General features: G+C 73.2%; 48 protein-coding genes and 1 tRNA gene (1 of these 49 running past the window's edge). 33 read left to right on the top strand and 16 right to left on the bottom strand.

All coding sequences use genetic code 11. The annotated features are described in order from the left end of the window. On the bottom strand, window positions 1–36 hold the 5' portion of the coding sequence (gene pgm / locus MXD62_RS38040; RefSeq protein WP_248834151.1) for a phosphoglucomutase (alpha-D-glucose-1,6-bisphosphate-dependent). 1617 nt of this gene lie to the left of the window's left edge; the window shows 36 of its 1653 coding nt (coding positions 1–36); the start codon lies at window positions 34–36; the stop codon falls past the left edge of the window. 220 nt (window positions 37–256) lie between these two features. Between pgm and MXD62_RS38035 the strand changes: the two genes are divergently transcribed. Continuing rightward, window positions 257–877 (top strand): helix-turn-helix domain-containing protein, encoded by a 621-nt coding sequence (locus tag MXD62_RS38035; RefSeq protein ID WP_248834150.1) that lies wholly within the window; start codon window positions 257–259, stop codon window positions 875–877. On the opposite strand, the gene MXD62_RS38030 is transcribed toward MXD62_RS38035, so the two are convergent. Next, a complete protein-coding gene (locus MXD62_RS38030; protein WP_248834149.1) occupies window positions 838–1680 on the bottom strand; it encodes an SDR family oxidoreductase in 843 nt (280 codons plus the stop codon). The two genes, MXD62_RS38035 and MXD62_RS38030, sit on opposite strands and share 40 nt — an antisense overlap. Window positions 1681–1889: 209 nt before the next feature. Here MXD62_RS38030 and nadD point away from each other — a divergent pair, with 209 nt between their 5' ends. From nadD to MXD62_RS38010, 4 genes are all read left to right on the top strand, one after another. Continuing rightward, the gene (nadD, locus tag MXD62_RS38025) at window positions 1890–2507 is read left to right on the top strand and encodes a nicotinate-nucleotide adenylyltransferase (protein WP_020462717.1); all 618 of its coding nucleotides are present in this window, start codon (window positions 1890–1892) and stop codon (window positions 2505–2507) included. A 209-nt stretch (window positions 2508–2716) separates the two neighbouring features. Further along, window positions 2717–3151: a ribosome silencing factor gene (gene rsfS / locus MXD62_RS38020; protein ID WP_248834148.1), complete on the top strand. Its 435-nt coding sequence runs from the start codon at window positions 2717–2719 to the stop codon at window positions 3149–3151. Next, window positions 3148–3897, top strand: a complete 750-nt coding sequence (locus tag MXD62_RS38015) for a histidine phosphatase family protein (RefSeq protein WP_248834147.1) — start codon at window positions 3148–3150, stop codon at window positions 3895–3897. Before rsfS ends, MXD62_RS38015 begins: the two co-directional genes overlap by 4 nt. A gap of 53 nt (window positions 3898–3950) precedes the next feature. Further along, a tRNA-Ala gene (locus MXD62_RS38010) sits at window positions 3951–4024 on the top strand. 21 nt (window positions 4025–4045) lie between these two features. On the opposite strand, the gene MXD62_RS38005 is transcribed toward MXD62_RS38010, so the two are convergent. The 4 genes from MXD62_RS38005 to MXD62_RS39995 all read right to left on the bottom strand — a co-directional run bounded on the left by MXD62_RS38005 (window position 4046) and on the right by MXD62_RS39995 (window position 6297). Next, window positions 4046–4435 (bottom strand): hypothetical protein, encoded by a 390-nt coding sequence (locus tag MXD62_RS38005; RefSeq protein ID WP_248834146.1) that lies wholly within the window; start codon window positions 4433–4435, stop codon window positions 4046–4048. After that, complete coding sequence (locus tag MXD62_RS41185) at window positions 4369–5007, bottom strand: GNAT family N-acetyltransferase (RefSeq protein ID WP_368862513.1); 639 nt, start codon at window positions 5005–5007, stop codon at window positions 4369–4371. Before MXD62_RS41185 ends, MXD62_RS38005 begins: the two co-directional genes overlap by 67 nt. Window positions 5008–5195: 188 nt before the next feature. Next, window positions 5196–5948 (bottom strand): AraC family transcriptional regulator, encoded by a 753-nt coding sequence (locus tag MXD62_RS38000; protein WP_248834145.1) that lies wholly within the window; start codon window positions 5946–5948, stop codon window positions 5196–5198. A 46-nt stretch (window positions 5949–5994) separates the two neighbouring features. Next, a complete protein-coding gene (locus tag MXD62_RS39995) occupies window positions 5995–6297 on the bottom strand; it encodes an antibiotic biosynthesis monooxygenase family protein (RefSeq protein ID WP_248834144.1) in 303 nt (100 codons plus the stop codon). A gap of 638 nt (window positions 6298–6935) precedes the next feature. On the opposite strand from MXD62_RS39995, the gene MXD62_RS37990 reads away from it, so the two are divergent. The 12 genes from MXD62_RS37990 to MXD62_RS37935 all read left to right on the top strand — a co-directional run bounded on the left by MXD62_RS37990 (window position 6936) and on the right by MXD62_RS37935 (window position 26640). After that, window positions 6936–7211, top strand: a complete 276-nt coding sequence (locus MXD62_RS37990; RefSeq protein WP_248834143.1) for a hypothetical protein — start codon at window positions 6936–6938, stop codon at window positions 7209–7211. Between the two features lie 87 nt (window positions 7212–7298). Further along, a complete protein-coding gene (locus MXD62_RS37985) occupies window positions 7299–7562 on the top strand; it encodes a hypothetical protein (protein WP_018500197.1) in 264 nt (87 codons plus the stop codon). 254 nt (window positions 7563–7816) lie between these two features. After that, window positions 7817–9103, top strand: a complete 1287-nt coding sequence (locus MXD62_RS37980; protein ID WP_248834142.1) for a vanadium-dependent haloperoxidase — start codon at window positions 7817–7819, stop codon at window positions 9101–9103. Window positions 9104–10026: 923 nt separating this feature from the next. Beyond that, window positions 10027–12462 (top strand): vWA domain-containing protein, encoded by a 2436-nt coding sequence (locus tag MXD62_RS37975; RefSeq protein WP_248834141.1) that lies wholly within the window; start codon window positions 10027–10029, stop codon window positions 12460–12462. A gap of 15 nt (window positions 12463–12477) precedes the next feature. Then, window positions 12478–15639, top strand: coding sequence for a tubulin-like doman-containing protein (locus MXD62_RS37970; protein WP_248834140.1), 3162 nt, complete (start codon window positions 12478–12480; stop codon window positions 15637–15639). Continuing rightward, window positions 15636–18305: a hypothetical protein gene (locus tag MXD62_RS37965; protein ID WP_248834139.1), complete on the top strand. Its 2670-nt coding sequence runs from the start codon at window positions 15636–15638 to the stop codon at window positions 18303–18305. The genes MXD62_RS37970 and MXD62_RS37965 overlap by 4 nt, the downstream gene beginning before the upstream one ends. Then, window positions 18302–19396 (top strand): protein kinase, encoded by a 1095-nt coding sequence (locus tag MXD62_RS37960; RefSeq protein ID WP_248834138.1) that lies wholly within the window; start codon window positions 18302–18304, stop codon window positions 19394–19396. Before MXD62_RS37965 ends, MXD62_RS37960 begins: the two co-directional genes overlap by 4 nt. Before the next feature lie 5 nt (window positions 19397–19401). Further along, window positions 19402–20499: a hypothetical protein gene (locus tag MXD62_RS37955; RefSeq protein WP_131802228.1), complete on the top strand. Its 1098-nt coding sequence runs from the start codon at window positions 19402–19404 to the stop codon at window positions 20497–20499. Next, window positions 20499–23243 (top strand): hypothetical protein, encoded by a 2745-nt coding sequence (locus MXD62_RS37950; RefSeq protein WP_248834137.1) that lies wholly within the window; start codon window positions 20499–20501, stop codon window positions 23241–23243. Before MXD62_RS37955 ends, MXD62_RS37950 begins: the two co-directional genes overlap by 1 nt. Then, entirely contained in the window at window positions 23240–24517 is a 1278-nt protein-coding gene (locus MXD62_RS37945) for a hypothetical protein (RefSeq protein ID WP_248834136.1), read from the top strand. The genes MXD62_RS37950 and MXD62_RS37945 overlap by 4 nt, the downstream gene beginning before the upstream one ends. Before the next feature lie 280 nt (window positions 24518–24797). After that, window positions 24798–25934: a hypothetical protein gene (locus MXD62_RS37940; RefSeq protein ID WP_248834135.1), complete on the top strand. Its 1137-nt coding sequence runs from the start codon at window positions 24798–24800 to the stop codon at window positions 25932–25934. 31 nt (window positions 25935–25965) lie between these two features. Next, window positions 25966–26640, top strand: a complete 675-nt coding sequence (locus MXD62_RS37935; RefSeq protein ID WP_248834134.1) for a LytR C-terminal domain-containing protein — start codon at window positions 25966–25968, stop codon at window positions 26638–26640. Window positions 26641–26742: 102 nt separating this feature from the next. Here the strand turns inward: MXD62_RS37935 and MXD62_RS37930 are convergent, their stop codons facing one another. Then, on the bottom strand, window positions 26743–29007 hold the full coding sequence (locus MXD62_RS37930; RefSeq protein ID WP_248834133.1) for an MMPL family transporter: 2265 nt from the start codon (window positions 29005–29007) through the stop codon (window positions 26743–26745). Window positions 29008–29231: 224 nt separating this feature from the next. Beyond that, window positions 29232–30314, bottom strand: a complete 1083-nt coding sequence (locus MXD62_RS37925) for a class I SAM-dependent methyltransferase (RefSeq protein WP_248834132.1) — start codon at window positions 30312–30314, stop codon at window positions 29232–29234. 221 nt (window positions 30315–30535) lie between these two features. Between MXD62_RS37925 and MXD62_RS37920 the strand changes: the two genes are divergently transcribed. The 4 genes from MXD62_RS37920 (at window position 30536) to MXD62_RS37905 (ending at window position 33939) form a co-directional block, all read left to right on the top strand. Next, a complete protein-coding gene (locus tag MXD62_RS37920; RefSeq protein WP_020462702.1) occupies window positions 30536–30937 on the top strand; it encodes a hypothetical protein in 402 nt (133 codons plus the stop codon). 230 nt (window positions 30938–31167) lie between these two features. Then, window positions 31168–31854 carry a TetR/AcrR family transcriptional regulator gene (locus MXD62_RS37915; RefSeq protein ID WP_248834177.1) on the top strand — a complete coding sequence of 229 codons (687 nt, stop codon included), beginning with the start codon at window positions 31168–31170 and terminating at the stop codon, window positions 31852–31854. Between the two features lie 45 nt (window positions 31855–31899). Then, the gene (locus tag MXD62_RS37910; protein ID WP_248834131.1) at window positions 31900–33006 is read left to right on the top strand and encodes an NAD-dependent epimerase/dehydratase family protein; all 1107 of its coding nucleotides are present in this window, start codon (window positions 31900–31902) and stop codon (window positions 33004–33006) included. Window positions 33007–33066: 60 nt separating this feature from the next. After that, window positions 33067–33939 (top strand): SDR family oxidoreductase, encoded by an 873-nt coding sequence (locus MXD62_RS37905; RefSeq protein ID WP_248834130.1) that lies wholly within the window; start codon window positions 33067–33069, stop codon window positions 33937–33939. A gap of 92 nt (window positions 33940–34031) precedes the next feature. On the opposite strand, the gene MXD62_RS37900 is transcribed toward MXD62_RS37905, so the two are convergent. Continuing rightward, window positions 34032–34688 carry a cadmium resistance transporter gene (locus MXD62_RS37900; RefSeq protein WP_248834129.1) on the bottom strand — a complete coding sequence of 219 codons (657 nt, stop codon included), beginning with the start codon at window positions 34686–34688 and terminating at the stop codon, window positions 34032–34034. 396 nt (window positions 34689–35084) lie between these two features. Between MXD62_RS37900 and MXD62_RS37895 the strand changes: the two genes are divergently transcribed. Together MXD62_RS37895 and MXD62_RS37890 are read left to right on the top strand one after the other, a co-directional pair. Further along, window positions 35085–37718 carry a bifunctional SulP family inorganic anion transporter/carbonic anhydrase gene (locus tag MXD62_RS37895; RefSeq protein ID WP_308301392.1) on the top strand — a complete coding sequence of 878 codons (2634 nt, stop codon included), beginning with the start codon at window positions 35085–35087 and terminating at the stop codon, window positions 37716–37718. A gap of 206 nt (window positions 37719–37924) precedes the next feature. Further along, window positions 37925–38521, top strand: a complete 597-nt coding sequence (locus MXD62_RS37890) for a DinB family protein (protein WP_248834127.1) — start codon at window positions 37925–37927, stop codon at window positions 38519–38521. 39 nt (window positions 38522–38560) lie between these two features. On the opposite strand, the gene MXD62_RS37885 is transcribed toward MXD62_RS37890, so the two are convergent. Further along, on the bottom strand, window positions 38561–38743 hold the full coding sequence (locus tag MXD62_RS37885) for a hypothetical protein (RefSeq protein ID WP_248834126.1): 183 nt from the start codon (window positions 38741–38743) through the stop codon (window positions 38561–38563). Window positions 38744–38862: 119 nt separating this feature from the next. Between MXD62_RS37885 and MXD62_RS37880 the strand changes: the two genes are divergently transcribed. From MXD62_RS37880 to tyrS, 3 genes are all read left to right on the top strand, one after another. Beyond that, window positions 38863–39501 (top strand): TetR/AcrR family transcriptional regulator, encoded by a 639-nt coding sequence (locus MXD62_RS37880; RefSeq protein ID WP_248834125.1) that lies wholly within the window; start codon window positions 38863–38865, stop codon window positions 39499–39501. A 181-nt stretch (window positions 39502–39682) separates the two neighbouring features. Next, a complete protein-coding gene (locus MXD62_RS37875; protein WP_248834124.1) occupies window positions 39683–40939 on the top strand; it encodes a nucleotide disphospho-sugar-binding domain-containing protein in 1257 nt (418 codons plus the stop codon). A gap of 114 nt (window positions 40940–41053) precedes the next feature. Beyond that, window positions 41054–42451 carry a tyrosine--tRNA ligase gene (gene tyrS / locus MXD62_RS37870; protein WP_248834123.1) on the top strand — a complete coding sequence of 466 codons (1398 nt, stop codon included), beginning with the start codon at window positions 41054–41056 and terminating at the stop codon, window positions 42449–42451. A gap of 40 nt (window positions 42452–42491) precedes the next feature. On the opposite strand, the gene MXD62_RS37865 is transcribed toward tyrS, so the two are convergent. Then, complete coding sequence (locus MXD62_RS37865; protein WP_248834122.1) at window positions 42492–44636, bottom strand: serine/threonine-protein kinase; 2145 nt, start codon at window positions 44634–44636, stop codon at window positions 42492–42494. A gap of 265 nt (window positions 44637–44901) precedes the next feature. Between MXD62_RS37865 and MXD62_RS37860 the strand changes: the two genes are divergently transcribed. Continuing rightward, on the top strand, window positions 44902–46488 hold the full coding sequence (locus MXD62_RS37860) for an MFS transporter (protein ID WP_248834121.1): 1587 nt from the start codon (window positions 44902–44904) through the stop codon (window positions 46486–46488). Window positions 46489–46548: 60 nt separating this feature from the next. Here the strand turns inward: MXD62_RS37860 and MXD62_RS37855 are convergent, their stop codons facing one another. Next, window positions 46549–47220, bottom strand: a complete 672-nt coding sequence (locus MXD62_RS37855; RefSeq protein WP_248834120.1) for a hypothetical protein — start codon at window positions 47218–47220, stop codon at window positions 46549–46551. Between the two features lie 853 nt (window positions 47221–48073). Here MXD62_RS37855 and mbhE point away from each other — a divergent pair. The 6 genes from mbhE to mnhG are packed head-to-tail and all read left to right on the top strand — an operon-like array spanning window position 48074 to window position 54254. Then, window positions 48074–50968, top strand: a complete 2895-nt coding sequence (gene mbhE / locus MXD62_RS37850; RefSeq protein WP_248834119.1) for a hydrogen gas-evolving membrane-bound hydrogenase subunit E — start codon at window positions 48074–48076, stop codon at window positions 50966–50968. Further along, window positions 50965–51450 carry a Na(+)/H(+) antiporter subunit C gene (locus MXD62_RS37845; RefSeq protein ID WP_248834118.1) on the top strand — a complete coding sequence of 162 codons (486 nt, stop codon included), beginning with the start codon at window positions 50965–50967 and terminating at the stop codon, window positions 51448–51450. The genes mbhE and MXD62_RS37845 overlap by 4 nt, the downstream gene beginning before the upstream one ends. Next, window positions 51447–53018: a Na+/H+ antiporter subunit D gene (locus MXD62_RS37840; protein WP_248834117.1), complete on the top strand. Its 1572-nt coding sequence runs from the start codon at window positions 51447–51449 to the stop codon at window positions 53016–53018. Before MXD62_RS37845 ends, MXD62_RS37840 begins: the two co-directional genes overlap by 4 nt. Beyond that, entirely contained in the window at window positions 53015–53626 is a 612-nt protein-coding gene (locus MXD62_RS37835; protein ID WP_248834116.1) for a Na+/H+ antiporter subunit E, read from the top strand. Before MXD62_RS37840 ends, MXD62_RS37835 begins: the two co-directional genes overlap by 4 nt. Further along, window positions 53626–53892 (top strand): monovalent cation/H+ antiporter complex subunit F, encoded by a 267-nt coding sequence (locus MXD62_RS37830; protein ID WP_248834115.1) that lies wholly within the window; start codon window positions 53626–53628, stop codon window positions 53890–53892. The genes MXD62_RS37835 and MXD62_RS37830 overlap by 1 nt, the downstream gene beginning before the upstream one ends. Continuing rightward, window positions 53892–54254 (top strand): monovalent cation/H(+) antiporter subunit G, encoded by a 363-nt coding sequence (gene mnhG, locus MXD62_RS37825; RefSeq protein WP_248834114.1) that lies wholly within the window; start codon window positions 53892–53894, stop codon window positions 54252–54254. Before MXD62_RS37830 ends, mnhG begins: the two co-directional genes overlap by 1 nt. Before the next feature lie 88 nt (window positions 54255–54342). On the opposite strand, the gene MXD62_RS37820 is transcribed toward mnhG, so the two are convergent. From MXD62_RS37820 to MXD62_RS37805, 4 genes are all read right to left on the bottom strand, one after another. Beyond that, a complete protein-coding gene (locus MXD62_RS37820) occupies window positions 54343–55266 on the bottom strand; it encodes a proteasome assembly chaperone family protein (protein WP_020462680.1) in 924 nt (307 codons plus the stop codon). 240 nt (window positions 55267–55506) lie between these two features. After that, window positions 55507–56259, bottom strand: a complete 753-nt coding sequence (locus MXD62_RS37815; protein ID WP_248834113.1) for a DUF1707 domain-containing protein — start codon at window positions 56257–56259, stop codon at window positions 55507–55509. A 76-nt stretch (window positions 56260–56335) separates the two neighbouring features. Beyond that, window positions 56336–57130: a polysaccharide deacetylase family protein gene (locus MXD62_RS37810; protein WP_248834112.1), complete on the bottom strand. Its 795-nt coding sequence runs from the start codon at window positions 57128–57130 to the stop codon at window positions 56336–56338. A gap of 342 nt (window positions 57131–57472) precedes the next feature. Then, the coding region (locus MXD62_RS37805; protein WP_248834111.1) for a CoA transferase at window positions 57473–57671 on the bottom strand (199 nt) is incomplete at its 5' end.

The following is a 57671-nucleotide window of genomic DNA, read 5'->3' as shown; positions in this document are numbered from 1 at the left end:
AGCGGCGGGCTGACCCGCGCGCGGGCTGTTCGGCATGGGCGGGCTCCAACTGGGCGGGCTCCATATGGGCGGGCTCCATATGGACGGGCTCGATCGGATCGTTCGGCTCCCCGGCCAGCCTAGTGCCGCGTGCCGCGACGCTCGCCCCGTCGCCCTGTCACTCGTTGTGGCTCTGGCCGTCGGCCCCGGGCGGGGAGGGGGAGGGGAAGGGCCGTGGCCTGGCCAGCGGGCGGGATGGCGACGTATCGTGATCGGCGTGCCAAGGTCGGCGGCCCCGCCGGACGGGGCGAGATGCTCCATCGCCCGCAGCCTCGAGGTGCTGGGTGAGCGGTGGACGCTGCTGGTCGTCCGCGAGGCGTTCCGCGGGCGCACCCGCTTCGCCGAGTTCCGCGACGCCCTGGGCATCGCGACGGACGTCCTGACCGTCCGCCTGCGCACGCTGGTCGAGGCCGGGGTGCTCGAACGCCAGGCCTACCGCGAGCCCGGGTCACGCGAGCGGTACAGCTACCACCTCACCCCGGCCGGCCACGACCTGCGCCTCGTGCTCGGGTCGCTGCAGCAGTGGGGCGACACGCACCGGCCCTCCGGCCACGGTCCGGCCACGGTGTACCGCTCCGCGGTGGGCGGCGAGCCGGTGCGGGTGGCCTTCGTCGACGGCGCCGGGGCGGAGATCGACGTCCGCGACGTCGTCTCCACCCCCGGGCCGGGCTGGCCCCGCATCGAGGCCGGCCCGGATATCGACGCCGGCCCTGACGCCGATGCCGGCCCGGAGGCGGCCCAGCCGGCCGTGAGCGTGCCGGAGGGCCGTCCGCCGGTGGACGCGGTGGACGGGACTGGTCAGCCCGTCAGCGTGGCCACGGGCTCGCGCGAGGGATAGAACTCGGCGAGCGCCGGATAGAGCTCGGTGAGCCCACCCGACAGCGCCGCCCGGATGTGAATGCTCGTGTCGTCCGCGAGGACCTCGGCGGCTCCGGCCTCGACGCCGTCCAGCGCGAGCGTCGCGATGGTGGCCGGGTCCGACTTCGGCGCCTGGATGGTGCGGGTCATGTCGGTGTCCATGTAGCCGACGTGCAGCGCCGTGACGGCGACGCCCTGGTCGGCCAGCTCCAGCCGCTGGGAGTTCGTCAGCGACCAGGCGGCGCTCTTCGCCGCGCAGTAGCCCCCGCTCGTCGGCGCCGCCAACCACGACAGGGCAGACAGGACGTTGAGCACCGCCCCACCGGACGCGCCCGCGCGCCCCGTGGCTCCCGCACCGCCGGCGCCGGCCCCGTGCCCGTTCGCGTTCGCGTTGCCGTCACCCGCCGCACCGGCGCCGGTGCGGTGCCGCGCGAGCTGCGGGGCGAAGGCGCGGACCGTGCGCAGCGGCCCGAAGAAGTGGGTCTCCAGCTCCAGGCGGATGTCGTCGACGTCCCCGGTGAGCACCGACGCGCCGGTCGAGCTGCCGGCGTTGTTGATCAGGATGTCGACGTCGCCGGTCGCCTCGGCCGCCGCGGCCACCTGGGCCGGGTCGTTGACATCCAGCCGGATCGGTACGGCGCCCGGGGTCTGGACCGACTGCGGGTCGCGCGCGGCCGCGTAGACCTTCGCGGCACCCCGGGCCAGCAGCTCCTCGACAAACGCCCGCCCCAGCCCCCGGTTCGCCCCGGTCACCAGGACGACTGATCCCCTGATCCTCGCCATCGCCCGCGCTCCGTCCCTCGTCGCCCGCCATGCCCCGGCCGGGCCATGCCCCGCCTGGGCCGGGACGTCGCCGATGTCCGGCCGTCCCCGCGGATCACCGTAGGGTTCTGAGTTGGAAACTGCAACTCAGCTGGGGAGTGACGCAGGACATCCCGCCGTGAGCGCTCTGGACGAGGCGCCACGACTTTGCGCGGAGTTAGTGTCCCCACGTGCGACTGGGCGTGATGGGCGGGACGTTCGATCCCGTCCACAACGGGCACCTGGTCGCGGCCAGCGAGGTCGCGGCGCTCTTCGACCTGGACGAGGTCGTCTTCGTGCCGAGCGGGCGGCCATGGCAGAAGGTCGACCGCGAGGTCTCCGCCGCCGAGGACCGCTACCTGATGACCTTCCTGGCGACGGCCGAGAACCCGCGGTTCACCGTCAGCCGCATCGACATCGAGCGCAGCGGCCCGACGTACACCATCGACACGCTGCGGCACCTGCGCGGGCAGCGGCCGGGTGACGAGCTGTTCTTCATCACCGGCGCCGACGCCCTCGCCCAGATCTTCACCTGGCGGGACCACACCGAGCTCTTCGGGCTGGCGCACTTCATCGGAGTGACCCGGCCGGGCTACCACCTCCGTCGCCACGCCAGCCTGCCCGACGAGTCGGTCAGCCTCCTCGAGGTGCCGGCGCTCGCGATCTCCTCCTCGGACATCCGTCAGCGGGTCGCCCGGGCCGCCCCCATCTGGTACCTGACCCCGGACGGCGTCGTCCGCTACATCGCCAAACGCGGGCTGTACGACCCGCGGTCGGCCGTCGGCCCGCCCCCCGTCGACCCCGGGTGACCCGAGCCCGGGGACTCGGCGCAGGGGAACATTCGACCCGATCGCGGGACGGATGTTCGCCGGCACTCCCGTGGGTGTGTCACGCTTGATACGGCCGTCCGACAGCGGGCGGCCGGCGCTCCCGCCGGGGTGCTCCGATCGGGCGGTGTCAACGCCTGCTCGGGCGTCCCGCCGGAACGCGCACCTACCTGCTTTGGAGACCGACCAGCGTGACCGCTTCACCGCGAGCCACCGAGCTCGCCCTCGCCGCCGCCCAGGCCGCCGCCGACAAGATCGCCCAGGACATTCTGATCCTCGACGTGAGTGAGCGGCTGACGATCACCGACTGCTTCGTCATCGCGTCGGCCGAGAACGAGCGGCAGGTCAAGGCCGCCGTCGACGAGATCGAGGAGAAGCTGCGGGCGCTGGGGGCGAAGCCGTTGCGCCGCGAGGGCGAGCGCGAGGGCCGGTGGGTCCTGCTCGACTTCGCCGACATCGTCGTGCACGTGCTGCGCGCCGAGGAACGGGTCTACTACAGCCTCGAACGGCTGTGGAAGGACTGCCCGGTCATCCCGTTCGTGGACGCCACCGTCGGCGCCGGGGTGGCCGCCGCGGCCACGGGTGGCGTGGCGGGCGCGGGAGCCGGTACGGCAGAGCCGCGGTGAGGCTGCTGCTCTGGCGGCACGGGCGGACGTCCTGGAACGACGCGGGGCGGTTCCAGGGCCACGCCGATCCTTCCCTGGACTCGACCGGTCAGCGGCAGGCCGAGCTGGTGGGCCCGTTCATCAGGGCTCTCAACCCTGAGCTCGTGGTCTCCTCGGACCTGCGCCGCTGCCGGGAGACCGCGGCGCGGATCGGCCTGCCCGTCCGCGCCGACGCGCGGCTGCGCGAGATCGACCTGGGGGCGTGGTCCGGGCTCACCGGCGCCGAGGCCGCCGCCCGCTTCCCCGCGGAGGACGCCGCCTGGCGCCGCGGCGAGGACGTCCGCCGCGGCGGCGGCGAGACGTACGAGGAGGTCGGCGCACGGGCCGGCGCCGTCTTCGACGACATCGTCGCCGAGGGTCTGCCGGTCACCGCCGGCGGCCTCGTCGTCTTCGTGTTGCACGGGGGGACGGCCCGGTCGCTCCTCGGGCGTGTCCTCGGCGTGCCCGTCCAGAACTGGTGGGTGTTCGGCCCGCTGGGCAACTGCCGCTGGTCGATGCTGCGGCGCGAGCCGGGCGGGTTTCGGCTGGTGGAGCACAACACCGGACCCCTCGCCACAGTCGCCGCGGCGCCTGGTAAGGTCGTCAGTGTCGGACCGGGGAGCGCAGCTTCCCAGCCGCCGGCCGAGGCGATTCTGCCGACGCAGGAGGCCCCGACAGCAAGCGACACGGAACCTGTACACTCGCAGACGCAGCCGGCAAACGGTTGAGACAGCAAGTACCGGTTGCAGTCGAGTAAGGTATAACTAGTACGTAGCAATATGGGGCTGTGGCGCAGTCTGGTAGCGCATCACACTGGCAGTGTGAGGGTCAGGGGTTCGAATCCCCTCAGCTCCACAAAAATAGGTTCACAAAAAATTAAATTAAAATATTTAGCGCTGCTCGAGTAAATCTCGGGCGGCGTTTTTGTTGCAAGGCATAATTAGCACTGTATGCGAGCGTGAGCGCCAATCCGGTAGAGGATCCTGGGGTGGCCGTCCCGATGGACTCGGAGGCGGAGCGCGGGTCGGCCTTGGTTGCTTGGTACATGTATTCGATCCGAACTGGGTCTGTAGCCATGGGCGATTGCGATCTCGAGGCCCTGTTGGCGGCCTTCGACGATTGTCCACCACAGAACGCCGATGATAATCGCTCCGCAAACAAGAAGACGCAGACGAAGGCCAAGTCGTTGATCACGGCGGTCAGGTCGTCGAAGATCTCGATGCCCGGCAGCGGGTCGGAGCGGTAGTCGAGCGCCGGAACCGGCATCCAATGACGACCCGTCCGTTGGGGAGTTCGCGGGGCTCTGGATCTCGAGAGGGAACGAAACCGATCGAGCACAGCGAACGCGTCGCGGCCACATTGTCGATCTCGCATTCGGCTGTCACGGTCGCTGTCCCCAGATGTTCGTGGGCGAGCCTGAGACCTGCGCCGAACAGCTCCCGGCCGAGGCCCTGCCCGCGGAAGGCAGGAGCCAGGTATCCCCCCACCTCGCAGGTGCCCGGATCATGTTTCAGTGCGACCAGGCCGACATAGCGGTCGCGTCTGCTGGTGAGCGCGACAAGGCCGTACGGCAGCGTCGGGTGTGCGCGTCGATGCCCGGTCGCAACGGCGGGCGCGGTGTTCAGTGCGCGGGTCCGGGCCGGCCCTGAAGGGGTGGCTTCGCCTGGCGTCGTCCAGCCGAGCCGGTACTGGGCGTCATCATCCAGCGCAGCGGCCTGAGCGGCTGGCAGGTCCCAAGCTATAGGGGTTCGGAAGTAGAGATTCTCGGTTCGGAGAACATGGCTTCTCCCTCCGCATCCCGGATCGGTCAGCTCTCGCCACAGCGCACGCAGGACCATGGTCCGGAGGATCTCAGGGCCGCCACGGAGCCCGAGGGACGAGCTGCGGGACGCGGAGGGCCCGCCGGGGAGGTTCCCCAGTGGGCCCTGCGCCTTCCGAATTTTTGCGTCACTCTCTGGCGCCAGGTCGGCTGGCCTCTCCGTGGTTCCGCAGGTAGCGAGCGAGATCGGGGGTCAAGGTTGTCGGGTCAGGGCCGGAAGCTGGCCCTGTATTGCGTCGGCGTGCGGCCGGTCAGGTCCCGGAACGCGGCGTTGAACGCGGACAGGGAGGTGTAGCCCGTGGTGAACGCGATGGTGGTTACCGGGGCGTCGCCGGCGGCGAGTTCCTCGATCGCGCGCAACACCCGCATGCGGCGTAGGACGGTCCGCCAGGTCATGCCGGTCTCTGCCTCGAAGCGCCGTGCCAGCGATCGCGGGGCGAGGCCCACCTGGTGTGCGATGTCCTCGAAGCGGACCTCCTCGCCGAGCCGCTCCCTGGTCAGACGCAGGGCGTGCCGCAGTTCCGGCGATCGTCCTGCCGGCACGACGACCGGACCCGGCTGCTCGGCGAGCCGCCAGGCAACCGCGGCGAGCGCGCTGAACAGGGTCTCGGCGTACACGGTGAGGGGTTCGACGCTCTCGTTCCACCCGCCGCACTCGGTCACCAGTGCGCGGGCCAGGGGGGTGAGGTCGAATACCGCCAACGGTGCTGGAGGCGCCGGGACGAACGCGGTGTCGAACAGGACCGACGCGGTCGTGACCGGCTGCGGGATGCTCACCCTTATCGGCCGCCCTGCCTCGATCAGCGCGGCGCGGGCCGGCGGCAACAACCACGCCTGCCCCTGCGCCTCCAGCCGGAGAGCCCCGGCGGAGGCACAGAGCAGGTAGTGGCGGTCCACACAAAGATCGCTGTCGGGCTCCGGCGCGAACGTCCGCACGAAGCTGTACGCCTTGCGGGTCATCGACGGCCTCGCACGGGCCGATCATAAGAGCCGGCCGCGACGCCGCTCAGACGACCGCCTCCAACAACTCGGCGTGGAAGCGTCGGCTCACCGGCGCGCCGGTCATGATCGGTCGAAGGACCGTACCGGAGCGGGCGAAGGAGCCTGACCCGAGATATCCAACGAACGACGCCTGGTCTTCCCACTCGTGGACCACGGTGATCCGAGTGTCGTCCTCGCGTGAAGCGTAGACCCTGAACGCGACGTTGCCCGGCATGGAACGGACCTGGTCACGCTCGTTGTCGAGGTGGGCGAGGGCAGCCGGCCGGTCGATGGCAGCTGTACTGAAATCGAGGATGGCGATGAGCACGAGACCTCCTGGAGCGGTCGGTGACCGCAGTGGACGGGATAACCCGATCCTCGAGCGACGCCCGCGCCTCGGCCTCCGCCAGCCGGACGCGTTCACGCTCCCATCGGACAGGACCACTCCGCGCCGCAGGCCCGCCCAACCCGCGTTGGCGTGGCGCTGAGGCAGGCACATCCAGCCAGGGCCCGCAGGAATTTGTCACCCGCGGGACGGCCAGGTCGGTGAAGATCTGAATCGCACGTTCGCCAGAAGCAGGGCCAGACCGGCGCCGGTGACCGCGCTGGCTGCGTACCTCCGCGTCGAAGGCGAGGCATACATGTGCTCTCCTTCGGAGTTCGAAAAAGGAGGTTCCGCCGGGCGATCGCCGACATCGCCGACCAGGCCGGCGTCCATGCGTCACTGATGTTCACCGTGACGCGAGCCCTCTCCGCCGGCCGACCCCGACCCCGACCACGCCGCCACGCCGCCACGCCGCCCGTGGTCTCGTCGCAGCCGAGGGTCAGGTCCTCCCTGGCACGGGCTCCCGGTCCGGTGATGAGACCGCCCTCCCGGAAGAATGCAACCCGCGAATGGTGGACACGTTACGGACACCTGCTCAATGGTGGGGCAGGAAGAGGACGGTGCCATATAGTGACGACAGGATGAACAGCTATTCCGTCAACACCAGCTCGGCCAACATCGCTTCGGCCGACACCGTTTCGGCCCGCGGCAGCAGGAGTTCTGGTTGCCGGGCAGCCCTGGACGAGGCACACGGTGTTCTCGGCTTCGACTCGCCGAAATGCGCCTGTGTCGACGAGTCGGAGCATTCGGCGCGCGTGGCGCTTGCCATACGCGACCTCGATGGCCAGGGCGTCCTGCGGCTCGCGCTGCGTGCCATTGCCGATCGGGTACACCCCAGAAGGGCAACCCGTGCCTGAGACGCCGTCCATTACCGCCCTTTCCGGTGCCGTGGGTGCCGGTATCGGCGGCATTACCCCCGGAATCCCCGGAACGGGGCCGGCCTGATGCCCGAGCACACCCTTTCGGTCACCCTCACCGCCCCCACGAGCGACAGTCTCGACGCGCTTGTCACCGCGGCCGACGTCGCGCTGATCGCCGCGGGCTGGGCCGTCGGGGGGAGCGCGGTGAAGGTCGCGTGCGAGTGCACCTGGCCCCGTGACACCAATCTGGCCGAGCCCGGCCGCCTGGGCCTGTTCGGCACCGTGGTCTACGTCGTCGCGGCCCTCATCGTGGCCCTGGGCATCCTGCGCGGGTCCGGGGTTCTGTGAGGGCCGGCCGTGCCCGCCCGCCGGCCACCGGGCGGGCACGGCCGGCGACCAGGCAGAACATCGTTTTGTGCGGCAATTCGGTACGCACCTGACGGTGCGGTGCCATGATGACCCGAATAACTGCCGGACCACCGTCGACTTCCTCGTCGTTCGGTCGGCGCGGGGTACGCGCGCGCGACGAGGCGTGCCTCATCACGGCGGACTCGTGCCAATGCGGCAGTCGGTTTGGTTGACTGCCAGCAAGGGGGTCAGTCATGGCACGTTGGGTGCGCGCCCGCCGTGGAGTCGTGTGCACGGCCGTCGTCGGTGTCCTCGCCGCGGCGTTACCGGTCGCGGCCGGGCTCCCGGCCGCGCGGGCGGCCGGTGAGAACACATCCACCAATGCCGTCATCATCTGGGACCGTAATGCGCAGACCGCGATCTGGGACGTCGCCGGCCAGCAGCCGCAGGTCCAGGCACGCAGCTTCGCGATGGTGCACGGAGCCGTTTACGACGCGGTGAACGCCATCGCCGGGCGGCCTTACCAGCCCTATCTCCTCGCCCCGCGGGCCAGCGGGCGCGAGTCGACGGACGCCGCCGTCGCGACCGCCGCCTTCCAGGTACTCAGCTCCCTGTTCCCGGCCCAGCAGCCGCGGCTGCAGACGCAGTACGACGAGTGGATGGCGAACCTTCCCGATGACGCGGCGAAGCAGAGCGGGACCGCCGTGGGTGGCCAGACCGCCGCAGCGATGATCAGTGCTCGGCAGAACGACGGGGCCTTCGGTGATCCGACCTGGCCGGTGGGCACCCAGCCCGGCCAGTGGCGGCCGACCCCGCCGACCTTCGCCTCCGACACGGCCTGGGTGGCGAACCTCAAGCCGTTCCTGATCCCGAGCGCGTCGATGTTCCGCTCGGCCGGGCCGCCGGCGCTGACCTCCGAGCGCTACGCCCGGGACCTCAACGAGGTCAAAACGATCGGCGCCGTCAACAGCACGACCAGGACGCTCGACCAGACCCAGGCGGCGATCTGGTGGCACGACCGACACCTGGGTGAGTGGGAGATCAAGCGCCAGCTCGCCACGGGCCGCCGTCTGAGCACCCTGCAGACGGCCCGCATGTTCGCGATGGTCGACCTCACCGAGGCCGACGCGACGATCGCCTGCTTCAACGAGAAGGCGGCCTGGACGTCCTGGCGGCCGGTCACCGCGATCCAGCTGGCCGACACCGACGGCAACCCGGCAACCACCGCAGACCCGACCTGGGTACCGCTGCTCGTCACCCCGCCGCACCCCGACTTCACGTCCGGGCACACCTGCTTCACGACGGCGAGCATGTCGACGCTGGCGTTCTTCTTCGGCCGGGACGACATCCCGTTCAGTGCGTACAGTGCCGATTCGGGTACCACACGCTACTTCCGTGGTTTCTCCCATGCCATCGCCGAGGTGATCGAGGCTCGCGTCTGGGGTGGCATCCACACTCGGTCGGCCGACACCGAGGGCGCGAAGATCGGCGCCAAGGTGACCGCCTACACGACCAGGAACCATTTCCGCCCGCGGCGTTGACCGGCCCGCACGGCGCGGCAAGCGGTACCCGGCGCCGGGTACCCGGTGGTTGCGACGGTGCCCTTTGTAGTCCCTGAGCAGGCAACATGTGGTCGCGGCCGCAACCTGAACCCGATCGGCCGGACCGCTCTACCACTGCATGCTGATCCGGAAATCCGCGGGGGGTGTCATGGTGCCCCCTGCTCCTGAACACCGCCATTTCTCGGTATTCCTCAACGCGGCCACATTGGTGGCCGCGTGGTGGCGGCACAGGGCGGAGGAGTCGCGCGGGCCGGCCCCCTGGTGACGCTCCGGTCACATTGTGGTGGCCGCGACAAGAGTGGGCGCCGCCCGGCGTACCGTCGATGCTCCGTGGAGTTTCTTGTTCCTGCGGAGTCGGCGGTGTTGGATGGCGAGGTATTGACTGGTGATAACTTCGCGGTCCGGTTCCATAGACATGTTCCGCTCAACTGGAGACCTGCTCGTGTGGTGGCCCGTTACGCTGCTCCGCGACAGCTTCGGCCTACTCCATCGGCAGGTGGGGTGTGGTTGGGTGGCGGTGTCGGTCGGGGGCTCCGCGGCGGCCCGTCCTGCTGGCAGCAAGCGGACATCGTGACGGCGGGCGGCCATCGGCCGCGGCCGTGGCTGCCGTGCGCGGCGGGCGCGGCCGTCGTGACGGATGGCGCCGGGTGGCGTTTCACGCCGCACGCACCAGCGGCTTCCCGCGCCTCGAAAACAACGATCAGCATGGGTATTGTGCCGCGAAAGGCGTGCGGTCCGCGGTGGCCTGAGGTGTTGCTGCCGTCGCCGGCCGGATGTCAGCCTGAACGTGGCTTGGGGGGAGTCGTGTCAGCATGGGTTCGGGATCGTTCGGGGGCCGTCCACGGCCACGTTCTGCCTTGTCCCGCCGGTCGCGCGTAGCGTCGGTATTCGCCGGTCTCCTGGTGGTGGCCGGCTTACTGGCGACCGGTATCGCAGGTCCCGCGGCCGCCGCGGCGGGGCAGCCGCCGGCCGGCGCCGGTTCGGCCGCGTCCGTCGGTCCGGCCGCCATGCGTGCCGTGATCCTCGTAGACGAGTCCGGCAGCCTGGACGACGACGCGGTGCGGCGTGAGAAAGAAGCCGCCCAGCTGCTCGCGTTCAGTTCGCTGACCCCCGATTCGGAAATTGCGGTGGTGGGTTTCGGCAGCTCGAACGGCGAAGCCGGGCAGCATGCGGTCGAGGTTTACTGCCCGCTGACGAAGGCGGAGCCTGCGAAACAGCAGTTCTTCGTCGACTGCATCGACCGCCTGCACCGCCGTGAGCCGTCCGAGGGCGCCGACACCGACCACGCCGCGGCCATGACCCAGGCGCTGAGCATCCTCGGGCGGGCGCAGGAAGGCCGGCCCTCCTTCATCTTCCTGCTCACCGACGGCCGGCTCGACGTGGCGAACAGCCCGCAGTACGGCCAGCCGGGGGCACGCAACACCGAGGCGCAGCGCCGGGTCGACAGTCAGGTCGCGGCCGCTCGGAGCAACGGCGTCCAGATCTGGCCGCTCGGCTTCGGTGACGCCGACCAGGCCGCGCTTGACCGGTTCGCCGCCGGCGGCGCCCAGCAGACCTGCAACAACCTGCCAGACAACCAGCCGAAGGCGCGGGTGGTGACCTCGCCGGACGTCGTGGCGCGCTCGCTGTTCGAGGCGATCGGCAGCGCCAGCTGCGCCCAGACCACCGAGTTCGACACAGGCAAGCTCTCGCCCGGGTCGCCGGTCGAGCTGACCGTCTCCATCCCGGAGATCAGCACCGACGGGGTCATCGCCGTCATCAAGGGCGACCCGCGGGTGGAGGTCAACTACGTCGACCCCAACGGGAAGGAGGTCGGCGACACCAGGGAGTTCGACGGCTCGATCTTCACCCGGAGCACCGCCAACGGCACGGTCGAGTCGCTGCGGGTGCAGAACCCCAGGCCGGGCACCTGGAAGATCCGGCTCACGGCCCCGGCCGACGTGCCGCCCGGCCAGATCGTCGGCGCCGCCGCGATGTGGCAGGGCGTGCTCCAGGCGGTGGTCGGTCTCAACCCGCCCGTGCCGCAGCCCGGGCAGCAGGCCGTCGTCAGCGTCCAGTTGCAGACCCGCGACGGCGCGATCGACGACCCCGGCACCCTGGACGGCATCCAGTTCGGCGTGCGGATGTCCGGCGACAGCATCGAACAGCAGACCGTGCGGCTGACCAACGACGGCCGCGAGGGGGACGCCGTGGCCGGCGACGCCGAGTACAGCGGGCACATCACCGTCCCGCCGGACGCCAAGGGCGCGCTGACCTTCGTCGGCACGATCGACGGGCCGGGTGTCGTCGGCGCGTCCACCGTCTACACGACGGTGGTGGCGGCCCAGGCCAGCCCGATCACCGCGTCGCTGCAGCTCGGCCGCGGCCACGTGGCGCCCGGCGGCAGCCTGACCGGCTCGGTCGTGGTGGACAACACCGACGGGCAGGCCCGCACCTTCTCGCTCCAGCTGCGCAATCTCAGCAACGGGGCGCGCGCGACGATCGACCCGGCGACGATCACCAGCCAGCAGCGCGGCCGCGGCGAGCACCGGCTCACCGTCACCTTCGGCGAGGACACCGCGCTGGGCGCCACCAGCGGGACGGTGATCCTGGTCGACGCCGCCAACCCGTCCACCGTGCTCGCGTGGTCCCGCCTCAACGCGGACGTCGGCCGTCCCGCGTCGTTGCTGGAGCGGTTCTGGTGGCTGTGGGTGCTGGCCCTGGCGGTGGTGCTCGCGCTGCTGCTGCTCGCCGCCTGGCTGCGCCAGACCGACCGCAGGGTCCGCGACGTCAGTGACGTCACCGTGTACCTGAGCCGCGGCGGTCAGCCGATGGGGCACCTGCAGGCCCGGTCGGACACCGGTAGCCGATTCCCGTTCGTGGTGCTCGACGCGACCGGCGTCGCCCCGCATCTCGACCATTCGTACGGAGGCGGCGGTGGGTACGCCGTGACCCGCAACCGGCACCGGGTCCTGCAGCTGAGGACCCCGGACGGGACGACGCGCGACATCTCGGCGGGGATGCCGGTGGAGATCGAGGCCGGCCTCGCGCTGACCATGACCGCCGCCGTGCGGGACGACCAGCCCTTCTCGACCGTCCCGGGCAGCGACGACCTGTACGAGCGGGCCGGTGATCACCGCGGGAGCGCTGACTCGTGGGCCGGCCACGGCGCGGGCCGCGCCTCCGCGCCCGCCGGCTCGTATGACCCGGTGTCGGGGGCCGACCAGTCCGAGGTGACGACCTGGATCCCCGGTGGCCCGTCGCAGCGCCCCGCACCGGGCGGCTTCAACCCGCCCGCGAGCCCGGAGCCGCCGCCCGGCGGCGGCCGCTCGCCCCGTAACGACGACCTGTTCGACTGATCCGGATAGCGAGCCATGAACATTTACCAGCCCATGCTGTTCGTCGGACTGGGCGGAACAGGCTGCCTGGTCGGCGCCGAGCTCGAGCGCCGGCTGCGGCACGAGCTGTGCGGCCCGGACGGCCGGGCGCTGAACCTGCGGGTGCCCGGCAAGAACTACCTGCCCTACCAGCTGCCGTCCTGCGTGCAGTTCGTCTACGCCGACCTCAACGAGTCCGAGCTCACCAGGCTGCGCACCCGGGTCGTCCCCTCGGAGGAGCACGCGAACGCGGCGGCGCCCACCCAGCACGTCACGCACGGCCTCATCCCGACCGTCGACACCTACCCGGACGTCGCCCGCAGCCTGCGGGTGAACGCGCGGGAGCTGGTCCGGGGCTGGCTGCCGCCGGCCGAGGGCGAGCCCCGGGTGGCGCCGCTGATGCGAGGGGCGGGCCAGCTGCCCACCGTCGGGCGGGCGGCGCTGTTCGAGACGTTCCGGTCCGGGGTGGCGCCGGCCCGCCGGCCGCTGTCCGACGCCGTCGGCAAGATCGCCACCTCCGGCCAGGAGCTGGCGGCGCTCGGCGGCCGGCTCGGGCAGACCTGTGACGTCTTCGTCGCCTTCTCCGTCGCCGGCGGCACCGGCGCCGGCATCTTCTACGACTACCTGCACCTGATCGGCGACGCGTTGCAGCGCTCGAAGGTCCGGGCGCAGATCTATCCGCTGGTGCTGATGCCCTCGGCGTTCGACGAGGGGGTCGGCGGCGGCCGGCGGGCCCGGCTGAACGCCGGCCGGGCGCTGCTCGACCTGTTCCGCCTCATCGACGACCAGAACGGCCACGACGCCGGGACGGAGCTGACCGCGCGCGGCACCTCCGGCACGCTCGGCGTCCAGTACCCGGACGGCGAGGGCCAGATCAACCTGCTGCCCTCGACCATCCAGACCGGATTCCTGTTCAACCGGGCCGACGGCGTGGAACGCGACGACCTGCACCGCTCGGTCGTGTCACTGATCCTCTCCCTGGTCGGCACCGGGCAGGAACACGACGACGGCGACGCCATCGCCGACCGGATCTACCAGTCGTTCGCCGACGACTTCATCAACCGCGGCGTCGAGCGGGAGGTGCCGGCGTCCTCCGGCATCGGTCGGCGGGGCGTGTCGACGAGCCTGGTCGCGTCCATGACGATCCCGGTCGAGGAGCTGGCCGACCTGGTCGCCTCCCGGCTGCTGGCCCGCGGGGCGTACGACCTCGCCGCGCCCGCCCCGGGCACGGCCGCCGACGACGCCGGCATGATCAGGCGGTTCGCCTCCGCCGCGAACATCGGCCCGATGGTCACCCGGCAGCCCTTCCAGTTCACCGAGCCGGCACCGGCCCGCGGCGCGGCGGAGATCCTCTCCGCGCTGCGGGCCCGGCTGCAGGCCATGGAGGGCAACCTGGCGGGCCTGGGCACGATGGTCCGCCAGCAGGTGCCGGCGATCGCCGGCGCCTTCGACCCGGCGGCCGGCCTCGACGACCTGCTCGGCGAGGTCGACCTGCTGCACGCCCGCCGGATCGTCGAGGGCCGCGCGGGGGAGAGCGACCCGGTGAGCCGGGGCGGGGTGGTCGGCTTCCTGGCCAACCGCCGCACCGAGCCGCCCGCGCCCGCCGGGATCTCGGTGAACCCGCCGGCGCCGCTGGCGATCCGCGACCGGCGCCTCGGCGCCAAGGTGCGCTGGGGCGACCGGGAGGTGGTGGAGACCATCCACCGCCAGGACACCTGGTACAGCTGGCGTACCCGGTGCGTCTGGAACGCCGCCTGGGACGAGCAGCAGGTGCGCTGGGAGAAGGCCCTGCGGCGGTTCCGCGCGCAGCTGAGGCTCGCCGCCGAGGCCTTCGACGAACACAGCCGCTCCGAGCCCGGCGAGTTCGCCCGGCGCACGGCGGACCTGTTCCGGCCGCGGGTCGGGGTGACCTACCTGCTGCCCCCGCACGGCGACATGGACGACTTCTACCAGAGGGCCCTGCAACGACTCACGTCCGCGCTGGGCCTGCGGGGAGCCGCCTCCGAGGGCGACGTGATGCACCGCCTGCTCGGCCCGGACGGCTGGCGCCGGGTGTGGGAGGCGACCGTCACCAGGGGCGGGGAGGCCGCCGTCGCCGTCGCCCGGGAGCGGCTGCAGGAGGCGGTGAAGCGGCTGTTCCAGGAGTCCGACGGGCTCGACGGCGAGCCGCTGCTGCCGACGATGGCGAGCCTGCTCGCCGCGACGGTGCGCCGGGACGGCCCCGCCGCGGTCGGGGAGGACGACATCCGCCAGTTCCAGACGAAGATCCACGGTCTGGTGCCGGCCAGTTTCTCGCCCCAGGGCTCCGGCAATCTGAAGATCCTCGTCTCCTACCCGGCCGGGGCCCGGGACACCCAGATCGAGGGTTACCTCGCCCGCGCGATCCGGCTGCCGAACGAGAGCGGCATCTCGATGGAGTTCCGCCCGATCAACGCGGACTCGGTCGCGGTCGTCCTGCTGCGCACCTCGATGAGCATCACCGAGGTGCCCGAGCTGCGGGAGATCCTGCACCACTGGGCCGACGCGCTGCGCAACGAGCAGTCGCAGGACTTCCTCAGGTGGCGCCAGCGGCTCGGCTTCGACTACGGCTGGCTGGCCACCACCGAGGAGGACCGGGTCCGCATCCTGCACCGGCTGCTCTGCGCGATGTGGAACGGGCAGGTCCAGGCGCTGGCCGGCGGGACGGAGTCCCCGTACTCGATCCGGGTCTCGCTCGGTGACCCCAACACCGACACCGACAGCGACGGCGTGAGCATGACCCTGGCGCTCTCCCCGTTCGAGCCGGCCTCGTCGTGGGGCAGCATGCTCCGCGCCTACGAGGACTGGTCGCTCGCGGACGACGAGCGGGTGCGCCGGGACTTCTCCGAACAGCTGATGCGGGTGGTGCCGATCGGGGTGACCGGCCGGGCCGCCAACCCGCACCCGGTGTTCCGGGCGTTCGTCGACAACGCGGACAAGCAGGCCGACCTGCTCGCCGAGATGCTCATGAAGCTGCCGCCGGGCAGCCGGGGCTGGGCCGAGCAGCAACACGCCTTCTGGGCGTACACCGTGCCGGCCGCGCTGGACATGGGGTTCTCCAACGTCTCCACCCCGGTGCGGGCGAACCTGCGCCAGCTCTACGAGATGGTCGGCACCCGCGGGAAGGACCTCGGCAGGTGAGCACGGACACCACCGGCCGGACCTCCGCCACCGCCACCGCCGAGGCGAAGGTCATCGACATCGACCTCCGGGAGCGGTACGAGGACCTGCTCTCCTTCGGGTCCTTCACCGAGGTGCAGCGGGCGTTCGCCACCTCGCTCGGCTTCATGGAGAGCGACCTGACCCGGGTCCTGGTCATCGACGACACCCGCGACCTGGAGGCGCACGCGGACGCGCTCAGCCTGATCGTCAAGGCGCCCGGGGTGCAGCAGGTGATCTGCCTCGCCGTCGGGCCGCCGCTGGACGACGTGGGCCGCGGGCTGGGCCGCCTGGTGGCCGACAGCGCCGTCGACCCGAACCGGGTCGCCCTGCACAAGCCGTTCGAGCTGGCGTCGCACGTGATGCTCTGGGTCGGCGACGCGCGCGGCATCGGTTGGGGTATGGGCCAGCACCGGGCCCAGGCGATCGCCACGGGTAGCTCCCCGGCCCAGGGGCCGGTGCTGGACGCGCTGTTCGACGCGCTGCTCACGCCGAAGGTCTTCGACCGGGTCTACGAGGTCGTCCGGTCGATGCCGGAGGGGGTGGCCTCGCCGGGCCTGCGGGCGATGATCGGGCAGGTCGACGACGACGTGCTCGCCGACGCCCGGGTCCGCGCGATCGACCGGATCCTCGCCCCGCGCCGGCACGGCGACGAGGAGCAGCCCGACGGCGGCCTGGTCACCGACCCGTTCCGGCTGCTGCTGCGCTACCCGCGGGCCAGGGAGGCGGGCAACCCGATCCTGGCCCGCGACGGCGGGATGGACCACGTCGCGCGGGGCTTCCGGGGCCAGCTCAAGGAGGCCGTGAACGCGCATGCCGTCATCACCGGCCCCGGGCCGGTGCTGCAGAACCTGCGGGCGGGCGGCAAGGCCGCCCTCAGTCCCGCAGGGCTGCTGACGGCCCGTGTCATGCAGGTGGGCCATGACCTCGGCAGGCTGCGCGACGAGCTGTCGCGGATGTTCACCGAGTACGACAGTGTTCATCCGCTGGGCACGACCGACCTGCTCGAGCTGGGCCGGCGGGGCTTCGCCCTCGCCCCGCCCGAGGGCACCCAGCGGGTGGACCTGCTCGCCTCGCTGCGCCACCTCGTCACGGGTGCGCTCGACAGCCGCCGTCCGGTCACCGAGATCACCGGCTGGCTGAGCTGGATGCACGGGATGCTCGTCCCGGTCGGCAGCGCCGCCCGCCTGGACGACCTGGGCCGGGCGTGCGACACCGACCGGCTCCAGTACCTGCGGGACATGCCGCGCCGGCTGGACGTCAACCTGCTGTCGGTACTGGCCATCCTGCCGGTGCTGGTCTGCGGGCTGCTCGCCGCCGCCGCGCCCGACTCGGCCCGCTCCAGTGCCCTCGCCGGGGCCGGCGCGGCCCTGTTCGTCGCCGTGCGCGGCTGGCCGCTCGTGGTGGCCCGCCGGATGACACCGCTGGCCAACCACAGGATGTCCGACTGGATCTTCCTGGCGGTGCTCGCGCTGTTCATCGGATCCGGGGCGACCGCCCTGCTGGCCGTGGGCGCGCAGGAGCCGGCCACCCTGGCGCAGGCCGCCGCCGCCCTGGGCCTGCTGGCCGTCGCCGGCCTGGTGGGCTGGTGGTTCCTGCTCGGTAAGGAGGCCACCCAGGTCGACCGGAGCCCGGTCGACCTGGCCGCTCTGGTCATCATCGCCCTCGGCGCCGGCTGTGTCGGGCAGGTGCTGGGCACCGCCGACAGCCTCGACCCGGTACTGAGCCTGCCGGTGCGGATCGTGGCCGGCGCGCTGGCGTTTGTGGGCCTGATGTGGTGGCCGTACCTGGTGTGGTCCCGGGCCGTGCGCCGGTGGCATCCCGGCGAGTACATCACCCTCGCGCGGGCGATGTCCGAGGGGACCATCGCGCTCATGGAGGACGTCGCCCGGTACGACTGGTCGTTGACCGGCCCCCGGCGGGCCGGCGCCGACCTGGTCCGGGCGATGTCGCTGGCCTTCGAGGACGTCACCTCGGCGCTGACCGGTTACTCGGACCGGTTGCGCGGCTTCCCGGCGCGCCCGCCCCGCAGCCGCGAGGCCGGGGTCGACACCGACGTCTCGCTGCGCCTGCGTTCCATGGGCGCCGCGATCAGCGACGTGGTCGAGGCGGACGTCGTCGACCTGATCGCGAGCGTGATCGACCGGTGCTGGCCCGACATCGAGCGGGAGGCGCTCGACGCGCTGGGCGAGCGGGTCGTCTCCGAGACCCGGTACGGCCTCGACCGCTACAACCGGCACCTCGAACGGATGGGCGTCCACGCGACCCCGCCGTTCCGCGCGGACGACACGGACCGGCGCGAGCTCGTCGACGCCGCCTGGCAGCAGTCGGACCGGCTCGGCGTGCTGCTGCGCGCCGACGTCGCCGACAGCGGGCTGATGCAGCTGTGCGCGCCCGAGCACCTGCAGCTGCTCGACGTCGACGCCCGCTCGGCGGCCGTCGTGCGGTTCGCGCCGCGGGCCGCGCAGCCCTCGCTGGTGGCGCGCGGGCCCGGTACCGGCGCCGGCGGCGGGTGGGGGTTCGACCCGTTGCCCTCAGCGGTGCTCGGCGAGCTGGAATGGCCGGAGTGGGGCCAGGTCGCCGGAGTGCTGCGGCTGGTGCGGATGCGCCCCGGCACGGTGGAGACCGTGCTCAAGGGGGGGCGATGAGACCGCCGGGCGGATCAGGACTCGGCGGCGACTGGTGGGATGCCAGCCCCCGCCCCGGCCGCGGCGACACCGACCTGCACCGGACCAGCCGCGGCGAGCCGATCGACACCTTGCGCGAGGAGACCATCGCGTATCGTGACGTCTATGGACGCCGCCGGACGATGCGGGCCCGGGTCACCGAGGACGACCCGGCGGCCGACCCGTTCTACCGGACCAGGCTGGTCGTCGATGCCGACCGGCTGGTCGAGTACGTCCAGAAGCGGGTGCACGCCGCCGGGCGGCGCCAGCCCGCCAACTCCGCCGCGACCTCGCGGGCGCCGGACGGGATCGACGCCGTCGACAACGAGATCCAGATGGGCCTGCACCTCGTCGACGCGTTCGGCGAGGAGAACTACCCGCGGGAGCTGTCCCACCTGGTCGGCTACTACCCCGACGACGCCGACCGCGAGCCGTTCGTGCTGCTGGCCGAGCGCGGCCGGCCGGTCGAGCGGTTCGCCGGCCGGCTGCTGCTCGACCAGGTCGAGCAGTTCCCGACCAGCCTGCTGCGCGCGCTGGACCTGCTGGAGTCCGCCGGCGTCGTGCACCGCTGGCTGACCACCCGGACGGTCCAGTTCGACGACCGGCACGTCCAGATCACCGACTTCCGGCACGCGGTGCTCGTCGGTGAGCGCTGCGGCCCGGCGCCCGACCCGCGGTGGGCGGCACCCGAGGCGGTGTACGGCGACGGGCCGGCCACGACGAAGGAGGACGTCTACAGCGTCGGCCGCGTCCTCAACGAGGTGATCTCCGACCGGTCCGGCCGGGCCTCGACGCGCCGCGGTGGGGCCGAGCGGCTGCTGGGATCGGACGGCCCGCTCGGCCGGATGGTCGACCACGATCCGGACCTGCGCCCACCGGCCGCCGAGGTGCTGGCCGCCCTCGGCCGGGACGTCGACCGGGCGGCCGGCACCCGGCGCGCCAGGTCGGGCGGCGACGCCCGGTTCGTCGAGGGACTGCGCAGCTTCGACGCGATCGTGCGGCGGCGGGGGACCGGCGACGACGAGCCGACGCCGCGTCCTACGAACGGCGGCGCGGACCGCGGAAGGCGATGAGCACGGTGACCATCCCACTGGGACCGACCGAGGTGCGCTGCCCGATCTGCCTGGACGTCTTCGACTGGGACGAGACGGACCTGTTCACCTTCCGGGACGGCGCCTACGTCCCGCTGGACCTCTCCGGCGTGGGCGACCCGGTCAAGCGGAACGACGAGATGATCGGCGCCTACCGGCGCTGCCCGAACCCGTCCGCGGACATGGCCGAGCGGCACTACCTGCCGATCTCCTACGCCAGCTACGGGCCGCCGCTGGTGATCGGTTTCATCGGGCGCACGGAGTCGGGCAAGTCGCACCTGCTGGCCGCGATCGTCAGCGAGATCGAGCGGGGCGGCCTCGGTCCCCTGGGCTTCACCGCGGTGCCCGTCGACGAGGAGGCGCACCGGGCGTACTGGCGGCAGTACGTCGCGTCCCTGGTCGACGAGGGGCGGGCGATCGAGCACACCGCCAGGGTGCAGTCGGACGCCATGGTCACCTTCACCGACGCGCTCGTGGTGAGCGACGGCCGCCGGCAGCGCGCGGTGGCGTTCTTCGACGTCGCCGGCGACGACCTGGTGGCGCGGACCCGGTCGATGCGGTTCGTCCTCGCGCTCGACGCTCTGATCTTCGTGGTCGACCCGGAGTACGCGCTGCGCCAGAACGCCCCGTCCGACGGTGACGCCACGTTCGAGACGGTGATGGCCCGGCTGCGGGCCCAGCCCGGCCTGACCGACCGGCTGCCGGTGGCGCTGGCCGTCAGCAAGTCCGACCTCTACCGCTTCGAGCAGCCGGCGGCCCGCTGGTACCGCCGGCCCAGTCTGTCGGCCTACCTCGACGGCCGGGCCGAACCCACCGAGATCCGGGACGAAAGCCGCGACGCGTACGCGTTCCTGTACGCCCGGGGAGCCCGAGCCTGGCTGCGCCCGTTCGAGACGTTCCGCCGGGCCACGCTGCACTTCGTGTCCGCGACCGGCTCGAAGGCGGTCACGGACGACCGCGGCGACACGTTCGACAAGGTCTTCCCGCGCGGTGTCCGGCCCAGGCGGGTACTCGACCCGCTCGCGGCCATCTTCGCGATGTCCGGCCTGCTCGGGGAGGACGCCGCCAAGGAGGTCGGGACCTGATGGGCCGCATCGACCAGAACGAGTACGCGTTCGCGAACGAGCGCGACGGTTTCGTCCTCGTCGCCAGCTCGATCGAGAACCCGCCGGATCGCGGCTGGTGGTCGCAGTGGCTGGGCGGCTGGCAGAACATCAACCGCGCCAACCACGTCCGGCAGCCGTCCACCTCACGGGTCTACCTGCGCGACGACCAGCAGGGCGCCGTGGTCCTGCGCCAGCAGACCGGCTCGGACTCCCGGCGTGACATGCGGGTGAGCGTTCTGGTCGGCTCCGCCGAGGACCTCACCGGATGGGGGGCGGCGCGGCTGGCGCACTGGCCCGTCGGCCGGCAGCTGACCGACCCTGACCAGAGCGGGGTGGCGTTGATCGCGCGGCCGGACCTCACGGCCTACACCGGTGCGAACGTCGTCCGGCTGCAGGAGGCGGTCCTGGCGGACGCCCTGGAGCTGACCTCACCGGTGTCCGGGCGCGGGAACATCGTCCTGGTGAACCCGCTGGCGGCCCTGCTCGCGGCGGTACTGAAGCTGCGAGCCGAGTTCGTGGGCGGCGCACCCGTCTTCGGCGGGCGACGGCAGCTCGTGCCGGTCGGCGCGGACGAGCCCGCGGCGGCGGCGCTCGTCCTGGTCCTCACGGAGCTGCTGCGGCACATCGGCGACGGCCGCGACCGGCTGACGTACTCGACGTTCGAGGCCACCTACCCGCGCGTCGGTGCCCATCAGCGCGATCCGCAGGTTCTGTTCATGCCGGACTTCGTGCAGCCGGAGCGTGGCCTCACCAGGCCGGTCGCGTATGTCTTCCTTGCTCCCGGACTGCGTGAGGACCATCAGCCGTACGTGCGCGACGGTGCCGCCGGGGACGGTCCGTTCGAGTACATCGCCAGAACTGTGGTCTGGGCATACCTGCAGCGCGAGCTGGCGCATTTTCCTCGGCTGAACGACAGCCTGCTGCGGCAGCCGGAGAACTGGGCCGGGGCGGTGGAGGACTGGGCGATCCGGAAGGGCGGCCCGCCGCGGAGCCAGCCGGTCATCCTGCCGACCGAGCCGACGATCCCGGCTGGTTCCCATCAGGTCGCGCCCCTCGGAGAGCCACCCGAGCAGCGATGGAGGCACGCGGAGGCCCAGGCTGGCGACGGGCGTCCGGAGGACGCCTGGGGCCAGCCCCGACCGGGCGACGGGCCGCGGGTACCTGAGGCCTTCTCCGCGTCGGCGGCCGCGCCGACAGCCGTGCCGGTGGCCGGGCCCACCGCCGCCGAGCAGACGCGGCACGCCGAGGACACGCTGCGCCGGGCGATCGCCAACCTGCACAACGGCCTGGTCGGGGAGACGACGCACACGGTCGACGCGTTCGTCCGGGCGTTGCGCAGCCGCCAGTGGCTGACGCCGGTGGAGCGCAACCATGTTCGGAAGTTCCTGATGTGGGTGATGCCCGGGCTGGCTCCACGTGCCGCCAGGGAACCCTACGAGGAGATGACGGACCCCGGCCTGCGACGCGTTCGACCGTCGGCCGTCGACGCGCTGGCCCGCCTGGCCAGCCCGGACGCCACCACGATCCCCGACTCCGTGGACGTCGTCGACTGCCTGGCCGGGGTGCTGGAACTCGAATCGGGAAACGCCCTGCTGCTCGCGGAGACGCGCGACGCGCTTCTTCTGCTGGTACATGTCCCGACGGCGCCCGAGCATGCCGGCGAGGACAGGCGGCCGAAAGAGCCGTCGTCCGAGCTGGCACCCCGCCACGCCGACCGCGTGCGTCCGTGGCGGCCGGACCTGGCGGTTGCCCGAGCGCTGACAGAGCAGGCTGAGGACACCCCCATCAGCCACGCCGACCCCGGCCCGCCTGCCGTCAGCGAACAGGAGCGCGTTCACCAGGCATTTGTCGACCATCTCCTCGGACTTGTGCGGTGGGCCACCGCGGTCGTCCCCGGGCTTTCCATACGTGACGGCCTGCTGACGACCGCGAGCCTGCCGGCGACCGCGGCCTGGCTGCCCGCGGAGAACGCTCTCCCGCTTCGGCGGGTTGTCCGGCGGTTGGCCGGCTCCGAGAACGACGGGTTGCCCCTGGAGAGTCCCCGGGTCGACGCGCTCGTGCAGGCGCCGGACCAGACGGCGGCAGTGCGCCGGCTGCAGGACAGGATCGGGACGGATCTCGTCAGCCGCACGGACCACCTTTTCGACCGGGAATCGCGGCTGCCGGCAGACCAGCTCGTGTATGATCTGACGGCCGCGCTGACCGAGGCGCCGGGTGCCCAGAACATGCTGAGCGACGAGTTCGTCGGGGCCGTTGAGACGCTCCGGGCCCAGCTGCTTCACGTGGTGGAGCGGGCCGCTCAGACCGAGCCGCGTGAGCCGGCCGTCCAGCCGGACCCACGGGGCGCGGACGAACCGGCCGCAGCCAGCGTGTCGGCGCCCGAGGCTTCGGTCGGCTCGCCGCACGAGGTCTTCGCGGGTCTCATAAACGAGCTGGCGAACGCGAAGATCGGAGACGAGCTGTCGCCGGTGTCCGCCTGGTTCGCCGAGACGCTGCCGAAGGCCTGGCCCGACTCCGCCGGGCACTCCCTGAAGGTCGCGGGCCTGCTGGACCAGCGGATCGAGCTCACCTCCGGCGACGAAGCCGAATCCACCGGCTCCGACGAGGCTGACTCCTCCATCGGCGGTGGGTACGGCCTGCTCGGTGGCTGGCGCGAATACAGGTACGCCCTCGCCCTTCTGGCGGCCTGCCTGATCACCGGCCTGGCGGCGCTGTGGCGGTGACTGCGACCAAGCCCGCCCTCGACACCCGGTCCCGGGACGCCGGGAAACCGGCCCCCGACACGGAGCCCGAATCCGCCCGGTTCCCGCTGCCGTGGGTCGTGGCCGGCGCGGCCGTGCCGATGCTGCTCACCCTGTGGGACGTCCAGGCGCAGCACCACGACTTCGACGCCGGCTTCGGGCGCGGGCTCGCGGCGGTCGCCTTCGCCGGGCTGCTCGGCGCGCTGCTGGTGCTGACCGTGCACGAACTCAACCCCGACGAGCGGGCACTGGCCACCGGGGTGGCACTGGCCGCCGTCCTGACCGTGAGCTTCCTGAACCAGTCCCGGTTCCTGCGGGAGTCCCCGTCCCTGCTGTTCGGCGGGCTCGCCGTGGCGGCGATGGCGGTGGCCGGCCGCTGGGCCCGGCTGCACGGTGACGACCCCCGTGCGCTGGTCCCGCCGCCGAGGACGGCGCCTGTCCTGGCTACCGCGATCGCCCTGCTGGCAGGTCTCATCGCCGGGTTCGGGCCCGTCGACGAGACGCTCGGTGCCCAACTGGCCGAGCTCCTGCGCTACCTCCTGCTCGGGCTGGGAGCCGTGGTGCTGCTGGCCGGTGATCCGGCCGAGAACGACGGCGAGATCACGTTGGACGAGCAGTTCCGGCGGTCGGTCCTGGCCGCGACCACCCCGATCGGCCTGCTGTTCGTGACCTGGGAGCCGGGCTCGGCCGCGGTCCTGGCCGCCGGCGTCGTGGCGATGCTGGCGGCCCGGCGCTTCTGGTTCTCGGCGGGGCTCACCGCGGTGGTGGCCGTGGCCGTGGGAACGGTGTGGTGCTGGCTTGCCGCCGGGAAGGCGGACAAGGCGTGGCGCGACAGCCACCTGGAGAAGCGGGCGGAACCCGTCTGGGATAGCAGGATCTGGGACAGCGCGTCACTCGGCAAGCACCGGAGCTGGGTCGACCAGGAGCTCCCGGTCGCGACGCTCGTTGGCCAGTACGGGCACTTCTTCGCCGTCCTGGGCTGCCTCCTCGTCGCCGCCTTCGGCTGGCTGCTGGCGCGGCTGGTGCTGGCGGCCCGTCCCTCCTCGGTCCAGGTGCTGGCGGCCGGACTGGTGGCCATGCTCGTCGCCGGGCTGGCCCTGCCCCTCGTGGCGCTGCTGACCAACCATCGGTTCGGCCTCACCGTGCCGTTGCTGTCGAGCGGCGTGATCTCGTTGATCCTCGCCCTCGCCTCGGTCGGCGTCGCGCTCGGCGCGGCAGCGGGCCCGCGGGTGAGCGGCGTCGGCGGGCGGAGGTAGTCCGCTGTCCAGCTCACCTGTCGATTCCGCGGGCTCCGCCGGCTTCGGTGCCGAAAGAGCGTTCGCCGGCGCCGCTTTCGAGGCCACCGGCTCCGACGACCCCGGCCAGCCCGACGATCTCAACGCGCCCGACGATCTCGGTCAGCCCGACGATCTCGGTCAGCCCGACGATCTCGGCCGGGACGACGATCTGGGTGGGGACGACACCAGAGGCGCCCCGGGCCCCGGCCCACGCGGGCCCGGTCCGGCCGGTGCGGACCCGTGGTCGGCGGCCGAGGCGGTGTTCCGGCTCGCGGTCTGCGCCTTCGACGACCGGCCCGACCTGCCGGCCGAGACCCACACGCTGGACGCGCTGGTCTCGGCGATGAAGCGCCGCCAGTGGCTGTCCGCCGAGGAGAGCCTCGCGCTGCACGCCGTCCTGGTCGCGATCTTCCCGAACCTGGCCGGCCGGGCGGTCTTCCAGCGCGGCGTCGCCGCGACGGTGGACCGGCCGGTGCGCAAGCGGCCGCTGTGCGTGCCCGCGCTGCTCGAATGCCTGCCCACCGCCCGGACCAGGCCCGACCCGATCCTGGACGAGCTGACCGAGGCGCTCACCACCCCGGCCGGGGTGGCCACCGACCGGGCCGAGCTCCGCCGCGCGCTCGACAGCCTGGTCAGCCGAGCCTCCCGGCCGACGATGGACCTCCCGGCAAGCCTCCAGCAGTACGAGATCCATCTGATCAACTCGGTCTACGCCGCCCAGGGCCGGATCGCGGAGCTGGCCGAGACGGCGGCCGACCCGCCCGCCGGGGTGCTGTGGGCGCTGCTGGACGCCGTCCGCGACGGAGCCTGGCGCGACGAATCCAGCCTGGCGAGCCTGCGCGGTTCGCTGTTCTCCCAGCTGAGGATGCCGATCCCGGGGTTCGCCGTCGGCCCGCCGATCGTCGCCCCGGATGTCGACCCGACAGTCCTGGAACGGATCGCCGTGGCGGCCGGCGAGGTTCTGGCGCGGCTGCGCGCGGAGCTCGCGGACGTCTGGGACGGCGACCGGGCGCGGGCGGCCGATCTCGTCGTCGACGCACTGTCCGCGCTGTCGACGAGTGTGCTCGGCGGCGGGCCGGGCGACATACGGGTGCAGCCCGCGGTCACCAGGCTGCGCACGCTGGTCACCCGCGCGATGGCGGCCGCCGGCCCGGTCGGCGGCGGGGCCTCGGCTGGCGGGGAAATGGACGGCGGGGGAGCGGAATCCCGGGCGGACCGGTCGGCCGCCGCCCAGGAGACCATTGACGGGCTGGCCTGGCGAGTTCGGACCCAGGTGGGCACGGCCGGGCTCACCGACCTGGTGGCGGAGGCCTTCGCCGAAATCCTCGAACGGCTCGACACCTCGGTCGACATCGACAATCTCAGCGCCGCGCTGCAGCTGCGCTGGGCCCAGTAGCCGGCACCGCCACCTGCAAAGGCAGGCAACCATGCGGAAATTCTCCTTCGGACGGCGCAACGGCCGTGGATTCGGCCTCGACAGCCACGACGTCGCGGTGTCGTCGGCGATCGTCGCCGTCACCCTGATCGCCGCGATTCTCATCGTCGCACTGGTGGACGATCAGGACCCCGGCGGCGGACCAGCCGGCGGCGGCCCGGTCGCCGTTCCCAGCGCGTCGGACATCCCGACACCCCCCCGAACCTCCGCACCTTCCACTCGGACGGCGACCGCCACGCCCTCCGCCTCGGCGAGCCCCACCTCGACCGATCCCGCCTCGCAGCCCCCCACCGAGCCCGCGCGGACGGAGTCCGCTTCGCCGACCTCGTCGCCAACGTCGTCGCCCAGCACTGCTCCGAACCTACCGCTCCGCCCCGAGGTGACTATTCTCAACAATTCCCCGACGGACGATTTGGCGGCAAAATCAGCCCCTCTGGTTCAGGCTGCGAATTTCGTTGTGCGCAGGACGGGGAACTACAGGGCAGCGGTGGCATTCGGTCATACGGTTATTCTTTACGAGGAAGGTGGTGAAGGTTTTGCGCGGGAGCTGGAGGCGGCGTTGCGGAGTCATGATGAAAAGAATATCGAGGTCAGGTTCAACAGGGGTGACAATATTCCGCCGGACGGTACCTTGATTCTCGTTCTGACGAGGTATTTCAAGGCTTGACCGAGAACGCCGCGCAGGGCTGATCTGCCGCCCGGCGCCGCACGCGGACCTGAGCACCACTGATCGGGCCCGGCGGTGCTCAGGTTCTGTGCCGGCTTCGGATCAGCTCACGGGCGCGGGCTTGTCGGAACCGCTTGTCTGGTCCGCCACGTCAGGCAGCACGTCGCCTGGCAGTCCCGCGTCGGCGGTCGGAACGGCCGATGGTTCGGCGGTCGGGGCGGTCGGGGCGGTGGGGATGGTGGCCGGTTCGGTGCCGTGGACGTCCACGTGGGGCAGGATGCGGTCGAGCCAGCCGGGGAGCCACCAGTTCGCGCGGCCGAGCAGGGCCATGGTGGCGGGCACCAGGATCATACGGATGATGGTCGCGTCGACCAGCACCGCGACGGCCATCCCGACGCCGACCATCTTCACCGTGACGTCCGGGTCGAGGGCGAAGCCGGCGAAGACCGCGATCATGATCAGGGCGGCGGAGCTGATGACCCGGCCGGTGGCGGCGAGGCCGCGCACGACGCTGCCGTGCGGGTCACCGGTGGTCAGGTAGTCCTCCCGGATGCGGGAGAGCAGGAAGACCTCGTAGTCCATGCTCAGACCGAACAGCACGGTGAACATGAGCACGGGCAGCCAGCTCGACATCGGCACGCTGTGCGGCAGGCCGAGCAGCTCGGCGCCCCAGCCCCACTGGAACACGGCGGTCACCACGCCGTAGGCGGCGGCGATCGAGAGCATGTTCATGACCGCGGCCTTCAACGCGACCACCGGTGAGCGGAACACGACCGTCAGCAGCAGCAGGGACACGCCGACGACGAAGCCGACCACCCACCACAGCCGGTCGGACAGCAGGCCGGACAGGTCGGTGAAGACCGCGGTCATACCGGTGATCTCGATGCCCGGTGGCAGGACGTCGGCGCGCAGGTGGCGGACCAGGTCGGCGGCACGCTTGTCGCTCGGTGCGACGGCGGGCGTCACGAAGACCACCGCGGCGTTCCCGCTCGGCGAGGTCACCGGCGGGGCGACGGCCGCGACGTCGGGCGTCGCCCTGATGCGGGTCACGAGCGCGGGGAGGTCGGCGGCGGGGACTCTGCGCAGGTCCACCGCGAGCATCAGCGGGCCGTTCGCGCCGGGGCCGTATTCGGCGGCGACCAGGTCGTAGGCGCGCCGCTGGTAGGTGGACTCCGGCTGACTGCCGGCGTCCTGCGGCCAGGTGCGCATCCCGAGGACGGGTGCCGCGAGCAGCAGCAGGAGCAGGAGAGCACCCAGCGCCCACGGGAGAGGCCGGCGTCCGATCCGGCCGGCCCAGGCGGCGGTGAGCGTCTGCCGGGCCGGGGAGCCGGCCGCCGCGACGCTGGCCTTCCCAACGTCGGCCGTGAGCGCGGCGCGGCCCCGGCGGCCCAGCAGTCGCGTCCCGGCCAGCCCGCACAGAGCGGGGACGAGGGTGAGCGCGGTGACGACCACGGTGACGACCACGGCCGCGGTGGTGAAGCCGGTGGTCACATAGGTGTTCAGCCCGACCAGCCGCAGCCCCATCAGGGAGAGCACGACGGTCACCCCGGCGAACAGCACCGACACCCCGGCGGTGCCGTTGGCGCGGGCGGCGGCCTCCCGGACGGTCAGGCCGGCCCGCAGGCCCTCGACGTGCCGGGTGATCAGCAGGAGGGCGTAGTCGATGCCGACCCCGATGCCGATCATCGAGGCGAGCGTCGGCGCGATGGTGCTGACGTCGGTGCCGGCCGCGATGAGGGTGATGCCGGCGCTGCCGATGCCCAGGCCGATGAGCGCCACCGCCAGCGGCACCCCGGCCGCGACGATCGAACCGAAGGCGACCAGCAGGATGACCAGGGCGAAGCCGACGCCGACCGCCTCGGCCCGGCCGTTGACCTCCTGGATGTTCTCGGCGACCTGACCGCCGAACTCGGCGGTGACGCCCGCGTCCGCGGCCGGCCTGGTCGCCTCGATGAGGTCGTCGACCGCGTCGGTGCCGCCCAGGTCGGTGACCGGCCGGTCGTACTGCACGTTGATGAGCGCCGTGTCGCCGTCCGCGGAGGGCCGCGGCGGGCTGACGAGGATGACGTCCGGCACCTCTGCGAGCCGGGCGGAGACGGCCGTGATGACCTCCGGGGCGAGCCGGCTGCCGTCGGCGGTGTGCAGCACGACCCGTGCCTGGGCCTCGGCGAGCACCGGGAACTCGGCGCGGAGCAGGTCGGTGCCCCGCTGCGACGCGGTGCCCGGGGCGTCGTAGTCGTCGTGGGGCTCGCCGCCCCAGGCCATGGCGAGCGCGGTCGCCACCACGAGCGCGGCGACCCACGCGCCGATCACCCGCCAGGGCCGGCCGGCGGCCAGCCATCCCACCCGGTACAGGAACCCGGACATCTTTCCTCCTTGGTGCGTGGCCGGTGCGGCCGGCTGGCGGGCGCCACGGTGCGCCGCGCGCTTTCACGTCTGCGACGACAGCGGACTGGCCGACTGTGACATCCCTATGTGGCTGGGTGTGTCGTATCCGCGACGCAAGCGTCGCTACGTCACGAAGCCGACGCCCGCGCGCGCCCGTGACACCTGCCTGCGCCGCCGGTGTCAGCGCCGGTGCGTGGCTGGTGTCAGCGGCGGGAGGCCAGTGCGAGGAAGCGGTGCGGCGGGTCGTCGTAACCGTCGAGCCGCCAGCCGGAGCCGGCGAGCAGGGGGCCGAGCCGGTCCGCCGCCAGCGGCTCGTCGGGGCGCAGCACGCGCCCGTGCCGGGCGGCGAGCGCCGCCCGGCCAGACGGATGGAAGATCGCCAGCCGGCCGCCGGGGCGGCTGACCCGGGCCAGCTCGGCAAGCCCGGCCGGCAGGTCGGGGAGGTGGGTGACCAGCCCGGCGGCGAACACCGCGTCAACCGCGCCGGTCCGCACGGGCAGGCGGCGGGCGTCGCCGAGGAGGAGATCGGCATGCCTCGCCCGGCCGTGTTCCCGGGCCACGGCGAGCATCTCGGGGGTGACATCCAGCCCGAGCACCGTGCCGGCCGGGCCGACGGCCGCGCGCAGCACGGGCAGCGCCCGGCCGGTGCCGCAGCCGACGTCGAGGACGGTCGCCCCCGTCGGCAGGCCCAGCTCGGCCACCGCCGCGGTGTAGGCGGGAGTGTCGTCGCCGAAGCGGGTGTCCCAGGTGGCGGCGCGTGCGGCGAAGAACGCCCGGCTCTCGGTGACGTGCCAGCCGTCGTCGGCCGCGAGCCGCTCCGCGACCCGGCGGATCACCGGCCACGCCGGATCGTGCAGGTCGACGACGACGTCCGCGGGCCGATCGGGATCGTCGTCGCGGCCAGCGCGGGTGCGCAGCTCGACGACCAGGTCCCAGGCTGTCGACGTGCGGTCGGCGGGCCGGCCGGAGCTGTGCGCGAGCAGCACCGTCTCGCCGGGCCGCGCGGCCGTCGTCGTCTCGGGGGCCGTCGTCTCGGGGGCCGCGGTCTCTGGGGCCGCCGTCTCGAAGGCCGCCGGCCGGACGCACGGCCGGCCGGCCCCGCGCACCGCCGCGGCCAGCCGGTCGGCGACCGCGGCGGCCCTCCGGCCGTCGGCACCCTCGACAAGTACGCGGGCCGCGCCGGCCGGCAGCAGCACACGGATCCGGTCGAGGACCTCGTCCCAGCGGCGGACCTGTTCGGCGGTCATCGCCTCCGGCAGCGGTGGCGCGGAACTGTCGTCGGACATCCACACATCATGGGCGAGCCGGCAGGCACGGCGGCGGCTGCCGGCGGCCGAAGGCCATGACCACACAGGGGTCGTGAGCCCGCAGGATGCGGTCGGTGGGTGTTGGGATTCTGCTGATCAGTGCACGATCCTGTTCCCAAGAGCGAGAGTGGGGTTCTACAGTTGGCGGGTGCCACGGCTGCGGTGACGGGGCTGTGCGGCGACAGGGCTGAGGAGGAAGCATGCCGGTGAGCAAGCCGAGTGAATTACCCGTGGGTGGCGGCGGACGCTGGCCCCTGACGGGGTTCCGCTCCGCCCAGTGGGGGGACATGGAAGTCGGGTACACGGCCACCGGGCCGCTCGACTGCACCAAGGGCTACATCGGTCTGCCCGGCGGTGTCTGTCAGTGCCCCCACTACGGTTATATGTTCAGCGGCAGGCTTCGCTGCGTGTACCCGGGTACCGACTGGCCGGACGAGGTCGCGGTGGCCGGCGAGGCGTATTTCTTCCCGGCCGGTCATGTCCTCATCTATGAGGAGCCGAGCGAGGTGCTCGAGCTCAATCCCGCCGCCGCGCTCCAGCAGCTGATCGACCATTTCGAGGCCATGGCGGCCAGCGGTGGGTTCACCAAGGACGACGGCTGATCCAGCCGACCCCGAGGGCGCCCGGACGCCCCGTACCAGGACGTCCGGGCACACCGCCGGCCTGACCCCGGTGGTCGGAACGAGACACGAGAGAACGAGAAGCCGTTTCTGTGAAAGACGACGAGTCGGGCGCCGCCGAGCTGCGGAACGTAGCTGCCGCGGCCATGCCGGTGTCGGCCGGCGCGGGAGCTGAACAAGCCGTCGAGGTGAATCCGGGTAACGTTTCGGTCGTGTCCTGGGCTGAGCGTGCCGCCGACCGGTCGCCGTCCGTGCAGCGGTCGAGATCGCGCAGCATGCGCCAGATGAAGGTCATCGTCGCCGCGGCCAAGCGGCTGATCGCGCAGAAGGGCACATCCTTCACGACGCAGGAGCTCGTGAAGGAGGCCGGTGTCGCGATGCAGACCTTCTACCGCCACTTCGAGGGCAAGGACCAGCTCCTCATGGCGGTCATCGAGGAGATGGTCACCGATCAGGCCGTGCGCTACGAGCAGGACGCCCGCGACCTGCCGGACCCGGTCGCCCGCCTGCGCCGCCACATCCTCTCGGTGCTCGGCTCGCTCGACGCCAGCGGGGACGAGAGCACCGGGCCCCGCTTCATCACCGCGGAGCACTGGCGCCTGCACCAGCTGTACCCGGAGGAGATGGCGCAGGCCACGCAGCCCTTCGCCGACCTCGTGGCGCGCGAGATCCGCGCGGCGCGCGACGCCGGCCTGCTGGCCCCGCAGGACGTCGAGCGCGACGCGGCACTGGTCGCCCGGCTCGTCATGTCCGTCTACCATCACTACGCCTTCGCGGCTGCTCCCGAGCCCGCAGAGGTGATCGCTGATCATCTCTGGGCGTTCTGCCTGGCGGGGCTCGGCGGCGACTCGGGCGGCGGGCGCCCGGCACGGCCGGTCAGACGTCCGCCTTCTTCGTGAGCCCGGCCAGCGGGAGCGCCCCGGCCGGGTGGGAGGGGCATAGCCATGAAGGTGCTGGTAGTCGGCGGAACCGGGCCGACCGGGCCGCACATCGTGCGAGGCCTGCTCGGTAGGGGGCACGACGTCACGATCTTCCACCGGGGAGCCCACGAGCCGCCGGAGCTCGCCGACGTCGAGCACATCCACGGCGATCCGCATTTCCGGGAGTCGATCGACGAGGCGCTCGGCTTACGGGAGTTCGACGTCGTCCTGGCCATGTACGGGCGGATGCGCCACCTGTCGCCGGCGCTCGCCGGGCGGTGCGGCCAGTTCGTCGGCATCGGCGGCGTGCCGATCTACCAGGGGTTCTTCCCGGGTGACGGGAGGCACCGGCTGCCGATCCCGGTGACCGAGGAGCACCCCGTCGTCCAGGAGCGGTCCGACGACCCGGCCGTCCGGTTCTCCCGGCGGCTGGTCGACGCGGAGGAGGCGGCGTTCGCGCACCACCCGGGCGCCACGCTCTTCCGTTTCCCCATGCTTTACGGGCCGAACAACGCCCGGCCGGCCGAGTGGTCGATCGTGCGGCGCGTGCGCGACGGGCGCCCGTACATCATCCTTCCGGACGGCGGATCACAGATCCACACCCGCTGCGCGGCACGCAACGCGGCGGCGTTCGTGCTCGCCGCGGTCGACCGCCCGCAGGCCGCCGCCGGTCAGGTCTACAACGCCGGTGATCCCACCGACTGGTCGCTGCGGCAGTGGGTCGAGCTGATCGTCCGCCTGATGGGCGCGGATCTCGAGGTGGTGGCGCTGCCGCGGGAGATCGCCGTCGAGGCCACGACGACGCTGCTGCCGCTGGCGGGCACGACGACGGAGCACTGCGTCCTGAGCACCGAGAAGGCGCGCCGCGAGCTCGGCTGCGAGGCGGTGATCGACACGGTCGAGGCGGTCGAGGAGCTGCTGGCGTGGTACGCCGAGCGACCCGGCTTCGACGTCAGCACCAGCCCGTCGTTCACCGACCGGTTCGACTACGCGACCGAGGACGCGCTGGTCGCCGAGTACCGGTCCGCCCTCGACCGGGTGCGCTCGGCCGTCGACCAGTACGCCGCGCCGCCGGTGCACAGCATGCCGCACCCGACCGAGCCCGGGAAGGTGGACCACCGTGGCCGCTGACCTGCCCGAAGTCTCCCGGGACGGGGACCGGCGGTGTGATCCGGCGGTACGTTACCGGTCATGCCCGACTTATTGGAGGACCGGGTCGTCGTGGTCACCGGCGGCGCCAGCGGGATCGGCCGCGCGAGTGTCCTGCGCTTCCTCGCCGCCGGCGCGCGTGTGGTCTTCGGCGATGTGAACGACGCGACCGCCCGGCGGCTGCTCGACGAGGTCGCCGACCCCGCCCGGCTCCATTTCGAGCGGGCGGACGTGTCCGACGAGGCGGAGGTCGCCGCGCTCGTCGCCGCGGCCGTCGAGCGGTTCGGGCGCCTCGACGTCATGTTCAACAACGCCGGGGTCGGCGGGGCGTTCGGCCCGCTCACCGACATCGACGTCGCCGACTGGGACCGCACCTTCGGCGTGATCAGCCGTGGGATGTTCCTCGGGACGAAGCACGCCGCCCGGGCGATGATTGCCCAGGGTGGCGGCGGGTCGATCATCAACAACTCCTCGGTCGCCGGAGTCGGCGGCGGCGGCGGCCCGACCGCGTACTCCGCGGCGAAGGCCGCGGTCATCAACTTCACCTGCAACGCGGCCGTGGAACTGGCGGCCCACCGCGTCCGGGTCAACGCGATCTGCCCCGGCCTCGTCGACACGCCGCTGGTGATGGGACGTGACGAGGCGGCGATCCGGGCCCGGATGGCGACCTTCCAGCCCTGGCCCGACCTGGGCCGGCCCGAGGACATCGCCGGACTCGTGCTCTTCCTCGCCGGGCCGGACAGCACGTTCCTCACCGGAGAGGCGATCACGATCGACGGCGGGATGGTCGCCTGGGGCCCGCGGATGACCGACACGTCCGACCCCCGCGGCGTGACCCGCCGGTTCACGGGCTTCACCGAGGGCTCGACCGGCCGTCCACTGACCAAGCGCCCCCTGGACGGCGCCGGCACCTGAGGCCGGGCGGCGTGCTCCCGCCCAGGGGCGTGCTCCCGCCCGGGGGCGCGCTCCTGCCGCGGCGCGGGCTTCCGTCGCGGAGTGGGCTTCGGTCAGAGACCGAAGGCCCCGCCCTCGACGAGGATCGTCAGGCCGATGGCAACCAGGGCCAGCGGCAGCAGCACGTGCCCCCAGCGGCTCAGCGCGCGGGCGACCGGCGGCCTCGTGGCAAGGAACCAGCCGGCCGCGCACCAGACACCCACCAGCACGAGGAAGACCACCGCGTGGACGGCCGTCCCGCCCGCGCCGACCGCGGTGAAGACCGGGACGTACACGCCGAGGTTGTCGCCGCCGTTCGCGAAGGTGACCGCGGCGACCTCGAGCGCGGCCGGCCCCCTGCGCGAAGCGTCCCTGTCCTGCTCCTCACCCCCGGCCTCGTCATCGGGGTCGGGGCCGGCGGGATCTCCGGTCGTCGCGGCCGCGCGGTCGCCGCGTTCCGCCAGGGACCGCCGGGCCGCGCGTAGGCCCAGGGCGAGCGGGAGCAGGCCGAGGTAGGCGATCGCGGACTCGGGCAGGAGCGCCGCTCCGGACGCGGCGGCGACGGCGACGGTGACGATTCCGACGAACCCGACGTACTGGCCGGCGACGATCCGCGGCACGGCGCGCCGGTCACCGGCGCCGCGGGCGAAGAACAGCGCCAGCACCAGGATGTCGTCGATGTTGGTGACGGCGAACAGGCCGATCGCCTGCCCGACGGCGCCCGGGTTCACGCGGTCGCGACGGGCGGGGCAAACGGCACCGGCCGACCGTACCGGGCGTGTTCCCGGCCGCTGACCGGCGGTTCGCCACGGCTGTGACGCGGTTCGCGACGGCCGCGAGAAGCGAGGGGCCCGACCGGGTGGGCCGCAGGTCGGGGCGGCTCGGGGCCTTTACACCCCGATCGGCCGGGATGGCCACTCTACGATGCGGTTGTGACGCGCCGCGCGTCCAAAGTCGCGGCTCCATCCTGGAACTATTGCTCAGTGACTACTGTGCGCCCACCACGGAGTAGCGGAGCGGTGTGGGGGTTCCGGGTTCTGGTCACGTAACGTGTTCGAACCTGTACCACTCAACATCGAGAATAGATGGCCTGACGCTGACGTTGCGCCCTCGCCGAGGAGACGATCGTGCACGCCGAGCACCACGAGCCAAGAAAACAGCCGTCGTCGGTGACGCCTGCCCCGACCACGCTGCCCTACCCGTCCGAGCCCGCCACGGACCGCGCGAAGATCCCAGACCACGCGGACAGCCCGGGCCACACCGAGAACCCGGACCACCCGGAGAAGCCGGACCGCCTTCCGGGCCGCCGCCCGTGGCGCCGCGCCCGGCGTGCGCCAGCCAGCCCCGCCGCTGACAGCCCCGCCGCCGACAGCTCCGACGACCCCGCCTCCGACGACCCCGCCTCCGACGACCCCGCCTCCGGCGGCGCCGCCCGGCACGACCCCGACGGCACCGGCCGTCCCGGGTCCGGCGGCTCGGCCGGCCGCACCCTCCGGGGAGCCTGGCGCCACGACCTGGAGGCGTCCGTCGTCGTCTTCCTGGTGGCGCTTCCGCTCTCGCTGGGCATCGCGGTCGCCTCGGGCGCCCCGGTGGTCGCCGGCATCATCGCGGCGGTCGTCGGCGGAGTCGTCGCCGGCGCCGTCGGCGGAGTCCCGCTGCAGGTCTCCGGCCCCGCGGCCGGCCTCACCGCCGTGGTGGCCGAGATCGTCGCCACGCACGGCTGGCGGGTCGCCTGTTTCGTCACCGCCGCCGCGGGCGTGGTGCAGATCCTTTTCGGCCTGAGTCGGGTCGCCCGCGCGGCCCTGGCCATCTCACCCGCGGTCGTGCACGGCATGCTCGCCGGCATCGGCCTGACCATCGTCATCGGGCAGATCCACGTCGTGCTCGGCGGCACCGCCGGCTCGGCCGCCTGGGACAACCTGATCGTCCTGCCCGGCGAGATCGTGTCGCCGGCCGTCCCGGCGGCGGCGCTGCTCGGCATCGCGACCATCGCGCTGACCGTGGTGTGGACGCGGCTGCCCCGGCCGTTGTCGTCCATACCGGCACCGCTGGCCGCGGTGTCGATGGTGACTGCGGCGTCGCTCCCGTTCGACGTCCCGCGGGTCGCCCTGCCCGACGACCTGCTGGGCGCGATCGCCCTGCCCGCGCTGCCCGCCGGCGGTGACTGGGGCGCGATCACGCTGGCCGTGCTGACAGTCGCCCTGGTCGCGAGCATCGAGTCGCTGCTGTCGGCGGTCGCCGTCGAGGCGATGCACTCCGGCCCGCGCGGCGACCTCGACCGCGAGCTGCTCGGCCAGGGCGCCGCGAACACGGTCTCCGGCCTGCTCGGCGGGCTGCCGGTCACCGGCGTCATCGTCCGCAGCTCGACGAACGTCCGCGCCGGTGCCCGCACCCGCGCCTCGGCGATCCTGCACGGCCTGTGGATGGCCGGATTCGCGCTGCTGCTGGCGCCGCTGGTCGGGCGCATCCCGCTCGCCGTGCTCGCCGGCCTGCTGGTCGTGATCGGCATCCGCCTCGTCGACCTCGCGCACATCCGCGCGATCGCCCGGCACGGCGAGCTGGCGATCTACCTGACGACGGTCGTCGGCGTGGTGCTGTTCAACCTGCTCGAGGGCGTCCTGATCGGGATCGCCACCGCACTGCTGCTCGCCCTGCGCCGGACGCTGGTGGCGCCGGTCCACGTGCACCCGCCCACCGGCCCCGGCTCGCCGTGGCGGGTCGTCGTCGAGGGCGCGCTGACCTTCCTCTCCCTGCCCAGGCTGTCCCGCCGGCTCGCCGAGGTGCCCGCCGGGGCGTCCGTCCGCCTCGACCTGGCGGTCGACTACCTCGACCACGGCGCGCACAAGATGCTGGACGACTGGATCGCCGAGCGGCATCGCGCCGGTGCCACGGTGACCGTCGACGAGGTGGGGGCCGCACCGCTGGCCATCCCCACCGTCGCGGCCCGGCCCCGCGAGGGACGACTCTCCAAGAGCCTCTTCGGGGGGCGTTCCACCGGCCGGCACGCCCGGTCGGCGCGGCCGCCGCGCTGGCTCGCCCCCTGGTCGGACTGGCAGCACGGCCAGCTCCACGACCGCCAGCACCTGCTCAACGGCGTGGACGAGTTCCACCGCCGGACGGCCCCGATGATCGAGCCGTTCCTCACCGAGCTGACCGCGGGGCAGCGGCCGTCGACCCTGTTCATCACCTGCAGCGACTCGCGGCTCGTGCCGAACGTGATCACGAGCAGCGGCCCGGGGGACCTGTTCACCGTGCGCACGCCGGGCGCGTTCGTCCCCGGTCCGCAGGCGGTCGGCGACTCGACCCTGGCCGCGATCGAGTACGCCGTCGAGGTGCTCCGCGTCCGGACCATCGCCGTCTGCGGACATTCCGGATGCGGTGCGGTCGCCGCCCTGCTCGACCGGGGCACACCCGGCCACAGCGGCTCCAGTGTGGGCCCGCTGCGCAACCTGGAGGCCTGGCTGCGCCACGGCGAACCGGCCCTGGCCCGCGCGGCCCGCGACGCCGGTGGCCTTCCACCGGAGCCCGACGAGTTGAGCCGGGTCAGCGTCGCGCAGCAGCTCGTCGCGCTGCGCGGGCTGTCCGTGGTGCGCCGCGCCGAGGCCGAAGGCCGGCTGCAGCTGGTCGGCATGTGGTTCGACATCGCCACGGCGCGCGCGATCGTCCTGAACGAGTCGACCGACCGGTTCGAGATCCCGACCGTCAGCGTCGTCCCAGCGTTGGAGAGCGGACAGCGCCTGGCCGACGCCACCCGGGGCTGACCCGTCGGTCGGCCCCACCCCGAGCACGGCGCGGGTGGCGGCGGGCGGCACCCGACCCGCCGCCACCCTGCCTGCCGTCTCGCCCAGCTCCGGCCTCGACTTGCCGGGTCGGGTTCCCGCCAAGGACAGAAGCTGTCCGCGAGGGTTCCTATCGTCGGCTCCACAGTCATCCGGCGAGCAGTCACCGGCGAGCAGAGGTGGGAACCATGAACAGCACCGTGGACGTCGAGAGCGGCCCCGAGGCCGGCACCGTCACTGAGGCCGGCACCGTCACCGACCCGAACACGGTCAGCGAGGCGGACAGCGCCGTCGAGGGCGGGACCGTCAGCGAGAAGGAGGACCTGCTCGCGACGCTGGCGAAGCACCGGCACTTCCTGCGCTACACCGTCCGTGACCTGACCGATGAACAGGCTGCCCGGCGCACCACCGTCAGCGCGCTGTGTCTCGGCGGGCTGATCAAGCATGTCACCGCGACCGAGCGGTCCTGGGTCGACTTCATTCTCGGCGGAGACCGGCAGACGGACGCCGAGAGCTGGATGAAGCAGCACCAGATGCTGATGGGCGACACCCTGACCGGCCTGATCGCCGACTACGAGGCCACGGCCGAGCGGACCACGGAGGTTGTCGGGTCGCTGCCCGATCTCGGTGTGACCCGGCCGCTGCCCGAGGCCCCGTGGTTCGAGCCCGGGGCGCGCTGGTCGATGCGGCGCGTCCTGCTCCACCTCATCGCCGAGACGTCGCAGCACGCCGGCCACGCGGACATCATCCGCGAGAGCCTCGACGGCAGCCGCACCATGGGCTGAGCGGAGCCGAGCGGGCCGCCGCCCCCGGGCGGCGCCCGGTCACTCGGCGAGTTCCGCCCGCGCGAGTGCCACCCGCTCGAGGTGGCCGTTCATCTCGGCGCGGAAGGCCTCGAGCCGGCCGATCTTCTCGTCGATCTCGTTCCGGAGTTGCGTGTACGCCTCCTCGGCGTCGTCGAGGAGCTGGGCCCGCTCGACCGCGTCGGACGAGGCGCGGTAATCCACGCGTACCCGGGCTCGAACCACGGGGCCTCGCGGCGGCCGGGTGGCGGCTGGCGAGGCGTCGCGCGGGCGACACGGGATGGAGGTTCCGCCGTCCTCAATTCAGCGGTAACGTCACTACCGTGAAAACGGGGCCAGTGACGCGCACCTACCAGCAGCGACGGCGGGCCGAGTCGGCGGACGCGAACACCGAGCGCATCCTCGCCGCGGGCGCCGAGCTGTTCGGGGAGCGGCCGTTCGACCAGATCACCCTCGCCGCGGTCGCCGAGCGGGCCGAGGTCGGCGTCCAGACCGTCATCCGGCGGGTCGGTACGAAGGACGGGCTCGTCCGCGCCGTCAACGCCTGGCTGGTCCCGCAGATCGAGGGGGACCGGGGCGAGCCGGACGTCTCCGACCCGGCGGGGGTCGCCGAGCGCCTGGCCCGCCAGTACGAGCGGTGGGGGCAGGTGACCGACCGCGCCATCCGCCAGCAGGACGTCTCCCCGGCACTGGCGGAGGCCGCGGCCGCCGGTCGGCAGGCCCACCGGGCCTGGACGGCCGCCGCGTTCGCCGCCGAGCTCGACCGCCGGCCCCCGGCCGACCGGCACGACCTGCTCGGCCGGCTCACGGCCGTGTGCGGCGTCGAGCTCTGGCTCGTGCTCCGCAACGACGAGGGGCTCTCCGTCGAGGCCACCCGCGCGGCGGTCGCCGACCTCATCGCGGCCTGCCTGGGCGGCCCGGGCTCCAGCGTGGCCGGTCCGGACTCGTCCACCACTTCCTAGGCCACTGCTCCCCAGGCCACCACTCCCTGGCCCGCCGGTCCCCAGCTCGCCCCGGCCTCTCGCCGCCGCGATCCGCATCCACCCCATCCCGCCGCGTCGTCTCCCGAGATCCCACGTCCCGCGTTCTCCGCCGGTGCCTCCAGCTCCAGGCGGCGGTCCGCCCTGCCCAAGGAGTGCCCACATGGCCCGCTACCTCGTCTACTGCACGACTGCTCCCGGTCACCTGTTTCCGCTGGTCCCAGGCCTGCGCGCCCTGCGCGACCGGGGGCACGAGATCCACCTGCGCATCGGCGCGCGGCTGGTGGACGGCCCGTGGGCCGACGGCCTGAACGTCGCGCCGACCGACCCGCGCATCGACGAGATCGAGGTCAAGGCGGACGCCACCGGCAGCGGCCCGGCCCAGCTCCGGCGGGCACTGGCCGGGCTGATGTCGCGCGGCCCGCTCGAACGGGCCGACCTCCAGCGGGCCGTCGCCGAGGTGGACCCGGACGTGATCCTCGTCGACACCAATGCCTATGGCGCCGCGATCGCGGCCCGGGCTTCGGGCCGGCCGTGGGGGATCGTGCTGCCTTCCCTGGTCGCTCTGCCCGGCAAGGGGATCCCCCCATACGGTCTGGGTCTCGCGCCGGCGCGGGGACCGCTCGGACGGCTGCGCGACCGGGTGCTCTGGCCGGTGGTCGTCCGCAAGTTCGGCGCGGCGATGCTGCCGCCGCTCAACGCCATGCGCGCGGACGCCGCCCTCCCGCCGCTGACCAGCCCGATCGACTACTTCCAGGAGGCCGACCGGCTGCTGGTGCTGACCGGCGACCCGCTGGAGTACCCGCGCTCGGACGCACCGGAGCAGGTCCGCTTCGTCGGCGCCCAGATCTACGACCCGCCGGGCGAGGCGCCGGCCTGGCTCACCGAGGACGGCGACCCCTGGGTGCTCGTCACCACCTCGACCGACTACCAGGGCGACGAACGCCTCGCCGTGGCCGCCGTCGAGGCCCTGCGCGACGAGCCGGTCCGCGTGGTGATCACCCTGGCGGACGCCTACGGGCACGTCGAGCTGCCGGCCGCGGCGAACGTCCGGGTCGAGCGGTTCGTGCCGCACGGCCCGGTGCTCGAGCGCGCCGCCGCCGTCATCTGCCACAGCGGGATGGGCATCGTGCACAAGGCCATCGCCGCCGGTGTGCCCGTCGTCGCCGTGCCGTTCGGGCGGGATCAGCCCGAGGTCGCGCGCCGGGTCGTGGAGGCCGGCGCAGGCGTCATGCTGCCGGCCAGGCGGCTGACCGCGCAGCGGCTGCGGGACGCGCTGCGCACCGCGATGAGCAGGCGCGCCGGGGCGCTGAACGCCGCACGCCGGATCAGGGCGAGCGGCGGCGGCGAGAGCTTCGCCACCGAGGCCGAGGGCCTCGCGTCCGCGCCGCGGCCCGCCGCCGCACGGTCCGCCGCCTGACGGGGAGGGTGGTCCGCGCCGAGACCGTCCGGCCCGGCCGCGGACCCCGGCCGTCGAATCGGGCGGAGAGTCGGGCGGAGATCAGGGCGCTCGGCGCTGACTACCATTGTCGCCATGACCCGACTCGGAGCCTCCGTCGACCATGTCACCGCGCTGCTCGGCGGGGCCGACCTGGCGTCCGACGCCTCCGTGCGTGAGCTGCTGGAGCAGACCACCGAACGCCGCGGCCTCGACCTCTCCGACCTCGCCCCCGCCGAGCAGGCGGCCCTGATCGCCGAGCGCTCGCAGGACCTGCAGCCCTCACCGGAGGCGCTGGCGGCCCGCATCGGCGACGCGGCGGCCCGGTCGCGTCCCTTCGTGGCGAAGTTCGGCATCGACCCGACCGGCGCCGAGGTCCACCTCGGCCACGCGGTGCCGATGCTGCTCCTGAGCCGGTTCGCGCGGATGGGGCACCGCGTCGTGTTCATCGTCGGTGACATCACCGCCAAGATCGGCGACCCGTCCGGCCGGTCGGACGAGCGCCCGGCGCTCACCGACGAGGACATCGCCCGCAACCTGACCACCTACCGGGCCCAGGTCACCCCGTTCTTCGACTTCGAACGGGCCGAGTTCCGCCGCAACGGCGACTGGCTGCGCGAGGTGAGGCTGCCGCGGCTGCTGGAGATCGTCTCGCGCATCCCGGTGTCGATGTCGCTGCAGCGGGAGGACTTCCGGCGTCGCCTCGACGCCGGCCACGGGCTCTCCCTGGCCGAGTTGCTGTACTCGGTGGTGATGGCGCTGGACTCGGTCGAGGTCGACAGCGACCTGGAGATCGGTGGCATCGACCAGTTCCTGAACATGCAGATGTGCCGCAAGGTCATGGAGATCTGCGGCCAGACCCCGGAGATCGTCGTGGCCACCTCGCTGATCGAGGGCACCGACGGCACCGGCGCCAAGATGAGCAAGAGCCGCGGCAACTACGTCCCGCTGACGGCCGCGCCCGGTGAGATCTTCGGGAAGATCATGTCCGTGCCGGACCGGCTCGTCGAGCCGTACTTCCGCGCGCTCAGCGAGTGGCGCGACTCCGAGCTCGCCGTCCTGGCCGCCCGGCGCGAGGCCGGCACGGCGCACCCGATGGACCTCAAGAAGATCCTCGCCGGCGAGGTGACGGCGGCGATCCACGGGGTGGACGCCGCGATGACGGCCCGGGCCGAGTTCGTCGCGCGGTTCTCCCGCCGCACCTTCGCCGAGGTCGACGACCTGCCGGTGCTCTCCGATCTCGGCGCGACCGTCGCCGACGCGGTGCGGGGGCTCGGGTTCGCGAAGAGCAACGGCGACGTCCGCCGGGTCGCGGAGCAGAACGGGCTGCGGCTGGTGGTCGAGTCCGAGGAGGGCCAGACCCAGGTGCCGCTCACGCCGGACGACGTCCGGGAACCGCTGTCCGCCGTCCTCAAGGACAGGCTCGACGGCCGGCCCGGTGCCGCGTATCTCAAGGTCGGCCGCAAGCTGGCGCGGATCGAGCCTGCCGGCTGACGGCACCCGCCGCGCGGGCACCGGTCGCACGGCGTCGGTGTCAGGGGTCCTGAGCCTCCGTGCGGGCGGTCTCCGCCGGCGGTGAGCCGGGGTGCGCCGCCGGGGTCTCGGGCGGTGCCGGTTCCGGTGGCGGAGTGGTCCGCGGGGGCGTCTCCGTCGGGGGTGCGGTGGTCCTGGGCAGGTCCTCCGGCGTCGCTGGCGGGGGCGGGTCGGTGGCCATGGGTGATCCCGGCGTCGGGTGCGGCTGCGCTGGTGGGGGGTTCGTCGCGCCCGAGCCCTGCGACGGGAACGGCCAGGACGGACCCGGACCCGGCGCCTGCGGCACGGCCGGTGGGCGCTGTGTCCCGGGTGTGGCCGGTTGGCCGGCGCTCCCGCCGGACTGCGGGGCGGCCGGCGCCTGAACCGGGCCGCCGGCCGGTCCCCGGCCCGTTCCCGGATCCTGGCCCGTGCCCGGCAGGCCCTGCTCCAGTCCGCCCGCGACGCCGCCGACGGTGCCTCCGGTCGCTTCGCCGGGCATCCCCGCGGACGTGCCGCCCGCCGCGCCGTCCGCCAGGCCGTCCGACGTGCCACCCGGCGTGCCGGCGGATGTCCCGGCGCCGCGGCCGTCGGTGGTGCGCCGGCTGCCCGCCGACTGCCGCTCGGCCGACCGCCGTTCCGCCACGCCTCCGGCGGTCGGCGTGGGCGGCGGGCTCGACGGCGCCCGAGGGGCCTGCGCGCCGTCGCCCCAGCTCGGGAGCAGCTCCCACGGGGTGAGGACGCTGCGCGCCGGCGTCATCGCGACGACCGTGGCGATGGCCAGCGCGGACGCCGAGACCACCAGCCCCCGCACCGGGCGGCGGGCTGGCTCGGTGGGACGGTCCACCACGGCCGGATGCCGCAGCCGCTGGCTGATCTCGGCGATCACCGGCACGGGCAGCCAGCTGGGCGGGCGGGGGCTGGCCCCGAGCTGGGCGTGGCAGCGGCCCAGGATCTCGGCCGGCGTCGGCCGCCGCTGCGGCGCCTTGGCCAGGCACGACTCGATCAGCGCGCGCAGGTCGCCGTCCACGCCGGTCAGCTCCGGCTCCCCCCGGACCACGCGGTAGATCACATCGGCGGTGTTGCCATCGCCGAAGGCGTTGCGCCCGGTCGCGGCGAAGGTGAGCACCGACCCGAGGGCGAACACGTCGGAGGCCGCGTCCACCCGTTCACCGCGGGCCTGCTCGGGCGACATGTACGGCGGCGATCCGATGATCTTCCCGGTGGTGGTGCTGCCCGCGTGGTCGGCTGCCCGCGCGATCCCGAAGTCGATCACGCGGGGCCCGTCGATCGCCAGCAGCACGTTCGCCGGCTTCAGGTCACGGTGCACGACCCCCGCGCCGTGGATGGCGACGAGCGCCTCCGTCACCCCGGCGGCCAGCCGGAGCAGGCTGGACGGCGGCAGCGGGCCGTTGCGCAGCACGCTGTCGCGCAGCGTCGGGCCGTGGATGTAGGCGGTGGCGAGCCACGGGCGGTCCGCGGCGACGTCCGCGGCGATGAGCGGCGCGGTGAACAGGCTGTTCACCCGGCCCATCGCGGCGACCTCCCGCTCGAAACGACGCCGGAACTCGCTGTCGGACGCCATGTCAGCGCGGATGACCTTCACCGCGACCGGCCGCTGCCCCGGGGAGTGGCCCAGATACACCGCGCCCATGCCGCCGGAGCCCAGCCGGCCGCGCAGCCGGAACGGCCCGACCTCCCGAGGGTCGTCGGCGTTGAGCGGGGCGAGGAAGTCGTCGGCCGGCCCGCCGCTGGAACGCTGGGAGGGGACCCTGCCGGGGGACGCGTGGGGTGGGCGTGATCCGGGCGGCGCGCCGCTGGTGCGCGGCGGCCACGGCCCGACCGGCGGCGGCTGCGACGGGACGTCCGCCCCGGGCGGGGCTATCCGGGTCTCGCGCTCCGCCTCCAGGATCGCCGCGAGCTCGTGCCACCGCGCCACCCAGGAGCCGACGTCCCCACCGCAGGCGGACACAAAGGCGCACAGGACGTCCAGCGCCGGCAGCGACCCGCCGCTGGCGGCGCCGGCCAGGATCTCCGCCGGCATTCCGCTGCGTCGCGCCAGGGTCCGGTACGAGGGATTTCCCGCCCCGCGCCGCACCGCGCGAAGATCGCGCCCGAACGCGCCGACCGGGCCGGTCGGCGGGGTCGTCGTACTCTTCCGTGCTCGCACAGTGCGTCGGTCCTCCTCCGGGGCGCGGGCGCGGGTGACCGGACGGCCGGTGGCGCTGGCGGGATCCTGCCAGCGTGCATACTCCACGTCGCCAACTGGACACGCAGCGAAGCTGACGAGTTTCCGACAGGGGTGCGGCGCGCATCACGACCCGCTCGGCGCGCGGACCCGCTCGGTGCGGGGCGGATCCGCCCAGCGGGACGCGCGGACACGCACGGCGGGATCGAGGTGAGCGCGAGGCCCGTGCCCGGGGAGGATGACCGGCGTGCCCGCTGACCCCGACGCCCACGCGGCACCGGCGGGGCGGGCCGGCCGACGGGAGTGGACCGGGCTGGCCGTCCTCGCGCTGCCCACGCTGCTGCTGTCGCTGGACCTGAGCGTTCTCTACCTCGCGCTGCCGGGCCTCACCGAGGACCTGCGGCCCAGCGCCACGCAGCTGCTGTGGATCACCGACAGCTACGGCTTCCTGATCGCCGGCTTCCTGGTGACCATGGGAACCCTCGGCGACCGCGTGGGCCGGCGCCGCCTCCTGCTCGCCGGCGCGGTCGCGTTCGCGCTGACGTCCGTGCTGGCGGCCTGGGCGACGAGCCCGACGATGCTGATCGCCGCGCGGGCCCTGCTCGGGATCGCCGGCGCCACGCTCATGCCGTCCACCCTCGCGCTGATCAGCAACATGTTCACCGACGAACGGCAGCGGTCCACCGCGGTCGCCGTCTGGATGAGCTGCTTCCTCGCCGGGATGGCGGCCGGCCCGGTGCTCGGCGGCCTGCTGCTGGAGTACTTCTGGTGGGGTTCGGTGTTCCTGCTCGGCGTACCGGTCATGGCGCTGCTGGTCGTGACGGCGCCCGTGCTGCTGCCCGAGTACCGGCACCCGGGGGAGGGCCGCCTCGACCTGGTCAGCGCGACGATGTCGCTGCTCGCCGTCCTCGCGGTCGTCAACGGGCTCAAGGAGACGGCGGCGGGCGGTCCGGGCCCGGGTGCCGCCGGGTCGGTCGCGGTCGGGCTGCTGGTCGGCTGGCTGTTCATCCGCCGCCAGCGCGGCCGGGCCGACCCGTTCGTGGACGTCGGCCTGTTCGCGAACCGGTCGTTCACGGCCGCGCTCGGACTCATCCTGTTCGGCGCGTTCGTCATGGGCGGGATCAACCTGTTCGTGACGCAGTACCTGCAGCTGGTCGCGGGACTCACCCCGCTGCGGGCCGGCCTGTGGCTGGCGCCGGCGACGCTGGCCGTCATCGGCACGAGCCTGGCCGCCCCGGTGGCGGCGCGGTGGATCGGCGCGGGGCGGGTGGTCGCCGCCGGGCTGGGGGTGAGCGCCGTCGGCCTCGCGATCCTCACCCGGGCCGGCGATGGCGGGCTGATCCTGCTGGGGTTCGGGTTCGTCCTGGTCTTCCTGGGTGTCGGGCCGCTGGGCGTGCTCGGCACCGATCTGGTGGTCGGATCAGCGCCGCCCGCGCGGGCCGGGTCGGCGGCATCGCTGTCGGAGACGGGCAGCGAGCTGGGCGTGGCCCTCGGGGTGGCGCTGCTCGGCAGCCTGGGCACGGCCGTCTACCGGCACCGCCTCACCGCGGCGATCGACGGCGGGAGCCCGGCCGGGGGCGCAGGCCAGCCGGCGCCGGCTGCCCAGGCTGGTCCGTCGGCCGCGGTGACCGATGCCGCCCATGACGGCCTCGCCGGCGCGGCGCGGGTGGCGCGCTCACTTCCGGATGGCGGGACCGCCGTGCTGGAGCCGGCCCGCGACGCGTTCACCGCCGGCCTGCACGCCGTCGCCGCGGCGGGATGCGCGCTCGCGGTCCTGTTCGCGGTGCTTTCGGCCGTGCTGTTCCGAGACGGCGCCGGCGCCGGCGCCCGGTAGCGGTGCCGGTCGTGCCTTTTCCGGGCCGTCGGAGAAGCTGAACCCTTTTTGCGCCGTAACCTAATCGGAGGCCGGCCCCGGGCGGTTTCCGGTGACAACGCCGCCGCCGCGGTCGGCATGGTCGTGCGCGGCCGCCGTGACCGGATCGGCATTTCCCGGCGGCGCTGCGGAAACCGTGGAGGGTTCTGTTCCCGTCACCGCCGCACCGGCCATGGCAGGAGAGATGAATGACCTGGTGGTGGGCGGTGTGGGCGTCCCGTTCGCGACGCTCGCCGGGGTGCGCGCGCCCGGGTGCCGGCTGGCCCGCACGCCCCGACGCGTGCGCCCCCAGGGCTTGAGCGTCGAAAGGAACGTGGCGGTGATGAACATCGCGTTCATCAGGCAGGCGCCCGTGATGATCGCGGCCGTGGGCGCGGTGTAGTCGACGTTTCCGTCCGCTGTGGCATGGCCCGCGCGCACGATCATGGTGCGCATGAAGGCGGCCGCGAAGAGGACGGCGACCACCGTGATCGCCAGTTTGGTCACGACCCACCAGTGGTGCAGCAGACCCCAGCGGGTACGCAGTGAGATCGCGATCCCTGTCGCGAGGGTCAGCAGCGCCAGCGGAATGTTGAGAGCCCGGTCGAACACGTGCATGAGCTCATAGGCCGGATGCCGGATTTCGTTGTCGAGGGAAGCCGTGATGGCGAGCGCGAGCTGGCCCAGGGCGACGCCGTTCCACCCGACGCTCACCAGGACGTGCGCGGTTAACAGAATCTGACGGGCGACCCGCCGCTGCCCGCGGGGTCTCGCCGGGGGCCTGGCGGTTGCGATCGCGGTGGCAGTCATGCCGGCGACTCCGGATGTCGGATGGATCAAGCCAGAAAGTGCTATCGCGGAGCGGTGGCGCCGTCGTATGTCACACCGGCTACCCCGAACGAATGGAAATCACAATACATGGCACGAGAGGGCTAGATACCAACCTTTCGAGGTCAGGTCCGGATCGTGCCAGCGGGGCCGGCATTCCGAATTGGGAATGGCTCGCGGATGCGAATCCGCTGGTTGGAGGCTCGGCAGCGGTTCGGGGCGGCCGTCGGCGCGTGGCGGGCCGCCCTCGGACGTCCCGGCCGGCGACCGGAGCTTCGCTACGCACTGTCACTTGGGGCTTGGGTGCGTTGCACCATGTACGGTCTGACAGAGCGGGTGAATGCGGTCGGGGCGCTTTCGGTACACCAGCCCGGGCCCGCCATTCGTGACGCTGCGTGAGAATTGTGGCGCGGCTCTCCCGTTCACGCCGGCCGCCTGGCGGCCAGGGCGCGGCCGCCGCGGCGGGGCACCGGCGGTGGGAGCGGCGGTCGCGCAGAGACCGCCGTGATCGTCCCTGGAGCCGCCGCCGGCCTGCCCATCCGGCGGGTGCGGCCGCCCCGCGGCGGCCCGGGACGGCCGTCGGCGCGCGGCGGGCCCACCGGCGCGGGACCCGCGCTCAGGCACACGCCCTGGCCGCCAGGCGGCAGGCGCGACGTGACAACTCGACACGAGCAGGGGGTGCGGACCGGATGGCCAGACCGACGGGACTCTCAGGGAGCGGGCGCGAGCGGAGTGCCGCGTGTTCGCCGCCGTAGTCGCCCACCTTGTTCTCGCCGCGGTCCTGCCCGCGCTGACCGGCCGGCTGGGCCGCACGGCCTTCCTGCTCGCGGCCGCCGCGCCGGCAGCCACGTTCGGCTGGCTGGTGGTCCGGATACCGGCCGTACTCGACGCGGCCACGGCCACGAGGGCCGCCGGCGGAGGGCACGGCGCCCCCGCCGGTGACCTGCTGGTCGAGACTCTCACCTGGGCGCCGACCGTCGAGCTGGAGATCGTGTTCCGGCTCGCTCCGCTGGCACTGCTGATGGCGCTGCTCGTCACCGGCGTCGGCGCGGCGGTGCTGGTCTACTCGTTCGCCTACCACGCGCCGCACGCGGCCGACGGCGGCCTGCCCGTGCCGGGCTCGGCGGGGCCGGGCCGGGCGAGCGCCGCGCTGCTCGCGTTCGCGGGCGCGATGCTGGGGCTGGTCCTGGCCGACGACCTGTTCACCCTCTACCTCTTCTGGGAGCTCACCACCGTCTTCTCCTTCCTGCTGATCGGGCAGGACGGCGTGAGCGCCCCCGGCCGGCGGTCCGCCGTCCAGGCGTTGCTGATCACCAGCGTCGGGGGCCTGGCGATGCTGTTCGGCTTCGTCCTGCTGGGGCAGGCGGCGGGCACCTACCGGATCTCGCGGATCGTGGCGGCGCCGCCGTCCGGCGCGGTGGTCACCGCGGCGCTGGTGCTCGTCCTGCTGGGCGCGGCTACGAAGTCGGCCCAGATCCCGTTCCACTCCTGGCTGCCGGCCGCGATGGTCGCGCCCACCCCGGTCAGCGCGTACCTGCACGCCGCGGCGATGGTGAAGGCCGGGGTGTTCCTCGTGGCGACGCTGACCCCGGCCTTCGCCGGCGTGGTGGGCTGGCAGGTACCGGCGGTGGCCCTCGGCGCGGCGACGATGCTGCTCGGCGGCCTGCGCGCGCTGGTGCAGACCGACCTCAAACGGCTGCTCGCCTTCGGTACCGTCAGCCAGCTCGGGTTCCTCACCGCGCTGGTCGGGTTCGGGTCGCGCACCGCGGCGCTGGCCGGCGCCACGCTGATCCTCGCGCACGGGCTGTTCAAGGCCGCGCTGTTCATGGTCGTCGGCATCGTCGACCACCAGGCCGGGACCCGTGACCTGCGGGACCTGTCCGGCCTGTGGCGGAGCGTCCCGGTGGTGTGCGGGGGAGCCGTCCTCGCCGCCGCCTCGATGGTCGGGCTGCCGCCCTTCCTGGGCTATTTGGGCAAGGAGGCCGCCTTCGAGGCGCTTGTCCACGGCGGGGCCGGCGAGCGGGCGCTGCTCGCCGTGTTCGTGGCGGGCTCCTGTCTGACCACCGGGTACGCGCTGCGGTTCCTGTGGGGTGCGTTCGGCGCGCGGCCGGGAGCGCCGCCGAGCGCGGTCGCCCGTCCGGCGGCGGTGTTCGTGGCGCCGGTGGTGGTGCTGGCCCTCGCCGGACTCGGCCTCGGGATCGCGCACCGGGGCGTCGACCGGCTCGTCGCCGCCTACGCCGACGGCTTCCCCGCCGGCGCCGCGCGCTACCACCTCGCGCTCTGGCACGGGCCGGGCTGGCCGATCGCGCTGTCCGCCGTCGCGGTCGCCGGGGGCGTGCTGGTCTTCGCCGCGGCGGCGGTGCCTCCGCGGCGGCTGTCGGCGCGCCTGCCCGATCTCCTGGACGCGCAGCGCGGCTACGAGCGCGCCGTGCGGGCGCTGGACTGGTCGGCGGTCGCGGTCACCGGCCGGCTGCAGACCGGCTCGCTGCCGGCGTACCTCGGCGTCATCCTGCTCACGGCGCTCGCGGTGCCGGGCACCGCGCTGGTCACCGGAGCCTCCTGGCCCGACGACCTGCCCTGGTGGGACTACCGCATCCAGCTCCCGCTCGCGGTGGGCATCCTGCTCGCCTCACTGGCGGTCGTCCGCGCCCGCAGCAGGCTCACCGCGACGCTGCTGCTCGGCGCGGTCGGATACGGGATCGGCGCGCTGTTCGTCGTCGACGGCGCGCCCGACCTCGCGCTGGCCCAGTTCCTCGTCGAGACCCTGTCGCTGATCGTTTTCGTCTTCGTGCTGCGGCGGATGCCGGTCCGGTTCTCGACGGCCGACCGTTCGTCGCCGCTGCGGCTGCCGCGGATCGCCGTCGCCGTCGCCGTCGGGGTTTTCGTGGCCGGGTTCGCGATCGTGACCAGCGGCTCGCGCGCCGGGATGGCGCAGCCGAGCCAGGAGTTCATCGCACGCTCGCCCGGCGAGACCGGGGCGACGAACGTGGTGAACGCCATCCTGGTCGACTTCCGGGCGTTCGACACCCTCGGCGAGATCGCGGTGCTCGCGGTGGCCGCGCTCGGCGTGGCCTCGCTGCTGCTCGCCCGCACCCCGCAGGGGCGCACGATCGACCAGCTGCTCGGCCCGGCGGACCGGCGGGCCGAGGAGCCGGTGCGGGCACGGTCGGTCCTGCTGGAGGTCACGACCCGGGCGGTGTTCCCGGTGGTGCTCGTGTTCTCGCTGTACCTGCTCTTCGCCGGCCACACCAGGACGGGGGGCGGCTTCTCCGGCGGGCTCGTCGCCGGCCTGGCGTTCGTCCTGCGCTACATCGCCGGACGGCGCCGCCGGGTGGGCGCGGCCGTTCCGGTGGTGCCGATCGCGGTGATCGGCACGGGGCTGGTGGTCGCGGCGACCGCGGGGCTCGCGCCCGCGCTGCTCGGCGATCCCGTCCTGGAGAGCTACGTGTTCAAGGGAGATCTGCCGATCCTGGGTCACGTCGAGCTGGTGACGAGCCTGTTCTTCGACGTCGGGGTCTACCTGCTGATCATCGGCGTGGTGCTCGAGCTGCTGCGCACGCTCGGCACCGCCGTCGACAAGGAGGCCGACGCCGAGATCGAGGCGGGCCGCGAGCGCGTGGACGAGATCGCATGAGCCCGGTGAACCTGACCTCGGCCCTGGTGGTCGGCGGCCTCTACACGGCCGGGACCTACCTGCTCCTGCAACGCTCGCTCATGCGCGTGCTCATCGGGCTCGTCCTGCTCGGGCACGGCACGAACCTGCTCCTGCTGCTCGTCGGCGGGGAGAGCGGCCAGCCGCCCATGGTCGGCTCGGCCCGGCCCGAGGACATGTCGGACCCGCTCCCGCAGGGCATGGCGCTGACCTCGATCGTCATCACCTTCGCGCTGACGACCTTCCTGCTCGCGCTCGCGTACCGGGCGTGGACCCTGCTGGGGGACGACGAGGTCCGCGACGACCTCGAGGACGCCCGCATCAGCCGCCTGGAGCCCGGCGGGGGACCGGCCGACGGGGCCGAACAGTCCGACCGGGAGGACCGGGAGCCGCCGCGCGAACCGGGTGAGCTCGCCGTGCCCGGCCTGCTCGAGCGGTGCGACGCCTACGGACGGCGCCCGTGAGCGTCCTGGCGGTTCTCCCGGTCGTGGTGCCCCTGCTCGCCGCCGGCGCCGTGCTCGTCCTGCGCGGCCGGGTGCGGGCGCAGCGGATCCTCGCGCTCCTGGTGGTCGCGGGCGTCGTCGCCGACGCGGTGGCGATCGTCGTGGTCGCCGACACCGACGGTCCGCTGGTCGCGAACCTGGGCGGATGGCCGGCGCCGATCGGCATCACGCTGGTCGCGGACCGGCTCTCCGGCCTGTTGCTGCTCACCTCGGCCGTCGTCACCTTCGCGGTGCTCGCCTACGCGATCGGCCAGGGCGTCACGGAGGACACCCGGCGCGGCAACAGCTCGATCTTCCAGTCGGTGTACCTGGTCCTGGTCGCCGGTGTGGCGCTCGCGTACCTCACCGGCGACCTGTTCAACCTGTTCGTCGCGTTCGAGGTCATGCTGGTCTCGTCCTACGTGCTGATCACGCTCGACACCACCGCGGGGCGCATCCGCGCCGGCATGACCTACGTGATCGTCAGCATGACGTCGTCCCTGCTGTTCCTCACGATGCTGGCGCTGGTCTACGCGGCGACCGGGACGATGAACCTCGCCGACCTGTCGGGGCGGGTCGGCGAGCTGCCGGAGGGCCTGGCCGCGGCGCTCGGCCTGCTGGCCCTGGTCGTCTTCGGTATCAAGGCGGCGGCCGTCCCGCTGCACTTCTGGCTGCCGGACAGCTACCCGACGGCACCGGCGCCGGTCACGGCCGTCCTCGCCGCCCTGCTGACCAAGGTCGGCGTGTACGCGCTGCTGCGGACGCACACCCTGGTGTTCGCGCATGACGGGGTGTGGGTGCTGCTGCTGGTCGCCGCGGTGGTCACGCTGCTCGTCGGAGCCCTCGGCGCGCTCGCCCAGGACAACCTGAACCGGATGCTGTCGTACCTGCTGGTGAGCCACATCGGCTACATGCTGTTCGGCCTGTCACTGTTCACCGTGATCGGCCTCACCGGTGTGATCATCTATATGGTGCACCACATCGTGGCGCAGGCCGCGCTGTTCCTGGCCAGCGGACTGATCACCCGGTACGCCGGGACGTCGGTGCCGCGGCGCATGGGCGGGCTGGCGGCCGCCGTGCCGGCGACGGCGGTGCTCTTCGCGCTGCCGGCGCTCAGCCTCGCGGGCATCCCCCCGTTCTCCGGCTTCGTCGCGAAGCTGACCCTGCTCGAGGCCGGGTCCGGGGTCGGCACCTGGCCGGTTTACGCCGCGGTCGCCGCCGGCCTGGTCACCAGCCTGCTGACGCTCTACGCGATGGCCCGGGTGTGGACGCTGGCCTTCTGGGGGTCGCGCCGGGCGAGCGTGCCCGACCCGGAGCCCGCGGACGACCTGGTGGTCGGGACGGAGCGGGTGAACCGCCCGATGATCCTGGCGACCGGTGGGATCGTCGCCGTCGGGCTGGCCGCCGCGGTGTTCGCCGGCCCGCTGGCCGCGCTGAGCCAGCGGGCCGCGGACGACCTGCTCGAGCCGTCGGGTTACGTGGAGTCCGTGCTTCCGGGCGCCGTCCCGGCGGGGCTCCCGCGGGCCGTTCCGGCAGGGGCCGGCCGATGAGCCGCCGGAGCGCCGGGCCCGAGCCGGCCGCCCGCGTGTTCCGTCGGCCCGGCCGGTTGCTGTGGCTGTGGGCGGTGTGGATGCTGTTGTGGGGCCGGCTCACCCCGCTGGCCGCGCTCAGCGGGCTGCTCGTGGCGGCCGTGGTGCTCGCCGCCTTCCCGCTCCGCCCGGTCGCCCCGGGGGCACGGTTCCGGCCGCTGCCGGCGCTCGCCCTGCTCGGCCACCTCGTCGCCGACCTCGTCCCGTCCGCGGTGGCGGTGGCCTGGCAGATGATCCGGTACGGCCCGCGGACGCGCTCGGCGATCGTCGCCGTGCCCCTGGGCGCGACGTCGGAGGTGGTGTCGACGCTGACCGCGAACGCCGTCTCGCTCGCGCCCGGCGCGTTCGTGCTGGAGATCGACCACGAGGCCGGTGAGCTGTACGTCTACGCGCTCGCCGCCGGCGACGAGCAGGCGGCCGACCGTACCCGCGCGGCCGTGCTCGGCCTGCAGCGCCGGGTGCTGGCCGCCTTCGGCTCCGCAGCGGACGTCCCCGCGCCCGGCCGTCGCCGTCGCGGCGCGCACGCCGGCACAGATGACGCCGAGGTACCCGACCGGGAGGCACGGTGATGACCACCGTCTACACGATCACGTTCGTCCTGCTCGCCGTGGCCGGGCTGCTCACCCTGGTCAGGGCGCTGGCCGGGCCCACCAACCTGGACCGCATCGTCGCCCTCGACGTTCTGGTGATCCTCATCGTCGCGGGTGTCACGGTCGAGATCGGGATGCGCAACGAGGGCTGGAACATCGCGCTCGTCGCGGTCGTCGCGCTGCTCGGCTTCCTCGGGTCGCTGACCGCGGCCCGACTGGTCGAGCGGCGTGGGACAACCCGCTGATGGCCCGCCAGGTGATCTCCGCGGTGCTGCTGCTGACCGGCGCGCTGTTCTGCCTGCTCGGCGCCTGGGGCCTGCTGCGGTTCCCGGACGTTCCCTCCCGGCTGCAGGCGGCCACCAAGCCCCAGACGGTCGGCCTGGTGTCGATCCTGCTTGGCAGCGCCGTCCAGCTCGCTCCCCGCCACGCGGCCGGCCTGCTGCTCGTGGCGCTGCTGCAGCTCGTCACGGCGCCCGTGATCGCGCAGCGGGTCGGCCGGGCGGCCTACCGGACCGGCCGGTTCCGCCATGACCTGCTGGTGGTGGACGAGCTGGCCAGGCGCCGGGGTGGTGTCGCCAGCCCGGGCCAGGCCGCCGACCGCCGGTGACGTTCTGGCGGCGCGGCCGGGCCCGGTCGGACTGGCCCGGCCCGGCCGCCGGACCTCCCGGACCGGACCGGGCCGCCGGGCCGCCGGCTCAGGTCGGCTGCGGCCCGCCCGGTTCGCTCTGTTCGGCGAGGAAGCGCTCCAGCGCCGCGCCGAGCTCCTCGCCGGTCGGCAGCGGTTCGGAGTCGTCGACCACCGGCAGGTGTTCGCCCTCGCGGCCGCGGTGGAACGCGTCGTACTGCTCCTCGATCGCTTTGACCACGTCGGCGGCCTCGCCCCCGCGCGCGATCTGGCTGTCGACCTCGCCCCGCACCTCCAACGCGGCGGAACGCAGCCCGTCCAGCGGCAGGAGCAGCCCCGTGGACTTCGAGACCGAGCTGAGCAGCGCCTCGGTCGCGGCCGGATAGGTGGCCTGCGCGAGGTAGTGCGGGACGTGCGCGGCGAAGCCCATCGCATCCGCCCCGGACCGGCCGATCTCGTACTCGAGCAGGTGCCCGGCGCTGCCGGGTACCGACAGCCGCCGGACCCACGGCTCGTACCCGACGAGCAGTTCCTTGCGTGTCGCGTGCGCGGTGACCCCGCACGGACGGGTGTGCGGCACGGCCATGGGGATCGCGTTCAGCCCGACCGACATGCGGACGCCCAGCTCCGCCATGACCGCCTGGACGGCCTTGGTGAAGCGCTTCCAGTGCAGGTCCGGCTCGGGGCCGCAGAGCAGCAGGAAGGGCGTGCCGGCCTCGTCGTGGAGCAGCTCGATGGCCAGGACGGGATCGTCGTAGCTTTCCCAGTGGTCCTCGTAGAAGACCATGGGCGGGCGCCGGGAGCGGTAGTCCATGAGCTGGTCGACGTCGAAGGTGACGATCCGCTCGTGCTGCAGCGCCGTCGTCAGGTGCTCGCTGGCGAGCCCGACAGCGCCACCCGCGTCGACGACCCCGGTCATCGCCTCGATCAGTACCGGGCGGCCGAGATCGTCCAGGTCGCTCCTGATCTCGTAGAGCTCTCTGGGGTCAAGCATCGGTCGTGCCCTCCCTCACCGATCTGGTCCGCGGCGGTCCGCGGTGACACCCTGGCACTAGGAAGTCGCCGTGGCGGTCCCGCATTCCGACTCCGCCGGGGCAGCTCCGATGCGCATGATCGAGAATACCAACGCCCACCCTCGCCCCGGCGGAAATAGTGCCGTACGAGCGGCGTGGCGCCGTCGTGCCTGCTATGTCGGGATCGTGTCTCTCGGGATCGCGTCTGTCGGGATCGCGGGTCACCGCCCGGTCAGCGACCCGCTGCTCACCCGGACGTCGCCGATCAGGCCGGCCAGCCGCAACCGCAGCCGGGGGGTTCCCGGGCGTTCCGAGACCATGGCCAGCTCCAGGTGCCGGTCGCCGAGCACGACCAGGCCGCTCATGTCTACCTCCATCCCGTCCGGGACGCTGATGGTGAGATCGCCGATCAGCGAGATATAGAGAATGTCGAGCACGCCGTCGGTCACGGCATCCTCGTCCATCAGCGCACCGCGCAGATCCAGCGTCCAGTCGCCGAGCAGGTTGACTATCACCGTCCGCCGGGGCATCCGCCAACGGCCGAGCCGCCGTCCGTCGCCGAGAATGTTGACGATCGTCGACGACGAGCGCTGGATGCCGACCCGCGGCGGGACGATGCCGGCCCCGGCCCGCGCCAGCTCCTCCGCGGTCTGGGCGGCCCAGGCGCTCCCGACCCGCTCGCTGAACTCGTCCAGGGTCAGCCGCCCGTCGCCGCAGGCCGCGCGCAGCTGGTCGGCGGTCGCCTGCCGGTCGGCGTCGGTGATCGGCGCGGACGGGCCGTGGCGCGGGCCGGCGCTCTTCGCCTCGCCCACGCCGAAAGCGGGCCCGGGAACGGAAGCGGGGCCGGTGCTGCCGACGGGGCCGGTGCTGCCGGCGGGGCCGGCCTCTGCCGGACCGCCGGCCTGGCTCGGACGGACCGGCGCGGCGTCGTCGCCGGTCGCGGGAGCCGGGCCGGGATCGGGTGAGTCGGGCATGTCCCGACCGTAGCGGCCCACCCGCCCAGCGCGAAGCCCGCCTCGGCCCCGGCGACGGACCGGCCGGGAACCGGTCTCACAGGGAGGTGAAGGCAAGGCCCCGACCCCTGGCCCGCAGCGCCGGCAGGACCTGGCGAAGCGCCTCGACGGTCTGCGATCGATCGCCGCCGCCGTCGTGACACAGCAGGATGTCGCCCGCCCGGGCGCCGGTCAGCGTCCGCACGATCGAGGCCACCCCGGGCCGGGTCCAGTCGCGCGGGTCGACGCTCCAGCCGACCGGTGTCAGGTGCTGCGCGGCCGCGGCGGCGAGGACGGTCGGCGACCAGTCCCCGCCGGGCGACCGGAAGTACCGGGGAGCGACCCCACCGGCCGCGGTGATGATCGCCTGGGCCGCGGAGATCTCCCGGGCGACGGTCGCGGCGGAGCCGGCGCCGAACGGCGTCGGATGGTCGAGCGAGTGGTTGCCGACGGTGTGCCCCTCGGCGAGGATGCGCCGGACCAGCTCCGGGTGGGCCTTCGCCTGGACCCCGATGACGAAGAAGGTCGCGCGGACACCGTTGCCACGCAGCACCTCCAGGATCCGCGGCGTCCAGACCGGGTGCGGTCCGTCGTCGATGGTCAGCGCGATCGCGTTCGCCGGCGCCGCGGGCCGCGCGCCGCGGACCCGGCTCACCGCGCCCGACCGCCTGCCCGCCGCGGGGGCGGCCAGGGCCGGGTCGACCGCGCCGAGTGCCGTGAGGCCGGCTGCTCCCGCGATCGACCACCCCAGCAGCCGTCGCCGGGACGGCCCGCCCGCCCGGCCGCCGCCGGCCTCACCGCCCGCTTCGCCCCCGGCCCCGAAACCGTCCCCGGACGAGGGGCGCACGCTCATGGCGAGACCTCACCGCTGCGACTGGAGCGGACGCGGCACGTACGGCTGAGCTTCATCCCGTTGTCCCTTCACTGTTCCGAACACCGGGTCTCACGGCGCCCGGCGCCGGTAGACCATACGTCGTATGTGCCGGTGCAAAGCGGGCATAAATTGCGGTTGGAAATGTCAACTGTGGGGATGAAAAAAGAGGTTGCGGACGGTGGCCGGTCTGGCTCGGAGCCGAGCGGTACCAGTGCCAGAAAAAGGGCCTGGCGGGAGTGAAACGTCCAGTTGTCGCCGGAAGGTGCGGCCGGGTCGAATGGGAGTGCTCACCCGCTGGCGGCTGCCGGCACCGAGCCCGCCCTACAGCGACCCGGTAGGTCCCATCAGTAGATGCAGGCGGCGGCGGCCGTCACCGGCGGCGGCTCGGCCGTCGCGGACGATCCCACCGACGGCCCCACCGGCAGCGTGGCGGACGGCCCCAGCGTGCCCGGGGCTGCGGGCGTAGGGGCCCTCCTGCCCGAAGCCGGTCATCCGCGCGTACACCAGCCGGGGGTTGCGC

Source organism: Frankia sp. Mgl5, from assembly GCF_023242985.1.
In the GTDB taxonomy this organism is placed as follows: Bacteria; Actinomycetota; Actinomycetes; order Frankiales; family Frankiaceae; genus Parafrankia; species Parafrankia soli.
The sequence above is the reverse complement of the archived record's forward strand: the minus strand, read 5'-3'. Positions and strand labels throughout refer to the sequence as shown.

Bases quoted from the DNA above. Each gene is read 5' to 3' on its own strand.
- MXD62_RS37845 (WP_248834118.1), top strand. From the start codon at position 50,965: ATGAGCCCGGTGAACCTGACCTCGGCCCTGGTGGTCGGCGGCCTCTAC.
- MXD62_RS37920 (WP_020462702.1), top strand. From the start codon at position 30,536: ATGCCGGTGAGCAAGCCGAGTGAATTACCCGTGGGTGGCGGCGGACGC.
- MXD62_RS38030 (WP_248834149.1), bottom strand. From the start codon at position 1,680: ATGGCGAGGATCAGGGGATCAGTCGTCCTGGTGACCGGGGCGAACCGG.
- MXD62_RS37810 (WP_248834112.1), bottom strand. From the start codon at position 57,130: ATGAGCGTGCGCCCCTCGTCCGGGGACGGTTTCGGGGCCGGGGGCGAA.
- MXD62_RS37830 (WP_248834115.1), top strand. From the start codon at position 53,626: ATGACCACCGTCTACACGATCACGTTCGTCCTGCTCGCCGTGGCCGGG.
- MXD62_RS37925 (WP_248834132.1), bottom strand. From the start codon at position 30,314: ATGTCCGACGACAGTTCCGCGCCACCGCTGCCGGAGGCGATGACCGCC.
- MXD62_RS37960 (WP_248834138.1), top strand. From the start codon at position 18,302: ATGAGACCGCCGGGCGGATCAGGACTCGGCGGCGACTGGTGGGATGCC.
- MXD62_RS37875 (WP_248834124.1), top strand. From the start codon at position 39,683: ATGGCCCGCTACCTCGTCTACTGCACGACTGCTCCCGGTCACCTGTTT.
- MXD62_RS37835 (WP_248834116.1), top strand. From the start codon at position 53,015: ATGAGCCGCCGGAGCGCCGGGCCCGAGCCGGCCGCCCGCGTGTTCCGT.
- tyrS (WP_248834123.1), top strand. From the start codon at position 41,054: ATGACCCGACTCGGAGCCTCCGTCGACCATGTCACCGCGCTGCTCGGC.
- MXD62_RS37970 (WP_248834140.1), top strand. From the start codon at position 12,478: ATGAACATTTACCAGCCCATGCTGTTCGTCGGACTGGGCGGAACAGGC.
- mnhG (WP_248834114.1), top strand. From the start codon at position 53,892: ATGGCCCGCCAGGTGATCTCCGCGGTGCTGCTGCTGACCGGCGCGCTG.
- MXD62_RS37815 (WP_248834113.1), bottom strand. From the start codon at position 56,259: ATGCCCGACTCACCCGATCCCGGCCCGGCTCCCGCGACCGGCGACGAC.
- MXD62_RS37990 (WP_248834143.1), top strand. From the start codon at position 6,936: ATGAACAGCTATTCCGTCAACACCAGCTCGGCCAACATCGCTTCGGCC.
- MXD62_RS37890 (WP_248834127.1), top strand. From the start codon at position 37,925: ATGAACAGCACCGTGGACGTCGAGAGCGGCCCCGAGGCCGGCACCGTC.
- MXD62_RS37820 (WP_020462680.1), bottom strand. From the start codon at position 55,266: ATGCTTGACCCCAGAGAGCTCTACGAGATCAGGAGCGACCTGGACGAT.
- MXD62_RS37980 (WP_248834142.1), top strand. From the start codon at position 7,817: ATGGCACGTTGGGTGCGCGCCCGCCGTGGAGTCGTGTGCACGGCCGTC.
- MXD62_RS37930 (WP_248834133.1), bottom strand. From the start codon at position 29,007: ATGTCCGGGTTCCTGTACCGGGTGGGATGGCTGGCCGCCGGCCGGCCC.
- MXD62_RS38000 (WP_248834145.1), bottom strand. From the start codon at position 5,948: ATGACCCGCAAGGCGTACAGCTTCGTGCGGACGTTCGCGCCGGAGCCC.
- MXD62_RS41185 (WP_368862513.1), bottom strand. From the start codon at position 5,007: ATGGTCCTGCGTGCGCTGTGGCGAGAGCTGACCGATCCGGGATGCGGA.
- MXD62_RS37985 (WP_018500197.1), top strand. From the start codon at position 7,299: ATGCCCGAGCACACCCTTTCGGTCACCCTCACCGCCCCCACGAGCGAC.
- MXD62_RS37905 (WP_248834130.1), top strand. From the start codon at position 33,067: ATGCCCGACTTATTGGAGGACCGGGTCGTCGTGGTCACCGGCGGCGCC.
- MXD62_RS37910 (WP_248834131.1), top strand. From the start codon at position 31,900: ATGAAGGTGCTGGTAGTCGGCGGAACCGGGCCGACCGGGCCGCACATC.
- MXD62_RS37935 (WP_248834134.1), top strand. From the start codon at position 25,966: ATGCGGAAATTCTCCTTCGGACGGCGCAACGGCCGTGGATTCGGCCTC.
- MXD62_RS38005 (WP_248834146.1), bottom strand. From the start codon at position 4,435: ATGCCGGTTCCGGCGCTCGACTACCGCTCCGACCCGCTGCCGGGCATC.
- MXD62_RS37950 (WP_248834137.1), top strand. From the start codon at position 20,499: ATGGGCCGCATCGACCAGAACGAGTACGCGTTCGCGAACGAGCGCGAC.